This is a genomic window from Herbaspirillum sp. CAH-3, assembly GCF_009668275.1.
In the GTDB taxonomy this organism is placed as follows: Bacteria; Pseudomonadota; Gammaproteobacteria; order Burkholderiales; family Burkholderiaceae_D; genus Herbaspirillum; species Herbaspirillum aquaticum.
Genome location: NZ_VSWE01000003.1, coordinates 56009 through 112424, shown reverse-complemented (window position 1 = coordinate 112424; position 56416 = coordinate 56009). Strand labels below are relative to the sequence as shown.

The following is a 56416-nucleotide window of genomic DNA, read 5'->3' as shown; positions in this document are numbered from 1 at the left end:
GCCGCCAGCGCGCGAGCGATTTCCACCAGGCGGCGATCGACGTGGGCCAGGTCGGCGCTGGGGATATCGAGCGCACCGCGATAGCCGCAGAAGTCGAGCAGGTGGCGGCAACGCGCACGCACCTCGCCGGAGACGAAGCCCCGCGCCGAGAGCAGGCCACCCAGGCGGCCGCGGCCGCAGGCCAGCGCCACGTTGTCGGCCACCGTGAGGCTGCCGAACAATTGCGAGGTCTGGTAGGTACGCGCCACGCCGTGGCGCGCGATGCGGAAGGCGGCCAGCCCTGCCAGCGGCGTCTGGCCCAACATGAACTGGCCGGCGCTGGGACGATAGAAACCGGAGAGCATGTTCAGCGCCGTGGTCTTGCCCGCGCCATTGGGACCGATGAGACTGGTGACCGCGCCGCCCGGGACCTCGAAACCTAAATCGCTGACGGCCCGCACGCCACCGAACACCATGGTCAGGCCGTCGGCGGCGAGCGTGTGGCGTGCGCGCACCGGCAGCGCGACTTCTTCCGCATCCTCTTGCAGGGCGGCATCGGGGACGCTATCGACCGGCTTGCGCAGGCGTGACGCCAGCTTGCCTGCCAGGCCGGTCACGCCATCGGGGGCCACCCACAGCACCAGCAGCAGCAAGGCACCGAAGAAGAGAAGGCGATAGTCCTCCAGGCTGGAGAGCAGTTCCGGCAAGGCCCCCACGATCACGGCGCCGATCACCGGACCGAGGATGGAGCCCGAGCCCCCCAGCACCACCACCAGCACGAACAGGATGGACTGCATGAAGCTGAAGGTATCCGGTGTGACGAAGGTGGAGAGCGGCGCGAAGAGACCACCCGCGAGACCGGCCAGCGCCGCCGAGAGCGCGAAGGCCACGGTCTTGATGACCAGCGGATTCAAGCCAATGGATTCGGCGGCCGTCTCGCTGTCGCGCACCGCACGCATGGCTGCGCCCCAGCTGCCGCGCGAGAGCCAGCAGTAGGCGGCCAGCACGACGGCGGCCGTGATCAGCCCCAGCACCGCGATCGCACGCTCCGCCTGCAAACCCAGGAAGGCAGGTGCCGCCAGGCCCATGATGCCGTTCTGGCCGCCGGTCAGGTCGCGCAGTTCGATGATGGCGTGCTGGATGATGAAGCTGAAGGCAATCGTGATCATCGCCAGGTACGGCCCCTTCACCCGCAGCGCCGGCAAGGCCAGCAGCACCCCCAGCGCACCGGCCACCACGGCCGCCAGCGGCCAGGCCAGCCAGAATGAGAGTTGCGCCTTGGTGGTGAGGATGGCCACCGTGTAGGCACCGACGGCGTAGAAGCCGACATGGCCGAAGGAGACCTGGCCGGTCAGCCCGATGAGCACATTGAGCCCGATGCCGACGATGGCCACCAGCGCGATGCCGGCCAGCACGAAGACATAATAGCTGTTGATCGACAGGGCCAGCGTCATGGCCGCGATCAGGCCCACGGCAGAAAACGCCAGCGCAGCGGGGGTGCCCAGGCCGAGCTTGATCTTGTCTGCCGCGGGGGCCACTGCGGGCCGCGCCGCCGCCTGCAGGCTGCGGGCGATGGAATGGGGTAAACGATTCATACCTTTTTCACCTGTGCGCGGCCGAACAGGCCGTTGGGACGAATGGCCAGCACCGCGATCACCAGCGCGAAGGTGATGATCTGGGTGTAGCCGGAACCGAGCGTGGCCGTGATGAGCGCCTCGGCCATGCCGAACAGCAGGCCCGCGATCATCACGCCCCAGGCGCTGGTGATGCCGCCGAGGATGGCCACCGCAAAGGCCTTGAGGCCAAACAGCGTGCCCATGTCGGCATTGACGTTGAAGAGCGGCGCAATGAGCACGCCGGCCACACCGGCCAGCAGCGTCGAGAGCGCGAAGGCCACCGCGATGGCGCGCGTGATGGGGATGCCCATCAGGCGCGCCGCATCACGGTTCTGCACCACCGCCAGCAGGGCCGTGCCCCAGCGCGTGCGGCGCGAGATCGTGTGCAAGAGCGCGGCCAGCGCCAGGCCGATGGCCGGGATCAGCAAGTGCAGCGGATACACGCCCAGGCCCATGCCGCCCAGTTCGATGGAGGACTGCGCCAGCGGCGAAGGCAGGCTGCGCGGCTCCTTGCCGAAGGTATGCATGACCAGGTTGTCCAGCACGATGCCCAGCGCCACGGTGGACATCAGCCAGGCATTGGAGCCCTGGCGCGCGAAGGGGCGCACGGCCAGCACCTCCACCAGCATGCCGTAGAGCGCGCAGGCGGCCAGCGCCAGCACGATGGCCAGCCACATCGGCCAACCCAGCGTCTGGGCGAAGGTGAAGCACAGCACGGCGCCCAGCATCATGGAGCTGCCCTGTGCAAAATTGACGGTGCCGGAGACGGCATACGTCATGTAAAAACCCAGCGCCATCAGACCGTACATGCTGCCCAGTCCGAATCCGCTGATCAGTGCCGACAACAGCAGCATCGCGTTCTCCTGGCGCCACCCTGCCCGCTCATGCAGGCAGCGGCGGCGCATCGTCTTTGCAAAAGGTATTACTGGGTCAGGCCAACCGGCAGGATGCGGTTGTCGATGAATTGCGCCCAGACGTAGTCATCGGCTTGCAGGGCATCATGCACGGTCGGGCTGAAGGGCTTGACGTAGGTCTTGATGAGGCCTTCATAGCGGTCGATCTTGTAGAAGCCCTCGCGCACCGCATCGCCATTGGTGGAGCCGGCCTTGGCGATGGCCAGTGCGGCCAGCTGCATGCCGTCATAGGCATTGGCCACGCCCACGGCCGGGGTGATGTCATCCGGCCCCTTGATGGCGGGATACTTGGCCTTCAGTTCGGCCACCACCTTCTCGCCCACCGGCGAGAGCTTGCCGAAGAAGCTGAAGGTCTGGATGAAGTGCACGTTCTTCGCATTCGGACCGGCCAGCTCGGTGAAGCGCCCACCCGCCGGGCCCCAGTGCGAGACCACCGGCACCTTCCAGCCCATGCGGTCGAGCGACTTGACCACCTGGGCCGAGGGACCGACGTTGCCCACCAGGTACAACGTATCGGCACCGGCCGCCTTCAGGCGGCTCAATTGCGGCACCACGTCGACGTCGCTGGCTTCGAATTTCTCGACACCGGCCGGCTTCAAGCCCTTCTCGGCGAGCGCGGCGACGATACCTTTTTCATTGGATTCGCCCCAGGGGTTGTTGACCAGGATCAGGCCGGCCTTGCTGCTCTTGAAGGTCTTCTGGGCGTAGTTGAGCATGGCCTTGTCCACCAGTTCATCCACCGCCGAGACGCGGAAAGCGTAGTTGGGATTGGCGCCATTCTTGGTCACGCCGGTGCCGGCCGCCCAGGGACCGACGAAGGGCACTTTCTCCTGGTTGATGATGGGCACGATGGCCATCGAGACCGGCGTATCCAGGCCACCGAAGAGCACGGCCACCTTTTCCTTGAAGATCAGTTCGCGTGCGGCCACCACGCCCTTGGCCGGGTTGCCTTCGTCATCGCGGCGCACCAGCTCCAGCTTGCGCCCGCCCAGCAGGCCGCCCTTGGCGTTGATCTCGTCGATGGCAATGCTCATGCCGCGCGTCAAGGCTTCGCCGGCCTGCGCCGACTGGCCGGAGAGGGCCGTGACCAGGCCGATCTTGATGGGGTCGGCGGCCATTGCCAGCGGCGACATGGCGGCGGCGAGGGTGGCAGCTGCGGCGGCGATGAGGGTACGGCGGGTCAGGCGAATCATGGTGTTGCCTCCAAAGGTTTGCGAGAAGTGAGTGTGGCTTTGCCCGGCATGACTTATGCAAGGGCTATGCCAAGCGCAGCAGCAAGGCTTAATTTTTGCCGACAATATCTCTCTAATAGTGGCGGCATTAAATACCTCATATTGCTGCTGATCGGATATTTAACTTGCATTCAATAATGCACAATACTTGTGCAAACCATGGAGAAAATGATGCACGCCGCACCATCATCAATCACCCCGCAGGGTGCAGCCCTGCCTCCCCTGCCCTATGATCCGGCCGCCCTGGTGGACGAATACCTGCGCGTGCTGATGATTCCCGACCCGGTGGCCGCGCGCCGCTTCGTCTCGCCGGAGCTGAAGATCCGCTTTACCGGCGGCCGGGAAATGATCGACCCGGCACAGTGCGCGGCCTTCAATGCCACCCGCTATGGCTGGGTCAAGAAGCGTTTCGAGGGGACCGAAGTGGTGGCCGGTGCCACGGTCGAACAGGCCATCGTCTACAACCGTGGCACTCTGTATGGCGTGTGGCCCGACGGCGAGGCCTTCGAAGGCAATCGCTACGTGGACCGCTACGTGATCCGCCACGGCCTGATCGTGCAGATGGATGTGTGGAACGACAGTGCCGAACGCCTGCTGGTGCGCGCCGGCCTGGCCGAGCTGTAAGGAGGCCGCATGCAAGCGACGATCCTGCCGCCCAATGCCGAGGAGGCGCTGGGCCATGATGATGGACGCAACCCCTATGGGGTGCTGCGCTCGCATGGCCGCTTCGGCTATTCGCCCATCCATCGCCGACCCGATTACTGCTGGCCCAACGGCGCCAGGCTGGCGGTGTACCTGGGCTTCAACATCGAGCACTTCGCCTTCGGGGAGGGCCTGGGGGCCAAGCTGGGACCGGTCTGTCCGGAGCCGGATGTGCTCAATTACGCGTGGCGGGAATATGGCAACCGCGTCGGTGCCTGGCGCTGCCTGGAATTGTTCGAGCAACTCGGCCTGCCGGCCGGCGTGCTCATCAATACCGCGCTCTACGATCATTGCCCGGAGCTGGTGGAAGCGTTCGCCGCGCGCGGCGATGAACTGATCGGCCATGGCCACACCAATGCGCACCAGCAAGGCACGCTCGATGAGGAGGCCGAAGCCGCCCTGCTGCGCCACTGCCGCAGCCGCATCCAGGCCGAGAGCGGCGTGCAGGCCACGGGCTGGCTCTCGCCCTGGATTTCGGAGAGCCTGGTCACGCCCGACCTGCTGCAGGAAACCGGCTATCGCTACAACCTCAACTGGGCCCATGACGACCAGCCGGTGCGCATGCGCACCCGTACCGGCGAGACGCTGTGGTCGATTCCCTATCCGCAGGAATTGAACGACATCCCCATGATCGTGGCGCGCCAGATGGATGGCCGCGACTTCGCCCGCATGATCGTGGACAACTTCGACGAGATGCGCGAACAGGCGCTGCGCCAGCCACTGGTGATGGGCATTGCCCTGCATCCCTACCTGGTCGGCCAGCCCTATCGCCTGCGCCACCTGCGCACCGCCCTGCAGCACCTGGCGGCGGCACGCGATCGCGGCGAAATCTGGTTCACCACACCCGGCGCCATCTGCGACCACGTGGACAGCCTCGAACAATTACGCCAGCCATTCTGAGCCGGCATGACGCACCAGGAGAATGAATTGAGCACTGCCCAGGCCACGGCCAACCGCACCACCGCCTTCGAGATCAATGACCACGTGGGCGCCTTCGTGCCGCATGGCCGCTTCACCCTGCCGGGCGCTGCCAGCGGCCCGCTGGCCGGGTTGCGCTTCGCGGCCAAGGACTTGTTCGACGTGGCCGGCCACCCCACCGGCGCCGGCAACCCGGACTGGCTGCGCAGCCATCCCGTGCCCACGCGCAGCAATGCGCTGGTGGACCAATTGCTGCAGGCCGGTGCCACCCTGGCCGGCAAGACCGTGACCGATGAACTGGCCTACAGCATCCACGGCGACAACCATCACTACGGCACGCCGGTCAACAGCGCCGCACCGGACCGCGTGCCGGGCGGTTCCTCCAGTGGTTCGGCTGCTGCGGTGGCGGCGCGCCTGTGCGACTTCGCGCTGGGCACCGATACCGGCGGCTCGACCCGCGTGCCGGCCAGCTATTGCGGCGTGTGGGGCTTGCGCACCAGCTTCGGCCTGCTCTCCACGGCCAGCATGGCACCGCTGTGTCCCAGCTTCGATACGGCGACCTGGCTGGCCCATGACGCCGACACCTTCGAGCGCGTCGGCCAGGTCCTGTTGCCCAAGACCGGCACGCTGCCCTTGCGCCAGGTGCTGCTGCCCTTCGACATGCTGGAACTGGCCGATGCCGACTTCCATCCGGCGCTCCACCGGGTCTACGATGCGCTGCGCAGCGAACTGCCCGGCCAGCACATGCGCCTGTCGGGCGAGGAAGGCGAACTGGAGAAATGGCGCCAGGCCTATATCCAGGCGTCCGCCTTCGATGCCTGGCAATGCCATGGCGCGTGGATCGCGGCAACACGTCCGCTGTTCGGTCCGGCAGTGCAGGCGCGCTGGGACATGGCACGCGACATCAGCGCCGAGACTGCCCGCGCCGCGCGCGAGAAGCAGGACCTGGTCCGGCATCGCGTGCGTTCGCTGCTGGGGGCCGACGGGGTCGCGGTGATTCCTTCGGCCTCCAGCGTGGCGCCCCTGCGCGATGCCAGCGCGGCCGAGATCGACCAGGTGCGTGCGCGCACCTTCCGCCTGACCTGCGTGGCCGGACTGGCGGGCTTGCCGCAGGTGAGCATGCCCTTCACCACTCCCGCCGGACTGCCGATCGGCGTATCATTGCTCGGCCCGGCCGGCAGCGACCTGGCCCTGATCGGGCTGGCAACGCGCCTGTGGCGCAGCCTGCAGGCAGCGCAGTGAGGCCGGGCACGATCCACCCTATGACTAGACGATGAGCGACCTCTCTCCCCGCAAGACGGCCAAGCCGTCTTCCCGCACTGGCAAGTCCCAGGAGCACGCCACCAAACCAGCACCGGCCCGCCAGAGCCGCGCCGGGCGTCCGCGCGTGCGGCACGATGACCTGGCCGATACCGCGCCCCTGGTCCTGGAAGGCGAAGCGGGCGAAGACATCATCGTGCGCATCTACCAGACCGTCTTCGACAGCGTGATGAGCCAGCGCCTCACCCCCGGCACCAAGCTGCCGGAGGCGGCGCTGTGCGAACTGTTCGGCGTGGGCCGCACGGTGGTACAGAAGGCGCTGCAGAAACTGGCGCACGAGCACATCGTCGAGTTGCGGCCCAATCGTGGCGCCGTGGTGGCCATGCCCACGCCGGAAGAGACGCGCGAGATCTTCGAGGCACGGCGCGCACTGGAAGGCGCCATCATGCGCCTGGCCGTGCGCAACGCTACCCGCGCCGACCTCGCCAAGCTGCGCCGCCAGTTGAAGGAAGAGCACCAGGTCATGCACAGCTATGCGCAGACCCACTGGGCGCGCCTGGCCTCGTCCTTCCACATGCGGGTGGCCGAGCTGTCGCGCAATGCCACGCTGCAGCGCTACCTGGGCGAACTGGTGTCACGCTGCTCGCTGATCGTGGCCCTGCATGAGCCGGCCGGGTATGCCGCCTGCGAGCATGATGAACACACGCATATCGTCGACCTGATCGAACGCGGTGACAGCGAGGGTGCAGTCGCTGCCATGGAAGCGCATCTGGTCTCGCTGGAGGAACACATCCATCTGGTGAGCGAAAAGAGCGGCAACAGCCTGGCGCGGATGCTGGGGATGGAATAAGGTCATCACCCGCATCACCCGCATCATCCACATCACCTCGCAGGGATGAAAAAATGGCGGCAGGGACCGAAGTCCCTGCCGCCATTTTTACGTGGCCAGCATCGGTCAGATCGTGACCGGCTCCTTCAATGCCTCGCGTGCCTGCGCTGCAATCTCGAAGGAATGCAGGCGGGCCGCGTGATCGTAGATCTGCGCGGTGATGATGAGCTCATCGGGCGCATGTTCATCGATGAAGGCTTGCAGGCCTTCTTCCACGGTCTCGCGGTCACCGACCACGGCACAGGACAGCGAGCGCTCTACGTGGGCCTGTTCTCCGGGCTGCCACAGTGCATCGATGTCATCCACCGGCGGGCGCAACTGCCCGGGCGTGCCACGGATGAGATTGAGGAACTGCTGCTGCAGCGAGGTGAAGAGGCGCTCGGCTTCGCGCTGGGTATCGGCGGCGAAGACGTTCAGGGCCAGCATCACGTAAGGTTTCTTCAAGGTCGCCGACGGCTTGAAGCGCTCGCGGTAGATCTGCACGGCCGACTTCATGAAGCCCGGTGCAAAGTGCGAAGCGAAGGCGAACGGCAAACCGAGTTCGGCCGCCAGCTGCGCGCTGAACATGCTGGAACCCAGCAGCCAGATCGGCACTTTCAGGCCGCTGCCCGGAACGGCGCGCAGGTTCTGGTAGTCCGAAGGCTCATCAAAATATTCCTGCAGTTCGATGACGTCCTGCGGGAAGTTCTCTGCCGTATCCCCACCCATATGGCGGCGCAGGGCGCGCGCGGTGCGCTGGTCGGAACCGGGCGCGCGGCCCAGGCCCAGGTCGATGCGGCCGGGATAGAGCGACTCCAGCGTGCCGAACTGCTCGGCGATGACCAGCGGCGAGTGGTTGGGCAGCATGATGCCGCCGGAGCCGACGCGGATGGTCTTGGTATTGGCCGCCACGTGCGAGATCACCAGGGCCGTGGCAGCGCTGGCGATGCCGGGCATGTTGTGGTGCTCGGCCAGCCAGTAGCGCTTGTAGCCCAGGGCCTCGGCGCGCTGCGCCAGCTCCTTGCTGTTGTGGAAGGCGTGGGCGGCAGTGCTGCCCTGGTTGATGGGGGACAGGTCGAGGACGGAAAACGGGATCATGCAGGAATCCTTGTCGAGTCGGCACGGCCCTTGGAGGCCGTGCCGGTGGCCGGGTAGCTTCCCCGGAAAAGGCTTGCTGTGTTCGGTGCGCGGACTTAGTCCAGCTTCACTACCAGCTTGCCGAAGTTCTTGCCTTGCAGCAGGCCCATGAAGGCCTCGGGGGCTTTCTCCAGGCCATGCACCACGTCTTCGCGGTAGCGCAGCTTGCCTTCCTTGAGCCAGGTGCCGACTTCCTTCTGGAAGGCGGCATACAGGTCGGGGCGGTTGACGTAGTAGTCGAAGATGATGAAGCCCTGCACGCGGATGCGCTGCGTCAGCAGGCGGCGCAGGATGGCGCTGCTCTCGGTGGCCAGGCTGCCGCCGTTGTAATGGGCGATCAGGCCGCACACCGGCACGCGGGCGTGGATGTTGAGCAGCGGGATGACGGCATCGAGCACGGCACCGCCGACGTTTTCGAAATAGACGTCGATGCCGCGCGGGCAGGCCGCTTTCAATTGCTCGGCGAAGTCAGGTGCACGGTGGTCGATACAGGCATCGAAGCCCAGTTCCTTGACCGCCGATTCACACTTCTGCGCGCCACCGGCGATACCGACCACGTGGCAGCCCCGCTGCTTGGCGATCTGGCCGACCAGCGAACCGACCGCGCCGGTGGCGGCGGCCACGACCACCGTTTCGCCTGCGCGCGGCTGGCCGATGTCGATCAGGCCGGCATAGGCGGTGTAGCCGGGCATGCCCAGCACGCCCAGCGCATGCGAGGGATGGGCGAAGTCGGCGGGCAGCTTGTTGGCGCCGCTGCCGTCGGAGATGGCGTATTCCTGCCAGCCGGTGTAGGCCATGACCAGGTCGCCTTCCTTGAAATCGGGATGGCGCGAGCTGACCACGCGCGAGACCACGCCGCCGGTCATGACACCGTCGATTTCCACCGGCGGTGCGTAGGAAGGGGCATCGCTCATGCGGCCGCGCATGTAGGGGTCCAGCGAGAGCCACTCACCGCGCAGCAGCATCTGGCCTTCCTGTAGTTCCGGGATGGCCACTTCTTCCAGGCGGAAATTCTCGGCGGTGGGGGCGGCAGCGGGACGCGAGGCGAGGACGATGCGGCGATTGGTCTTGGGCAATGGGGTCATGGAAATCCTTTCCGTATTCGGTTCATCGGGAGGCGCAGGGCGCCATCGAAACTATCAGATCAGTCGTGATTACTGCGGTGCCACCAGCACGTGGCGCGTGACCAGCATGGCCGCTTCCATCGGCGCACGGTCGCGGCCCAGCTTGGACAGCAGGCTGGCGCCCAGCCACTGCTGGTACAGCATGGTGGCCGTGGCCAGCGGTTGCAGCACGGTGTGCAGCGAGCCTTCGGCGATGCCCTCCTCGATGCAGGCGGCAATGCGTTCGATGAAGCGCTGCGTGCCGCCGTGCAATACCTGGCGCATGTCGTCGGAGAGGTCGGCCACTTCGGCCGAGAGCTTGACCACCAGGCAGCGCTGCTCGGCTTCCTCGCAGCACTGGCTTTCCAGCCAGTAACCCCAGTAGGTCAGCAGGCGCTCGCGGGCACTGTCGCCCTGGCGATGGTCGGACAGGACGTGATCCAATCGTTCCAGGTAGCCGGCCACATAATGCTCGATCAGTTCGCGGCCATATTGTTCCTTCGATCCGAAGTAGTGATAGAAGGAACCCTTGGGAATCTGCGCAGCCGCCAGGATCTCGGCCAGGCCGACGCCGGTGTAGCCCTTCTGCGCGATGAGCGCATGGCCGGCTTGCAGGATGTGGCGCTTGTTGTGGTCGTAGTGTTCTCGCATGCGGCCCATTCTAACGGAAAATTAGACCGGTCGTCTAAGACCGGTCCTTTTCCCGGATCAGCTTGATGCCGGTGACTTGCGCGCGGGTGGAAACAACGGCCACACCAGCAAGGCCGCCGCTGCCGTACCGATCCACACGGCGGGCCAGCCGTGCCAGTGCAGCAGCAGCGGGACGACCTGGGCAGTGAGGAAGAAGACACCGAAGACGCAGCTGTTGCCCAATCCCAGCGCCGTGCCGACCTGGGCCGGACCGGCAGCCACGGCCAGTTCGGTATAGGCCACGCCATGCCATGCGGAGACCACCACGCCGGCCACGACCAGGAACCCGCCCAGCCAGGGCAGTGATACGGAGAGTGCGTCGAGTGAAGACACGCCCAGCAGCAGGAACAGCAGTGCACTGCCCAATGCGCAAGCGCGCAGATAGGGACGACGCTGGCCGCGCCGGTCGGTCCAGCGGCCACTGGCGATGCGCGCCACCGCCGCACCCACTTGCACCAGCGTGAGCAGCACACTGATGAGGAGCAGACCGGCCTGCCCCGCTTCATGCAGGAAGATGCCGCCGAAGCTGATCAGCGCCACCTGCGGCGCGCACAGCAAGCCGGTGCCCAGTGCCAGTCTCCAGACCAGCGGACTGCGCAGGGCCGGCATCGCAACCGGGGATGCCGCGTGCGCGTGCGTTGCCTTGTGCGGCTCGCGCAGCCAGAGCAACACCAGCGCGACGCTGGCCAGGCAAAGTGCCATCAGCAAGCCATACACCGCACCGAACCCGGCGCGCGCTGCCAACGTGGGCAAGAGCAAGGCGCCGATGCCGCCGCCCAGCGGCACCGCCGTCTGGCGGATGCTCATGGCCAGACCACGCTCGCCCTCGGCGAACCAGGCCATGATGGCGCGTCCGCTGGCGCCGTTGACGCTGCCGCCCAGCAATCCGGCCAGCGTCAGGCCGACGCATAACCATACAAAGGGCGATACGCCCTGCCCCGGCCGCGCCATCGCCATCAACAGGCACAGCGCAGCGCTGGTCCCCAGCAGTCCGGCCAGCAGCACCTTGCGGTCGCCCAGGCGATCAGTCAGTACACCCCAGGGCAGTTCGCCCAGGGCCACGCCCAGGCTCAGCAAGCCCAGTGCCAGGCCCAATTGCGCATTGCTCAGGTGATAGTCGCTGCGCAGTACCAGCGAAGTCACCGGGATGCCGGAGAACACGGCCGAGAAGCTGGCATTGGCGGCAACGCCTGCGGCCAGGACCTTCCAGCGATGGGCTGGGGGAGTGCCGGCGATGCTGGCGGGAGAAGCGGATAGCGTGGACAAGGCGGTCTCCGGTAGGAATCAGGCCTTTCAGTGTGGCGTGCAGCCTCATGGCTTGAATGTCATAATTCCGGCATTGCCAGCCATTTGACGTTTTCTGCACCATGCCCGCGCGCGACATCGCCTTCCTCATTTTTGCCGATTGCAGCATGCTCGACTTCACCGGTCCGCTGTCGGCCTTCGATGCCGCCAACCGCGTGAGCGAACGCGCGCTCTACCGGATCACGCTGCACTCCGAGCCGGGCGGCCTGATCCGCAGTTCGGCCGGGGCGATGATCCAGACTGAGCGCATCGGCCGCGCCACCTTCGATACCGTGGTGGTCGCCGGTGGCGGTGCTCCGCGCGAGGGGCTGGTGTCCGAGGCGCTGCGCCGCTACGTGCTGCGCGCAGCCAGCCGTTCGCGCCGCATCGCGGGCGTGTGCACCGGGGCCTTCGTGCTGGCGGCGGCGGGCCTGCTCGATGGCAAGCGCGCCACCACGCATTGGCGCATGGCGGCCAAGCTGCAGCAGATGCATCCGCAGGTAAAGGTGGACAGCGACCGCATCTATTGCTGCGATGGCAAGGTGTGGACCTCGGCCGGGATTTCCGCCGGGATCGACCTGGCGCTGGCCCTGATCGAGGAAGATCACGGCGCGGAACTGGCCAAATCGGTGGCGCGCGAACTGGTGGTGTATCACCGCCGTCCCGGCGGGCAATCGCAATTCTCGGCCCTGCAGGAGATGGATGGGGGCTCGGAGCGCATCCGCCGCGCACTCAGTTTTGCGCGCACGCATCTGCATCAGGAAGTCACCGTCGACACCTTGGCCGACGTGGCCTGCCTCAGTCGCCGCCAGTTCGATCGCAGCTTTGTGGCCGAGACCGGCCAGACCCCGGCGCGCGCCATCGAACAAATGCGCGCGGAAGCGGCGCGGCTGCGCATCGAACAATCCCAGGACAGCCTGGAGAGCATCGCCCGTGCCACCGGCTTTGGCGATGCCGAGCGCATGCGCCGCGCCTGCCTGCGGCTGTTCGGCCAACCGCCGCAAGCCATGCGCCGGCTGGCCCGGCTGGACGAATCATGACTGCGTTGAGCCCGTGGTCAGGCGCACGCGCGTGATTTCGGAAGGCGCCAGCAGCCGCTTGGGCGGTCCCCAGTAGCCGGTGCCGCGGCTGACGTAGATCCACAGTCCCTGCAGGCGCTTGAGGCCGGCGACATAGGGCTGTTGCAGCGGCACGAAGAAATTCCACGGGAAGAACTGCCCCCCATGCGTATGCCCCGACAGTTGCAGGTCGAAACCGGCCTCGACGGCGGCCGTGGCGCTGCGCGGCTGGTGGGCCAGCAGCACGCGCGGATGGCCGCCGGGCGCATCGGCAATGGCGGCGTGCGGATCGCTGCGATGGCCTTCGTCGAAATGATGCGCGGTGTAGTCCGTCACCCCCGCCAGCACCAGCCCTGCCCCTTCATGGCGCAGGACCACATGTTCATTCATCAGCACGGTCACGCCCAGGCGGCGGACTTCATCGATCCATTCGTGAGCATTGGAGTAGTACTCGTGATTGCCGGTGACGAAGTAGGCACCGTGCCGCGCCCGCAGTTGGGCCAGCGGTGCGGTGTGCGGGGCCAGCTGGCGCACGCTGCCGTCGACCAGGTCGCCGGTGATGGCCACCACGTCGGGCTGCAGGGCGTTGACCTTGTCGACGATGGCCTGCAGATAGGGCGCCTTGATGGTGGGGCCGACGTGGATGTCGCTGATCTGGACAATGGTGAATCCCTCCAGCGCCGCGGGCAGGTTGGCGATGGGTACGCTGACCTCCACCACCGCAGCGGTGCGGCGGGCATTGAGATAGCCGATGACGGTGGCCGCTGCGGTCAAGGCCAGCACCAGCCAGGCGCTCAGTTCCACCATCTCGTGCTGCTGGATGGCCGGCAGGTGCAGCCAGGGCAGCGCAACCAGCGCCAGCGCGCGCAACAGCGTCAGCAGCAGCGCCGAGGAAAATGCTCCCATGGCCAGCATGCCGGCCCAGGCCACGCGGTCAGCAGCGGTTTCCGACAGGCCGCGCCGCTTGAGGTAGGGCACGGCCAACGCTACCGGCATCAGCAGGAAGGACAGCAGCAACACCGCTGCACCCAGCGTGATCCAGCCCGCGTGGGTGGTCAGTGCCGGCAGCAATTGCCAGCCTATCCAGGCATGCAGGGCGGCCAGCAGGCCGAGGACGGTCAACAGCGAGAAGAGACTACGGCGCATGGAAAACCTTTGAAAGAGGACGCATCGCCCGGGACTGCGGAGGCCGGCCGAGGCTTGCCGGAAAGCAAACATATGAAGGCTTGAGACATGCTTTTCAAGCAATTTCTGCGAAAAACCTCGTAAATCCTGCCCAAAATGGCTCATCGGCAGGGAGCAGAAACAGCCAGATGAAGAAAAAGTCCGCCACAGGCATGCAAGAAGACGCGCGGAGGAGGATAATATTGCTTCTATCCCCCCGTTTTTAATTCGCGCGACCTTGGCGGCGACAGCCGCATCGATGGCAAGAGCATCGACACCAGGCCGCGCCTGCATCATTGGAAGAGTTATTTTGAGTTCAAGCAAAACCAAACGCTGGCATGGCAATGTCGAGGCGATCAAGGCCGAATTCCTCAACGGCGTGATTACCCAGATGACCTCCTACGGCGACCGCGTCCATTTCAGCATGTTCGGTTCGGTGCAAAAGCCGCACTATGAAGTCATCAACAGCTTCGACAAGAAGATGGCCTTCGATGGCAACCACCACCTGCACCGTGCCGAGGAAACCGAGTTCGGTCCCGGCAACGTGACCCCCATCTTCACCCTCGACCAGATCAAGCGCATCGTCGCCACCGGCGGCAGCGGCACCCGCAGCACGCCCCGTTCGGCACGTGCCTCCTCGGCGCGCAGCGCCGCCGGCACCGCCCGCCCGACCACCGCCGCAGCGCGCGCACGTGAAGCGGTCGATGGCGAGAAGTACGCCTACTTCAAGGCCAATCGCCACATGCTGCCCGATGAAATCAACCAGCATTCCGATGAGATCAGCAAGCTGATGCTCAATGGCATGTCGGCTGAACAGGCTTTCGGCGAAGTCATTTCCAAGTACTTCGACTGAAGACTGACAGCCCATCCGGCGGGCAGGCGGCATATGCCGTCCTGCCCTCCAGAAAAAAATGCAAATGGCCGGAGCCCAGTCTCCGGCCATTTTCGTTGAGGCGCCCCGCCGGGCCAATCAGTAGTATTCCGGCACGATCATCGAATCGGGCACCGGATGGCGTTCGTAGTCCTCATGGCGCTCGCGCTCGGGCAACAGGACCGGCGGATGCGGCACTTCGGCATACGGCATCTGCTGCAGCAGGTGATGGATGCAGTTGAGGCGGGCCTTCTTCTTGTCCACTGCCTGCACCACCCACCACGGCGCTTCCGGAATATGGGTGCGCTCCAGCATCACTTCCTTGGCCTTGGTGTATTCCTCCCAGCGGCGGCGCGATTCCAGGTCCATGGGGCTGAGCTTCCACTGCTTGAGCGGATCATGGATGCGCGAGAGGAAGCGCAGATGCTGCTCTTCATCGGTGATCGAGAACCAGTACTTGATGACCTGGATGCCGGCACGGGTGAGCATGCGTTCGAACTCGGGCACCGAGCGGAAGAATTCCTCGTATTGCTCATCGGTACAGAAACCCATCACGCGCTCCACGCCCGCGCGGTTGTACCAGCTGCGGTCAAACAGCACGATCTCGCCGGCCGCCGGCAGGTGCGACACGTAGCGCTGGAAATACCATTGCGTGCGTTCGCGATCGTTGGGTGCCGGCAGCGCCGCCACGCGGGCCACGCGCGGGTTCAGGCGCTGGGTGATGCGCTTGATGACGCCGCCCTTGCCGGCCGCGTCGCGCCCCTCGAAGACGATCACCACCTTGTGGCCGGTCTGCACCACCCAGTCCTGCAGCTTGACCAGTTCGCCCTGCAGGCGGAACAGTTCGCGGAAATACAGGCGGCGGTATTCCTTTTCCTCGCTGCCGTGGGCGCTGGCAAATTCGCCGGTGACCGGATCGACGGTGCGGTCTTCCAGCTCCAGTTCCATTTCTTCGTCGTAGCTGTCGGCCAGTTCGCGGTGGACGCGCTTGACCAGTTCTTCCTTATCCATCATGTCCTCGTATCCAAGATAAAGTGGCGAACGCTGCACTCCCCTTCGCCCGAAAAGTGCGTGACAACATACCTGCCCATTGTGACCAAGACATGACAGGCCGATAACAACGCCGCTCAAGGCCGCCCGGCCAGGGCGCATGCGCCTCCATCCTGCGCCAACGGGCGGGAAAGCGCCATGATGCCGCACAGAACCAGCCGGTCGAAAATACGCTATAGTCCCGAAAACGATTCCGGCATAACAGCATGACACTTACAGAACTCAAATACATCGTGGCCGTCGCGCGGGAAAAGCATTTCGGCCATGCAGCAGAAGCTTGTTTCGTCGCCCAGCCCACGCTGTCGGTGGCCATCAAGAAACTGGAAGATGAGCTGGGCGTGGTCATCTTCGAACGCGGCGGCACCGAGGTCTCGGTCACTCCGCTGGGCGCGCAGATCGTGGCCCAGGCCGAACGCGTGCTGGAGCAGACCGCCGCCATCAAGGAAATCGCCAACCAGAACAAGGATCCGCTCTCGGGCCCCTTGCGCCTGGGCATCATCTACACGATCGGCCCCTACCTGCTGCCGTCGCTGGTCAAGACCATGATAGAGCGCGTGCCGCAGATGCCGCTGATCCTGCAGGAGAATTTCACCACGCGCCTGATCGAACTGCTGCGCCAAGGAGAGCTCGATGCGGCCATCATGGCCCTGCCCTTCCCCGAGCACGGACTGAACGTGATGCCGCTCTACGATGAGGAATTCATGGTGGCGCTGCCGCGCCAGCACAAGTGGGCCGAGCGCAAGGAAATCGATGCGCGCGAACTCAAGAGCGAAACCATGCTGCTGCTGGGCAATGGCCACTGCTTCCGCGACCAGGTGCTGGAAGTCTGTCCCGAGATGTCGCGCTTCTCCACCAATGGTGATGGCATCGCCCGCACGTTCGAAGGCTCATCGCTGGAGACCATCCGCCACATGGTGTCCTCCGGCATTGGCGTGACCGTGCTGCCGCGCGCCTCCATTCCCGATGCCGATACGCGCGATGGCATGGTGCGCTATGTACCCTTCGTGGCTCCGGCCCCCTCGCGCCGCGTGGTCATTGCCTGGCGCAAGAGCTTTACGCGGCAGGCCGCCATCGATGCCGTGCATCAGGCGGTGCTGGCGTGCAAGCTCAATGGGGTGGAGATGCTCACCGAAGAGTCGGCCAACGCGGCTTGATCCCTGCGTAAGCTTGCAAAGAAAACGGGCCTCGCAATTGCGAGGCCCGTGTCATTTCTGCCAGTACGACGTGTTCGCACTCAGGTGATGCGATGCGTACTCTTCACATCAAACCAATGCACATCCCCCGCCCCGAAGGATGCGCCGATGCGCTGACCGGTACTGACCGGCACATTGGCCGGGCAACGCAGTACCAGCGACTGTTCGCCGCAGCGCGCATGCACCAGCAATTCGGCACCCAGCGCTTCGACCAGCTCCACGTCCAGTGACAGCTGCGCAGCCGAGCCGTCGAGGATGGGCAGCAGGTGTTCCGGCCGCACGCCCAGGATGCGCTCCTGGCCGGCCCCAGCGGGCAACGGCTGCGGCAGTCGCACGGTGGCGGTGGCCTCGCCCTTGCCGGCCTCGAAGCTGGCACCGTCAGCCGACAGCCTGCCCTGCAGCAAATTCATCGGCGGCGAACCGATGAAGCTGGCCACGAACGTGGTGGCCGGGCGGGCATAGACTTCAGCCGGGGTACCGATCTGTTCGGCCACACCGCGATTCATCACGATCATGCGCTGGCCCAGGGTCATGGCCTCGACCTGGTCGTGCGTCACATACAGGCTGGTGGTACGCAGGCTGGCATGCAGCTTCTGGATTTCCAGCCGCATCTGCACACGCAGCTTGGCATCCAGGTTGGAGAGCGGTTCGTCGAAGAGGAACACGGCCGGTTTGCGCACGATGGCGCGGCCCATGGCCACACGCTGGCGCTGGCCGCCGGACAGCTGGCGCGGGGTGCGTTCCAGCAGCGCGCCCAGTTCCAGGATGGCGGCGGCACGCTGTACGCGCTCGTCGATCTCGGTCTTGGAAAGACCCTGGATCTTCAGGCCATACGCCATGTTCTGGTACACCGTCATGTGCGGATAGAGCGCATAGTTCTGGAACACCATGGCGATGTCGCGCTCCTTGGGTTCCAGGTCATTGACCACGCGATCACCGATGACGACCTGTCCGCCGCTGACCTCCTCCAGCCCTGCGACCATGCGCAGCAGCGTGGACTTGCCGCAGCCCGAGGGGCCCACCATGACGATGAATTCGCCATCGGCGATATCGGCATCGATGCCATGGATCACGTCGACCGCCTTGGCACCGGCACCATAGGTCTTGCGGACTTGCTTGAGATGGATTGCTGCCATGTTTGTCAGTCTCTAACTGTCAGAATGATATAAATTATTTCTCGGAATCGACCAGGCCCTTGACGAACCATTTCTGCATCACCACCACCACCAGCCCGGGCGGCAGCATGGCCAGGATCATGGTGGCCATCACCAGGTTCCACTCCACCGCCGAATCGCCGCCGGAGATGAGCGTCTTGATGCCGATGCCGATGGGATACATGCTGGTGTCGGTGGCGATGATGAGCGGCCACAGGTACTGGTTCCAGCCATAGATGAACATGATCACGAACAGCGCAATGACATTGGTGCGCGACAGCGGCCACAGCACATCCTTGAGGAAGCGCAGTGGCCCGGCCCCGTCGATGCGCGCGGCTTCGGCCAGTTCATCGGGCACCGTCAGGAAGAACTGGCGGAACAGGAAGGTGGCGGTCGCCGAGGCAATCAGCGGGACGCTCAAGCCCGCATAGCTGTTGAGCATGCCCAGGTCTGACACGACCTGGTAGGTCGGCGTGATACGCACTTCCACCGGCAGCATCAGCGTGACGAAGATCATCCAGAAGAACAGCCCCCGCCCCGGGAAGCGGAAATACACGATGGCGAAGGCCGACAGCATGGAAATGGAGATCTTGCCGATGGCGATGATGAGCGCCGTGACCAGGCTCACCCACAGCATGTTGAGCACGGGCGGTGCAGTCACCTGCCCGGCCGCCCCCTTGAAGAGCACGGCGCTGTAGTTGTTGATGAATTCCCCGCCCGGCACCAGCGACAGCGGCGACAGGGCCGACTGCTCGGCGGTCTGCGTGCTGGCCACGAAGGCCACATACAGCGGGAAGAAGACGATCAGCACCCCCAGCACCAGCACCACGTGGCTGAGGAAATCGAGGACGGGACGGCGTTCGATCATGCGGCCACCTCTGCAGCGGGGAGGATCAGGAAAGCGTTCATGGTGATGGGCTTCATGCGTATTGCACCTTCTTTTCAACGTACTTGAACTGCACCACGGTCAGCAGGATCACCAGTGCCATGAGCACCACCGATTGCGCCGCCGAGCCGCCCAGGTCGCCGCCCTTGAAGCCATCGGTGAAGACCTTGTAGACCAGGATCTCGGTATCCTTGCCGGGACCGCCGTGGGTGGTGGCATCGACGATGACGAAGGTATCGAAGAAGGCATAGACCACATTGACCACGAAGAGGAAGAACGTGGTCGGCGAGATCAGCGGGAAGACGATGGTGAAGAAGCGCTTGACCGGCCCCGCACCGTCGATGGCCGCCGCTTCGATGAGCGACTTGGGAATCGATTGCAGGCCGGCCAGGAAGAACAGGAAGTTGTAGCTGATCTGTTTCCAGATGGCGGCAATGACGATGAGGATCATCGCGTGGGTGCCATTGATCATGTAGTCCCACGGCAAACCCAGCCAGGCCAGCACGTGCGAGAGGATGCCCAGCGAGGGACTCAGCAGGAACATCCACAGCACCCCCACCACCACCGGCGAGACCGCATAAGGCCAGATCAGGAAGGTCTTGTAGACCGAGGCGCCACGGCGCACGCGGTCGGCGAAGACCGCCAGCAGCAGCGAGAGCGCCAGCCCGAAGAAGGCCACCAGCGCCGAGAAGAGCGCCGTGGTGCGGAAGGATTCAAGATAGGTCGGATCGGCAAAGAGCGTCTTGAAATTGTCGAACCAGACAAATTCGGAATAGCCGCCAAAGGCATCCTGCAGCAGCATCGACTGATATAAAGCCTGGATGGCCGGCCAGAAAAAGAACAGCAAAGTGATGATGATCTGCGGTGCCACCAGCAGATAGGGCAACCACTTTGAAGTGAATCGCGCGCGTTTTTCCACGATCGTTCCAGCCGGGGATCGCCCGGCCGCAGAAGTTGAATGAATCGAAAAGCGGATGTCAGCTTCCTGACATCCCAAAACGGAAGCCGGCGCTGCTCTCCGCGATCACGGAGCACACCGCCGGTTCCTGCCCCGTCACCGCGTTCAGGCGGGACGGGAGGTGTTGCTGATGAGGCTTACTGGTTGCCCTTGTTGGCCTTCTCGAAGCGGGCCAGCAATTCGTCGCCGCGCTTGACGGCGGAGTCCAGGGCTTCCTTGGCGGTCTTCTTGCCGGTCCAGACGTTTTCCAGTTCCTCGTCGAAGACGGTACGGACCTGGGCGTAGTTGCCCAGGCGCAGGCCGCGCGACTTCTCGGTGGTCTTGACGATCATCTGCTTGACGGCCACGTCGGTGCCCGGATTGCGCTCATAGAAACCGGAGCTCTTGGTCAGCTCGTAAGCGGCCTTGGTCACCGGCAGGTAGCCGGTGTCCTGGTGCCACTTGGCGGCCACTTCCGGCTTGGAGAGGTAGCTGAAGAACTTGGCCACGCCCTTGTACTCGTCGCCCTTCTTGCCGTTCATGACCCACAGCGAGGCACCGCCGATGACGGTGTTCTGCGGTGCGCCCTGCACGTCGTTGTAATACGGCAGGGTGGCCACGCCGAACTTGAACTTGGCGTTCTTGCGGATATCCGCATAGGCCGAGGATGAGCCGGTGATGATGGCGCACTCGCCTGCATTGAACTTGGCATTGCCTTCGTCCTTGCGGCCAGCATAGGTGAAGTAGCCCTGCTTGGCCCAGTTGGACAGGTTTTCGATGTGGCGCACGTGCAGGGGGCTGTTCATCTTCAGGCGCGCATCGAGGCCGCCGAAGCCGTTGTTCTTGGTGGCCAGCTCAACGTTGTGCCAGGTTGAAAACGATTCCAAATGCACCCAGGATTGCCAGGTCGTGGTGTAAGCACACGATGCACCGCTGGCCTTGATCTTGGCAGCCATGCCGACGAATTCCTGCCAGGTGACGGGCGGCTTTTCGGGATCCAGGCCAGCCTTGGCGAACATGTCCTTGTTGTAGAACATGATGGTGGTGGAGCTGTTGAAGGGGAAAGACATCATGCCCTTCGGGGTCGAGTAGTAACCGGCCACTGCAGGCACGTAGGCGTTCTGGTCGAACTTCTCGCCGGCCTGCTGCATCACTTCATACACCGGCTTGACCGCGCCCTTGGCGTAGATCATGGTGGCCGTGCCCACTTCGAACACCTGCAGGATGCTGGGCGCATTGCCGGCACGATAGGCGGCGATGGCAGCCGACATCGATTCGTCGTAGGTCCCCTTGTAGACCGGCACGATCTTGTAATCGCCCTGGGTCTTGTTGAAGTCGTCGGCCAGGGCATTGACGCGTTCGCCCAGGGCGCCGGTCATGGAATGCCACCAGGTGATCTCGGTTGCAGCGAAGGCAGAGGAAGTGATCGTCGCCAGGACACCGGTCGCGATCAGCGTTTTCATCATGTTCATCAGAGGGGACCTCTCGAAAAAAGGGGTTTTGATGCTAACAACGCTCCATGACAGCCGCGTTACATTAGCCGCACTGCCGGCTTTGGGCAAAAGAAATGCATGTGGCCGTGCAGCACGAAACCCGGGGATGTCTCGGAAAATAAGAATTCGTTTTTATAAGTTCTGCTGGGGTGTGGCTGAACCGCCCTCCCTGTCAGCGCTTTGTCAGCTCATCCGCAGAGCGAACGTTGAAAAGCACGACAGTGCGGGAACGGCGACGCGAATTATAATGCGGACTTTCGATTTTGCGGACATTCCATGGACAGGCTCAGGCTTTACGCGCTGCTGGTGCGCGCCCACAAACCCATCGGCATCCTGCTCTTGCTGTGGCCCACGCTCATTGCACTATGGCTGGCCTCGGGCGGCGTTCCCGACTGGCGCATCCTGGTGATCTACGTGCTGGGCACGGTACTGATGCGTTCGGCCGGCTGCGCCATCAACGACTATGCCGACCGCGACTTCGACCGGCACGTCAAGCGTACCGAACAGCGGCCCCTCACCTCCGGCAAGATCAAATCGTGGGAAGCGCTGATGGTGGCGGGCGTATTGGCGCTGGTGTCCTTCCTGCTGATCCTGCCGCTCAATGCGCTCACGCTGCAACTGTCGGTGGCGGCCGTGATCATCGCGGGCAGCTATCCGTATTTCAAGCGTTTCTTCGCCATTCCCCAGGCTTACCTGGGCATTGCCTTCGGCTTCGGCATTCCGATGGGATTTGCCAGCGTGACCGGCAGCGTGCCGCTGGCGGCCTGGGTGCTGCTGGTGGCCAACATCTTCTGGGCGGTGGCCTATGACACCGAGTATGCGATGGTGGACCGCGACGACGATCTCAAGATCGGCATCAAGACCTCGGCCATCACGTTTGGCCGCTACGATGTCGCGGCCATCATGCTGTGCTACGTGGTGGCACTGGCGCTGATCTGGGTGGTGGGCCTGCAATACGGACTGGGCCTGTGGTTTGCGGCGGGCATGCTGGTGGCTTGCGGCTTTGCCGTGTATCACTACACCCTGATCCGCGAACGCGACCGCATGCGCTGCTTCGCGGCCTTCAACAACAACAACTGGCTGGGCGCGGCGATCTTCGCCGGTGTCGCGCTCGATTACCTGATGCGCTGATGCGCCAATGCATTGATGCATGCCGGGCACTGCGTCTGCCTGGCGTAAACTCAAAGGAAACGGGATGAAAGCGGAATTTTGGCTCGAACGCTGGCGCGACGGACGCACGCATTTTCACCAGTCGCGGGTGACGCCGCTGCTGCAGAAATACTGGCCGCAACTGGCGCTGCCGGCCGGCAGCACGGTGCTGGTACCCCTGTGCGGCAAGTCGCTGGACATGCTGTGGCTGGCCGAACAGGGCCATCGCGTGCTGGGGGTGGAGTTGTCGGAACTGGCCATCACCCAGTTCTTCAGCGAACACCAGCTGTCCCCGGTGGTGCATGAAAGCGCGCAGGGCCGCCATTACGTGGCGGGACAGATCGAACTGATCTGCGGCGACATCTTCGCGCTGGAGGATGCCACCCTGGCCAACTGTGCCGGCGCCTATGACCGCGCCGCCCTCATCGCCCTGCCCCCGGACATGCGTGCGCGCTACGTGGAAGAGATCTATGGACGGCTGCCAGCGCAGGCACGCAGCCTCTTGATCACGCTGGAATACGATCAGGAAAAAATGGAAGGGCCGCCGTTCTCGGTAGCCGAAGAAGAAGTGCTGCGCCTGTACGCGCCCCATAGCGACGCCGTGGCCATCGACCGGCGCGATATCCTGGAGAAGGAACCCAAGTTCCTGGAGCGCGGATTGCAGGCGCTGGATACGGTGGTATATCGCTTGCAGCGCAAGGGCTGAGCTTCTTTCACACCTCAGCCGTCGTCCTCACCACCGTCACCCGGCTGATGAGGAACTCCCCTTCCACCACCACCCGAAACGGCACCCCGGCCACGTTGAAGCCGGGGCCGCCCTCGTCGTCCCAGACCTGGGCTAACGCATCGAAGTCGCGTGGGGTCATCTGCAGCATCTGTGCGCTGATAACGAAGGTGGCGCCGGTCTTCTGCCGGCGTACGATATCTTCCAGTTTGGCCATGTGGATTCCTGATTCTTGATGGGATTGAAGCCGGCAACGTGCCTGCGTCTCCGTCAGCCTCAACGCGCCGGCAGCAGCGCCATCACGTTGACCGGCTTGCCGTTGCGGCGGATTTCGAAATACAGCTTGACCTTGTTGGTGTCGCTGTTGCCCATGGTGGCGATCTGCTGGCCGCGCGTGACCATCTGGCCTTCCTTGACCGTGATCGTCGCATTGTGCGCATACACCGACAGCAGCTGCGGCGTGTGCTTGATGATCACCATGTTGCCGTAGCCGCGGATGCCGTGACCGGCATAGGTGACCTTGCCCGCTGCAGCAGCCACCACCGTCTGGCCCTGGGTGCCGGCGATGTCGATGCCCTTCTTGTAGCTGTCGGCGCTGGGCGCGGACTTGCCCTGCGTGGGCCACATCCAGTCCAGCTTGGCATCGGCCGGGGCCGGTGCGTCGTCATCGTCCTGCGCCTTGGGTGCAGGCTTGGCGGCGGGCTTGCCGGCATTCTTGCGCGGCGTGGTGTCGGCCCCGGAAGAGGCGGATGCACGCGGCGTCTGCCCGGCACCGGTACGGGCCACCACACCAGCCGGCGGGCGCACCAGGATGCGCTGGCCGACTTCAAGGTCATCGGGATTGCGCAGGCGGTTCCAGGTGCGCAGGTTGGCCGGACTCTGGTCGAAGTCGCGGCCGATGCTGTAGAGCGTGTCGCCGCGCTTGACCGTGTAATAACCGTCGCTGTCAGCCGTAGAGGCGCAGCCGGAGAGCATCAGCACGCTGGCCAGCGGCAAGGCCGCCAGCAGGCCGAGGAAGCGGTAAGCCTGTCCCATCAGGCCTTGCCGAACTCGTCGCCCAGCTCCTTGCTGCGATGGGCGGCGGCTTGCAGGGCCTGCACGATGGCGCCCTTGACCCCCGATTGCTCCAGGCTGGTCAGCGCGGCATAGGTGGTGCCACCCTTGGAGGTGACGCGTTCACGCAGCGTGGCCACGGACTCTTCGGAGCGGCGCGCCAGTTCGGTAGCACCGGCGAAGGTCGCCTTGGCCAGTTGCAGGCCGTCTTCCGGCGACAGGCCCAACTGGGCCGCCGCCTGCTCCATCGCTTCGAGGAAGTAGAACACGTAGGCCGGGCCGCTGCCCGAGACGGCGGTGACGGCATCCAGCTTTTCTTCGCTGTCCAGCCACAGGGTCTCGCCCACGGCCTTGAGGATGGAATCGGCCTGCGCGCGCTGCAGGGTCGAGACCTGCGCATGCGGCACCACGCCGGAGATGCCCTTGCCGATCAAGGCCGGGGTGTTGGGCATGGCACGTACGATGGCCTGGTGGCCGTCGAGCCAGCGCGACAGGTCCACCATGCGGATGCCGGCGGCAATCGAGACGATCAGCTGGGCCCCGATGAAGGGCTTCAAGCTGGCCACCACCTCGCGCATCTGCTGCGGCTTGACTGCCAGCACCACCACATCCACGTTGGCGATGGCGCCATCGATGGATTGCGCGGTGGCCACGCCAAACTTGTCCTTGAGCGCCTGCAGCGCATCGGCATTGAGATCGACCACGTGGATGTCTTCTGCTGCGGCGACCTTGCCGGCCAGGCCGCCGATCAATGCCGCTGCCATGTTGCCGCCGCCGATGAACGCTATCTTCACTTCCGCTCCTTGTGTCTTTGTTTGAGGCTGTTGCCGTTGGGTTCAAAACTTCATAGGGGCCATTCCCGGCCCCGTCGCGCCACCGTCACGCGTAATGCCGCGCCCCGAAGATGGCGCTGCCAACCCGCACGATGGTGGCCCCTTCGGCCACCGCCGCCTCCAGGTCGGCCGACATGCCCATGGACAGAGTGTCCATGGGCAGTCCACCGGCGCGCAATTGTTCATACAGGCCGCGAACCGCCGCAAAGGCGGCGCGCTGTTGCTTCATCTCGTCGCTGGGCGCCGGGATCGCCATCAGGCCACGCAAGCGCAGCCGGGGCAGTTGCGCCACCTGGGCCGCGACCTCGGGCAATTCCTCCGGGCTCAGGCCGCTCTTGCTGGCTTCGGCGCTGATGTTGACCTGCAGACAGATGTTGAGCGGCCCCAGTTCCTCGGGCCGCTGTTCCGACAGGCGCTGGGCGATCTTGAGACGGTCCACCGAATGCACCCAATCGAAGTGCTCGGCGATGGGCCGGGTCTTGTTGCTCTGGATGGGGCCGATGAAATGCCATTCCAGTGGCGTATCCGGCACCAGGGCGGGGAGCGCGGCGATCTTGTCGAGCGCTTCCTGCAAATAATTTTCTCCGAAGGCACGCTGGCCGGCGGCCACTGCTTCGGCCACCGCCTCCGGTCCGAACGTCTTGGAAACGGCCAGCAGTTGCACCGAGGACGGCGCCCGCCCGGCCTGGCCGGCGGCCTGGGCGATCTGTTGTTGCACGTGTTGCAAGTGTTGAGCGATTGACGACATAATCCGGGAGCCGGAAGGGGCAGCCTGCAGGGAGATAACGATATTGTTGGTCCAACCTTGCCGGGATTATAAATGGACATTGCCACCCTACTGGCATTTGCCGTCAGGAATCAGGCTTCCGATCTGCATCTTTGTGCGGGGCTTGCGCCCCTGTTGCGGGTCCACGGGGCGATACGCCGCGTCAACCTGCAACCGCTGGACGGCCCTCACCTGCAGCAGTCCCTGCTGGCGGTGATGCCCGCGCCCCTGCAGCCACGCTACTGCGCCGGCGCCGACTGCGACTTCGCCCTGGCGCTGCCGGGACTGGGCCGCTTCCGCATCCACGCCTTCCACCAGCAACGCGGCCCGGCCGCCGCCATCCGCCCTTTGCGCCAGGAGCCGCCGGCGCTGCCTGAGCTGGGTGCACCCGGCGCCTGCGCCGAACTGGCCATGCGAGCGCACGGCCTGGTGCTGGTGAGCGGGCCGACCGGCTCGGGCAAGAGCAGCACCCTGGCGGCGATGGTGCGGCTCATCAATGAGACGCGCCCGGTCCACATCCTCACGCTTGAAGATCCGATCGAATACCTGCACGCGCCCTGTCGCGCCCTGGTCAGCCAGCGCGAGATCGGCACCCACGTGGCCGGCTTCGCGCAGGCCCTGCGGGCGGCACTGCGCGAAGATCCCGATGTCCTGCTGGTGGGCGAGCTGCGTGATACGGAAACCATCCGCCTGGCACTGACGGCCGCCGAGACCGGCCACCTCGTGCTGGCCACGCTGCATGCAGCCTCGGCCGCACGGGCAGTGGACCGCATCATCGACGCCTTCGCCGAAGGCGAGAAGGACACCGCACGCGCCCTGCTGGCCGAGGCCCTGCAGGGCGTGATCGCCCAGGTCCTGCTGCCGGCCGCCGACGGCGCCGCACGCGTGGCCGCCCATGAGGTGCTGGTGGCCACGCCGGCTGTGCGCAACCTGATCCGCGAAGGACGCAGCGCGCAGCTGCTCTCGGCCATGCAGGCCGGTGCCGCGCAGGGCATGCAGACGCTGCAGGGGAGCCTCGCCGGCCTGGTCCAGCAGGGACGCATCAGCGTGGCGACGGCACGCGCACAGGGCATGACCGGCTGATGGCCGCAGCGCGAGCCCCAAGCAAGCCCACCCGCTGCGGTTTAGAATGGCGGCCACATCGCTGCATGCGCCAAGGAATGATCCATGACCACTCTCTACGATTTCCAGCCCAGGCTGGCCGACCAGACGCCCTTCCCGCTCGAACAGCTGCGCGGCAAGGTGCTGCTCATCGTCAATACCGCCAGCAAGTGCGGCTTCACCCCGCAATACAACGGCCTGGAAGCCATCCATCGCCAGTTCCACGCGCGCGGGCTGGAAGTGATGGGCTTCCCCTGCAACCAGTTCGGGGCGCAGGAGCCGGGCAATGCCGAGGAGATCGGGGCCTTCTGTGAAAAGAATTACGGGGTGAGCTTTCCGCTCTTTGCCAAGATCGATGTCAATGGCGAACAGGCTGATCCGCTTTACCAGTACCTGAAGAAGGAAGCGCCGGGCCTCTTGGGCAGCAAGGCCATCAAATGGAATTTCACCAAGTTCCTGGTCCGCCGTGACGGCACCGTCTTCAAGCGCTATGCACCGCAGACGCGTCCCGAGGAAATGATTTCCGATATCGAAACCCTGCTGGCCGAGTGAATGCGGTGACGCTTCATGCCGGCCAGCGGCCCTCGCGCAACTCGCGCCCGGCGGCCGCCAGCACGGTCGGCATGAAATACGCATGGGCCATCAGCAAGCGATCCGCCGTCCGGCCTTCCTGCCCTTCAAGCTCCACCTCGATCTCCTGCCGCGTATAGAGCACCGGCACTTCCTCGAAGCGGTCCAGTTCGGCCATCATCGTCTCGGGCACTTCCCACACTTCACCCGTGATGCGGCAAGGGCCCTCCTCCCGCACCAGCGCCGGATAATGCGGCAGGGCCACCAGCCGCCAGCACTGCACGCTGCGGGCCGGTGCCACGAATTGCGCGCCTTCCATCATGAAGGCATTGGATTGCCCGCGCTTGAGCGAACCATAGACGAACACCTTGGGCACAGCTTCTCTCCTGCAAAGCGCCGTGCAGTGCGCCCTTACGGCAATGCACGGATGATCTGGTAATCCGCGTCACGCACCGGCACGAAGTGGGTGGCGCGCAGGTTGTCCAGGGACAGTTTCACACGCAGCGCGTTCTTGTCCAGGAAGACCTCGCGGATCTTGTTGCGGATATCGGTGCACAGCTGGCCCCGATAGACGAAGGGGTCGAAGGGAATCGCCCCGGAACGCCATAGTACCCGCACATCGCTCTTCTTGAGCTGGCCGTCGCTGATCATGCGCGAGAGATTGGTACTGGCCACGAAAGCCGCATCGGCATTGTGGTTCAGCACGGCCATGACGGATTTCTCATGATTGCCTGAATAGCCGATGCGCGAGAAATACTGGTCGAACTGCAGCTTGTACTGGCGCGCAAAGAGATGGCGCGGGATCAGCGCGCCCGAGGTGCTGTCCGGATCGGCCAGGGCCAACACGCGTCCCTTGAGCGAGGCCACGCTGTCATACGGGCCCTGCTGGCGCGTGATCAGCAGCGCGTAATACACCGACGACACGCCGCCCTGCGCCGCAAAATTGGGTTCCACCTGCTCCATCGAAGCAAAGGGCGTGATCTGCGGATCGCCCTTGCGCGCCGTCACGTAGGACGCCGGCCCCAGCCGCGCCACATCGATGGCACCGGCAATGAGCCCCTCGATGACCCCGCCGTAGGAAGTGGGGACGATCACGTCCACCGGCATCTTCAGCCGCTCGCGCAGTTCCTCCACCAGCGGGCCGAAGGCGGACTGCTGGTCGATGTCGCGCCCCTGCGGCACGAAGGAAAAGCGCAGCCGCTGCGGCCGTTCGCAGGCTGCCTTGGGGGCGGCCATGGCGGGATTGGCGGTGCAGATCATGCAGCCCGTGACAGCCGCCAGGGCCAACGTGGCGAAGAAGGTCTTCATGTGAAATCGAACCAGCCTTTCTCCAGCAGCGGCGCCAGCTGCGCGGCGGCGACCGGGCGCTGCAGGTAGAAGCCCTGCACCTCGTCGCAGCCCATCAGTTTGAGATGCATCAGTTGTTCGCGCGTCTCCACGCCCTCGGCCACCACCTTCAGTCCGAGATTGCGTGCCAGCGTGACGGTGGAGGCGACGATCATGCCGTCGCTGTTGTCGTTGCGGATGTCGCGCACGAAGGAGCGATCGATCTTGAGCGCATACACCGGCAGCGCCTTGATGTGACTGAGGCTCGAATAGCCGGTGCCGTAGTCGTCCAGGTAGATGCGCAAGCCTTCGTCGCGCAGCTTCTCCAGGGTCTGGCGCGCCTGCTCCAGGTCGGTGATGAAGCAGCTTTCGGTGACCTCGATCTCCAGCCATTGCGCGCTCAGCTGATGGCGCTGCAGCGATTCGCGCACGGTGGCGATGAGGCGCTGGTCATTCAACTGCTTGGCCGAGACATTGATGGCCACCGGCACCAGCGGCAGGCCCGCGTCGCGCCATTGCGCCAGCTGGCGGCACACCGCCTCGATGATCCAGTGACCCAGCGGCTGGACCAGGTCATGGGTCTCGGCCAAGCCGATGAATTCACCGGGATAGATCAGGCCGTGCTCGGGATGCTGCCAGCGGATCAGGGCTTCGACGCCGACCACGCGATAATCCTGCAGGGCCACCTTGGGCTGGTAGTGCAGGCAGAATTCGTTTTCCTTGAGCGCCTGGCGGAAGCGTCCCAGCAACTCCAGCCCGCGCACCGCAATCGCATTGAGCGAGGCATCGTAGAAGCGATAGAGGCCGCTGCCGGCGCTCTTGGCGGTGTACATGGCCGAGTCGGCATTGGTCATCAGCGTGGTGATGTTCTGGCCATCGCGCGGATAGAGGGCGATGCCGATGCTGGGCGCGGTCTGCACCTCGCAGCCCAGCAGGTCGGGGTACGGTGCGCGCAGGGTTTCAACCAGCTTGTCGGCGATCTCGGCGACGACCTCCTCGCTGCGGATCTCGGACACCAGCACCACGAATTCATCGCCGCCCAGGCGCGCCACCAGGTCGTATTCACGCACGGCCGCGCGCAGGCGGCGCGCCACTTCCTGCAGCAGCGCATCGCCCACGGCATGGCCCTGGGTATCGTTGATGAGCTTGAATTTGTCGAGGTCGAGGAAGAACAGCGCATACAGGTTGCGGCTGCGTCGCGCCCGTGAGAGTTCGGTGGCGGCCAGTTCGTGGAACAGCATGCGGTTGGGGATGCCGGTCAGGTAGTCGTGCGAGGCCAGCTGGTAGGCGCGGCTTTTTTCCTGTTCCAGCTGCTGGATCAGGCCGCTCTTCTCGCGCTCCGAAAAGAGCAGCTTCTCGTAGAGGAAGCGGCGCCGGTGCGCCATGGTGATCAGTCCGCCGGAGAGCACCACTACCAGGAGCGAGATCAGGATGGCCTGCAGGTAATACTGCCGGTGCGCCGGCCACAGCTTGCCCAGCAGCACCTGCTGGTCGCGGCTGACCACCACCGCCAGCGGGTAATGCGCCAGCCGGCGCTGCACGCCCACGTGCTGGGCCGCGTCGCCGGGACGCAGTGCATGGATGAGCCCATCGCCCTTGCCGGTGAGCAGGAAGGTGGCGTACTCCTGCCCGGCGTAATTGGAGCCGCCCGAGAGGATGCCGCCGGACAGCTCGGCCAGCTGCAAGCCTGCGGTGTTGATGATCTCGATGCGGCTGGCGCCATCGACGCTGACCTCTTCATAGGTCTTGAGGAAATAGCCCAGGTCAAGGATGGCCGCGAAAAATCCCTGCAAGGCCCCCTTGCCATCCTGCAGCGGGATGAGCAGCGGCACCCGCCAGCTGTAGCCGTCGCGGTTCATGGGCGGCTTGATGATCATCTGGTTCTGTTGGCCGGTACCGGTGAGCGTACTCATGAAACCGGCATTGATGAGACGGCTCAGCTCAGGCTCACTCTTCTGCCGCGCCGAGGAGTAGACCAGCCGCCCGCGCGCATCGAACATGGCTACGCGCAGGTAGGCCGAGTCGCCATTGAAGAGCGGATTGAAATACGCCGAGGACGATTGTTCGCCATTGAGCATGGATTGCCCGATGCGCGAATACAGCAGGGTCTTGCCCAACACTTCATCGAGATTGGCCGAGACGATGGCGGCCACGTTGCGGCTGTCGGCAACCGAGCCGGCGATGGCCAGCTGTTTTTCGTTCTCGATGCGGATCAGCGTGAAATACCACAGCAGCGACAACGCGCCCACGGCGAGCAGCACCATCCCCGCCGACACACCCCTGCCCGCGAGCAGTCTGGTCAGCAGCCCTTGTGGCTCGAACGATAACGGCTTAAGCAATCCCCACCCGCTTGATCATGGTGCCGAGACTGGCACCTTCGCTTGTCCCTTTTTGACTCGCTGAGGGTAGCGGGCATTTATTTCAAGTGAATGACAAACGCGCGAGCATTAACATAAATTTAATGCTGGCAAGAGCGCCGCAGGATGCGCTCTTGCCGGGCACTAGCGAGGGTACAAGCGAGGGTACAAATGATTTATACCGTTTCAGGCGACCGCATAGGCGGCATGCGCAGGCATGGCCTGATCCCTCACATGGGGGATCTCCAGCTGGCGCAGCTTGCGGTACAGCGAGGCCCGGCACATGCCCAGCTGCCGCGAGGCGGCGGAGATGTTCCAGCGGCTGCCGTTCAAGGCTTCAATGACGCGGGTGCGTTCATCGCGCCCTGGCTCGGCAGCACTGGCCGGGCTGCTGCCGTCGGCGGACGGGGGCGATGCCGGGCGGTGCAGCGGCAGCACCTGCGCCAGTGTCACGGGCTGGAACTGCATCAGTTCTTCGGGCAGGTCACGCAGGGTGATGCGGCCGTCATTCATGACGGCGCAGCTGTAGCGGATCACCGCGTGCAACTGCCGCAGGTTGCCGGGCCAGGGATAGGCCAGCAGGCGCTGCAGGGCGGCGGGATCGATCACGCTCTCGTCGGCCGCCTGGCCAAGCTCATCGGCAATCATCTGCATCACCAGCGCGCGTCGGTCGCTACGCTCGCGCAGGGCCGGCAGGCGCAGCACGCCACCGGCGATGCGGTAATACAGGTCTTCGCGGAAACGGCCTTCGGCGACCAGGGTTTTGAGGTCCTGGTGGGTGGCGCAGATCAGTTGCACATCCACCGGTACCGGACGCAATGCGCCCAGCGGAATCACTTCGCGTTCGGAGAGTACGCGCAAGAGGCGCGTCTGCAGGGCGAAGGGCATGTCACCGATTTCATCGAGGAAGAGCGTACCGCCATCGGCCTGCTGGACCTTTCCCTTCATGCCACCGGGCAGCGCACCCGAGAAGGCCCCCTTGACGTAGCCGAACAATTCACTTTCGGCCAGGCTCTCGGGGATGGAGGCGCAGTTGATGGCGATCCAGCTGGCGCGGCGGCGCGCACTGTAGTCATGCAGGGCACGCGCGAGGTATTCCTTGCCGGTACCGGTCTCGCCCAGGATCAGCACGGGAATGCCGCGATCGATCAGGCGCTTGCCACGCTCGACCAGGTCGCGCATGAGCGCGTCGCCGGCGGCGAGCTGATCGATGTCGCGATAGCGCGGCGCGTGGCGCGGGGAAGCTGCAGGAGGTGCGGGGGTGAGGCAAACGTCACTGTCAGGCAAGGGCTGCGCTACCGGGGTGGTCGGCATGATGGTCTCCTGTCTTGGACTGCTTTTTTTATCGAGCCGGCTTCCCTCGGGACCGGTTCTTTGTGCGCGGGAACCCGCCTTTGGCGGGCCCGGAGACGTGTCGCAACGGCACGTCTGCGGCAAAGAATAGCCAGTCCGACCCATGACTTCCAATACAATGTACAGACAGAATCAATACCTTGAAGGTATCAAATGATCGAATTGAGACACCTCACCTATTTCCGCACCGTAGCAGAAACCCTGCATTTCGGACGCGCCGCAGCGCTGCTGCATATCTCCCAACCGCCGCTGACACGGCAGATTGCGGCGCTGGAGAAGGAGTTGGGGGCGCAATTGTTCGACCGCAGCAAACGGGCCATCCAGCTGACGGCGGCGGGCAAATATTTTTATCGCGACACCACAGAAATTTTCAAGGCACTGGAGCGGGCCAAACGCAATGTGGCCTCCTCCAGCACCGGGCAGAGCGGCGCGCTGAAGGTGGGCTTCATGATGTCCTCGGCCTACAACATCTTGCCGGCGGTGACGCGGCATTATTCGGCGGCCTATCCGGAGGTGGACATGCGCCTGAGCGAATATGTGCCCAACCTGCTGGCCACCGACATCGAGGATGAGAAGATCGACGTGGGCATCATGTATCGCCCTGAGGATTGCCGCCGGCTCGACAGCCACACCATCTATGCCGAACCTTTGCTGGCGGTGCTGCCGCGCGGGCACCGGCTAGCGCACAAGCCCGAGATCTCGGCCGCCGAGCTGGCCGAGGATGCCTTCATCAGCATCCCGCGCCCGATTGCGCCGGTGGTGTATGACCTGATCCAGCAGCATTGCCAGCTGCATGGTTTCCGTCCGCGCATCGTGCTGGAGACCAACCTGCAGCAGACCATCGTCAACCTGGTCGGCGAAGGCCTGGGCGTGGCCCTGGTGCCGACCTCGATGCAGGCCATGCACCTGGACACCACGGTCTTCAAGCCGCTCATCGGTGCGCCGACAGTGGAGGTGGCGGTGATCTGGAACCGGGAGAATACCAATCCCTGCATACGGACGTTTGCCCAGACGGCGGTCGAGGTGTGGGGGAGGATGCGGACCGGCTAGGCCCTGCTCACAATCAGTAGCCGCGATCTTTGCTCAGATAAAACTTGTGATGGTCATCAAGGAAGACCACGTAGAAGGTATTGGCGCAAAATGCGTAGCCGTTGTGCTGCTTGCACGCATACGCCTTGGGAATGACAAAGCCGCAAAGCCGTGACGACCAATCCAGCCGAAAGCGCGCCCAACATGCCTCGTGCGGCACATGCTTGGGATGGACGAATTCGGAACGTGCCGGAAAACCGCCATACAAGGACAACACGCTTCCGGTCTTGCCAACAGGCTGCCTGGTCCAGTAGTCCAGCGATTCCCGCGTGAATTCCTTGAGCTTTTGCATGAAGGCCACCAGCTGCTCCTTGGACCACTGGCTGAAATCTTGGCCCGCAGCCTGATGCTCGAAATACGAGAAGTTGAATTTGCATCGCGCCGACAAGCTGTCTGAAGGATGCTCGATGCTGCACGTCGGTATAGACGCCAGGAAATTCTGCTTGGCCTGATTCTTGAACCTCGTCATAAGCGCGGAACTCCCCCTACTCTGCCTTCGTTATACACAGGAATGATGGACCGGTCATTGCGGAGCATTTCCCCAGGGATCTCATCGAGTCGGTAAGCATAACTGGCGTTGTTTTCCTTGTTGACCAGATAGGTCCGATACTTGCCGCAGATATCGAGAATTTCCGAGTTGTGGGCACTGAAGAGGAACTGCGCGCCATGGCCATTGATCTCCTCATCCAGGAAAAGGCGCAGGATCTTGGGCAGGATATGGGGATGCAGGTAGATATCGAATTCATCGAGCACCAGGACGCTGCCCTCGGCAATGGTGAGGAAATACGCCAGCATCAGGCGGTAGAGATAAAGCGTTCCGCTCGATTCAGTACTGGGTGTGACCATTTCGGTCTTGTTGCCCACTTTGTGATGGAAGACCGGAAAATAGCGCTTTTCCTTGTCGACGGCTTCCTCGACAGAGATGGTGATATCGGAAATGCCGACGTCGCACTCCTGCAGGAATTGCACTGCTTGCCGCAGATAGACAGGTTGATCGACAAAAAATCGTGACACCGTGTTGGAGTCGAAAATTCTTCCGCGTGTGGAGAATCCGGACTGCGTGACATTGAAGCGGATGCGGCTGAAGAATTGGTGCACGCCCTTGAGCGCATCGCCTCCGTGCTGATTCGAAATCGAGATCACCGAGGCATTGGAACGGATCTTGATGGAAGACAGGTAATGGAGGCGCTTCACAGGATGCACCTCGTCGCCAAGACGCTCGAACAACAAGGTCTTGCGCTTGACTGTCTCATAGAGCGCTTCACGGACCACCTTCTTCCTGGTCACCGACAGTTCGTACAAGTACTGCGCCTCATCCGTGCGAAATTCAACGTAAAACTCGGTGGTTTTCTTGGAAGAGAAAAAAGGATCGATCGCAATCTCGGCGTCAGGGTTTTCGCTGAACGAACTGGAGGCAAAACTGCCGATAAAAGCGAGCGCTTTCAAGAGGTGCGTCTTGCCGCTGCCATTGGCGCCTTTTACGCACATGACTGTGGCGAAGTCGCGTCCCGAACGGACCGCCTCCGGTGTCTTGGAATCCAGCTTGAAGGAAATCGACGTCCCTTCCTTGAAGGACAAGAAGTTCTTGAATCCGAATTCGAGCAGCATTCTTAATCCCTTTTCATGCCATTTTTTGTCTAAACAAGCGAACAAGATAGGCGAATTTCCTCCAGGAGACAAGTTTCATCACCGCCGCAACAATGAAAAAAGCCCGGACGCTCTTGGACGCCCGGGCATCAAACCGTAGCAGGTCGGCTTCCACGCCCGCCTGGCCACGGTCAACAAACAAGCTTCAACCGGCCGCACTCATCCGACACACCGCAGCGACAGCCCGCCATCGACAATCATGTCCAGCCCCGTGATGTAGCGCGCGCGGTCGGAAGCCAGGAACAGCGAGGCATGCGCCACGTCCCACGCATCCCCCATGAAGCCCATCGGGCATTGCGCATTGCGCTTGGCGCGCATTTCCTCGATGTCGCCCCCATAGGAAGCCTTGAGCGGCTCGCGGATCATCGGCGTATCCATCATGCCGGGCAGCACGCAATTGGCGCGGATGCCCATGGGCGCATACTGCATCGCCACGTTCTTGGTGAAGGCCAGGATCGCCGCCTTGGTCGCCGTATAACCCAGGTAGGGAAAACCGATCCAGCGCAAAGCCGCCATCGAGGAGATGTTGACGATGGCGCCCTTCCCCTGCTTTTCCATGATCGGCAGCACATGCTTGTGCGTCAGGAACAGGCTGGTCTGGTTGACCGCCACCAGCCGGTTCCAGCTTTCTTCGCTGGTCTCCACCGGCCCGCCCACCTCGGCGATGCCGACATTGTTGTGCAACACGTCGACCCGCCCGAAATGCGCCATGGCCGCGTCCGCAATGGCTTTCACATCGGCACTGCGGGAGACGTCCGCCGCCAGCACTTCACACTCGCCGCCTTCACTGCGGATGATCTCCTGGGTCTCCAATGCCGCTTCGATGCTGCGATCCACCGCCAGCACCCGGCCGCCCTCGCGCGCATACAGCACGGCGGCGGCCTTGCCGTTGCCCCAGCCCGCGCCCACCGAACCGGCACCGGTGACGATGATGGCCTTGCCTTGCATGAGCTTGTCCATCGGTGTCCCCTCAGATTTCCAGCACGCCACCAGCGACGAAACCGCCATCGACCGGAATCACGTGGCCGGTGATGTAGGCAGATTCTTCGGCCGCCAGATAGCACACCGCCGAGGCGATCTCATCGGTGGTGCCATAACGGCGCATCGGGACCAGGCGGTAATAGCTCTCGCGCGTCTGCTCCGAATGCATGGCCTGGGTCATGGGCGTATCCACCGGACCGGGTGCGACACTGTTGACGGTGATGCCGTACTGCGCCAGCTCGATGGCCATCTGGCGCGTGAGCCCGATGACCGCCGCCTTCGAGGTGCCATAGGCCGTGCGGCCGGCGCCGGCGCGGATGCCCGAGATCGACGAGATGTTGACGATGCGCCCCCATCCTTGCTTGACCATCAGCCGCGCCGCATGCTGGCCCGCCAGCAGCACGCCGGTCACGTTCACGTTCATGGTCTGCAGCCAGTTGTCGAGGGGATAGTCGAGGAAGGAATACGTGCGCGCCACGCCCGCATTGTTGACCAGCACGTCACAGCGTCCGTAATCCTTCTCGATGTGGGCGAAGGCCTGGGCAATCGAGTCCGCGCTACCGAGATCCATCTGCAGCGCAGCTGCGCGATGCCCGGCAGCCACCAGCGCATCGGCGGTCTTGGCAGCCGCTTCCAGGTTGATGTCGGCCACCAGGACGGTGTGCCCCTTGGCGGCCAGTTGCGTGGAAATGCTGGCGCCGATGCCCATGGCTCCGCCCGTCACGAGCGCCACGCGGGCGCCGCTATCATTGCGATTCATATTGTCTCCGTGGATGGAGGCGGCCCCGCAAGGAGGTGGGGCCGCCGTTTTTAATTCGTCGTTGGCAGGTCAATCATGGAGGCTTCCCGATCGCGCGCAAGACTGATGCGGGGATCAGAGGAAACCGATGGAAATCCAGGGTACGAAGGCCACCACCAGCAGCGCCACCACCAGCGCGGCCAGGTAGCCCCAGACCCGGTTGAAGACGCCATCCGGCGACACCTTGCCGATGGCGCAGGCGGCGTAGAAGCCGACCCCGAATGGCGGGGCGAACAGGCCGATGCCCATGGCCAGGATCACCACCATCGCATAGTGCACGTCATGCACGCCCAGCGAACGCGCCACCGGGAACAGCAGCGGCCCGAACAGCACGATGGCGGGAATTCCCTCCAGCAGGCTGCCCAGCACGATGAAGATGACGATGGTAATGAGCAGGAACCCGGCACCGCCGCCCGGCACGCCCTGCATCAGCGCCACCAGCTTGGCCGAGAAGCCCGACTGCGTGAGTGCCCAGGCCATCGCGGTGGCCATGCCGATGATGAGCAGGATGGCGCCCGACAAGGCCGCCGATTCGATCAGCATGGGATAGAGCCGCTTGAAGTTCAGGTGCTTCAGGAACAGGTGCATGATCAGCCCGACCACCACCGTATAGGCCACGCCGATGGTGGCTACTTCGGTGGCCGTAGCCACGCCTTCGATGACGGCCACGCGGATGAGCATCGGCAGCGCCAGCGCAGGAATGGCCGCAATCAAGGTCTTGACGATCAGCGAAACCGGCGCGCGTTGCACGTCCGGCATCGGCTCGCGGCGCGCACGCATCCAGCACACGACCGCAATGGCGATGGTGGCAATGGCCGCCGGCATCAGGCCGCCAATGAACAGTGCCGTGATCGAGACGCTGCAGACCGCGCCGATGGTGATGAGCACCAGGCTCGGCGGAATGGTCTCGGTCATGGCACCCGAGGAGGAGAGCAGCGCCACCAGTTCTTCCGGTTTGGAGCCGCGCTTTTTCATCTCGGGGAACAGCGCCGGGGCGATCGCTGCCATGTCGGCCGCCTTGGAACCGGAGATGCCGGAGACCAGGAACATCGCCCCCAGCAGCACGTATTGCAGGCCACCGCGCACATGGCCCAGCAACGCGGCCATGAAGTCGATCAGGGTCTTGGCCAAACCCGACATTTCCAGCAAGGAGCCCAGCAGCACGAACAGCGGCACCGACAGCAGGATCAGGCTGGACATGCCCTCATCCATGCGGCTGACCACGATCATCAGCGGTGCCGTGGTGGCCAGGGCGAGATAGGCCATGGTGGCCGTACCGAAAGCGAACGCGATGGGAATGCCACCGGCCACGCATACGCCGATCAGCAGTACGAAGAACACGATCAGGTTGTAATTGCCCATGCCCAGCAGCATGGGCTTGGCCAGCCACAGCGCACCCGCGATCACGGCCACCACGGCCAAGGCGGAGAGCAGCAGGCGCATCGTCGTCATGGCCGCCATGCGCGAGACTGCGGCCAGCAGCATCAGGATCGCGCCGACCGGCAAGGCGGCGGCGCGCAGGCCATCGGGAATTTCCAGCGCCGGCGTGGTGATCGGCATCTGCTCGACCGCATGGTCCACGGCCGGATGGATCACCATCAGCACGAAGATGCAGACCACCAGCGCCGCCACCGTTTCGAGCCACACGCGGCCCTTCTCGGAACACTTGTTGATGATGGCGGTGAGCCGCATGTGTTCACCGCGATCCAGGGCCAGCACGGCACCCAGCATCGACAGCCAGATGAAGAGGATCGAGGCCAGTTCATCGGACCACACCAGGGGATCATGCAGCGCATAGCGATAGATCACGCCGGTCAACAGCACCACGGTTTCGGCCACCACCAGGGCGGCGGCCACGGCACCGACCACGTGCATCACCATGCGATTGAATGCGACCAGCGCGCGCGCAGCCGGGTTCATGTTGACCGGGGCGCGGTAAGTCATTGCAGCTTCCATCATCAAGCTCCAGCGAAATGGATTCAGGGCGGGAGCGCAGCCCTCATTGCGAGGGCCACGCTCCGGCGCACGGGCTCATGCGGGGATGAGCCCCGGCAAACGGACCGTTCAGGCCAGCTTGCCGGTGTACTTCTCCAGCAGGGTCCAAGGCTCGTCACCGAACTTCTTTTTCCACTCGGCATAGAAGCCGGCGCTGCGCAGCTTGGCGCGGAAGGAATCGGCGTCGGCATTGTTGAAGGCCAGGCCCTTGCCCTTCATTTCATCGACCAGCGAATCGTTGAGCTTGCGCACGTCGGCGCGCTGGTTCATGGCGGCTTCGTTGATGAGGCGGGCCATCAGGTCCTGCAGGTCCTTGGGCAGGCGCTCGAAGGATTTCTTGTTGCCCAGGAACCAGAAGCCATCCCACATGTGGTTGGTGATGGAGCAGTATTTCTGCACTTCGTAGAGCTTGGCGGTAGAGATGATGGCCATGGGGTTTTCCTGGCCTTCCACGATCTTGGTCTGCAGGGCCGAATAGACTTCGGCGAAGTTGATCGAGGTCGGTGCCGCGTCGAAGGCTTTGAACATCGAGGTCCACAGCGGGCTGGGCGGCACGCGCAGCTTCATGCCCTTGAGGTCGTCGGCCGCCTTGATGGGCTTGGTGCTGTTGGTGATCTGGCGATAGCCGTTGTCCCAGATCTTCTCGAAGGCGAACAGCGTCGACTTGGCTTCGATCTGCTTGCGCACGTGCGCACCCAGCTCGCCATCCATGGCCGGCCAGACCTGGCTGTAATCCTTGAAGGCGAAGCCGATGCCGGAGATCTGCGCGGCCGGCACCAGCGTGCCAAGGATCAGCGGCGAGAGCGTGAAGAAATCAATCGCACCCGCACGCACCTGCGAAAGCATGTCGGTGTCGGTGCCCAGCTGGTTGTTGGGGTAGAGCTGCAGTTCGATGCGGCCCTTGGATTGTTCGGCGATGGCAGCGGCCATTTCCTTGGCGCGCGCATTCATCGGGTGGGTGACCGGCAGGTTGTTGGCGTACTTGAAGGTGAACTCGGCCGCATGTGCGGACGTCGATACCAGGCCGGTAGCGGCGGCAGCCGAGGCCACCGAGGCGGTCTTCAGAAAATGGCGGCGCGTGATCTTGCCAGTGGATTGTTCCATCTGCTTGTCTCCTGTCTGTCTGTTTGTAATTTTGAAATTTGCTGAATCCGGCGCTACAGGGCTTGCTGGATCGGGCGTGCAGCTCCCTGTTCCGGGTGGTCAACACTGCCTGTGCCTCGACAGAGCAAATTGGATGCCAAGCCCCCCTATCCTCCTTGGTCGGCATGGCCTCGCCCCGCTCCCTCAACGGCACTGCGCCTGTATTCTCTGCGATAAGGGCGGGCCTGTACAAGCACGCAATCATCGCCGCCCTCATTTATTTGCGTGCAGCGGGGCTGCGACACCTGTCGCAGGAGTGTCGCCGCACTGTCGCAGGAATCGACACCTGTTCATGCTGCTCACCGGCAATAGTGCTGCCTGCCGGCTGCTGCAGCGCAATGATTTACGTTAACGTAAAGTACGTGCTATCTTCATGCGGTCGGCGGGCACGGCCCTGCCCTGTTCCATTTTTTCCTGCATGTCGGGAATGAGCGGGCCGCCTGGCGAACACATCAGCACGCATCAACATCAACAACAAAGCGAGACCCGGCGCGGCTTTGCGCCGGCACTCTCAGGAGACGGGCAAGATGCAGGCCGGCACCTGGCGCGATGGCGCCATCACCGGCTGCGCGATGCCGAGGCAAGGGACCTTCGACACCGGCTGCATGCGGTGGCGCAAGCGGTCCTGCGCGTGGCACCGATTTTGCATATTGCCCCTGTGTGTAACGGAGCGACCCCGCTCCATTGACCCCGTGATTACGGACACAAGGACAACCCCATGACTGTTTCTGCATCCTCACCCTGCATCACCGGCTGGAACCATTCGCAGTTCGGCAAGCTCGACGGCATCGATCCGGAAGTGCTGATCGGCCAGGTCGCCAAGGCCGCCATCGAACACGCCGGGCTGCAACCGGAAGACATCGACTCGGTGCACTTCGGCACCTTCAATGCCGGTTTCCTGTACCAGGATTTCCCTTCTTCGCTGGTCCTGAACACGCTGCCGCAGCTGCGCTTCAAACCCGCCACGCGCCTGGAGAATGCCTGCGCCACCGGTTCGGCGGCCATCCATTCGGGCCTGCAGGCGATCAAGGCCGGCGAATCGAAACACGTGCTGGTGATCGGCTTCGAGAAGATGACCGAACTGGCCACCGCGCAAGTGGGCGAGGTGCTGCTCAAGGCCTGCTACGCCAAGGAAGAGGCGGGCATTCCGGGCGGCTTTGCCGGGGTCTTCGGCAAGATCGCACAGAGCTACTTCGATCGCTTCGGCGACCAGTCCGATGCGCTGGCGATGATCGCGGCCAAGAATCACAAGAACGGCATGGTCAATCCCTATGCCCACATGCGCAAGGATTTCGGTTTCGATTTCTGCCGTACGGTCTCCGACAAGAACCCGTACGTGGCCGGTCCGCTCAAGCGCACCGACTGCTCGCTCATTTCCGACGGCGCAGCTGCCCTGGTGATCAGCGCCGCCGATGTGGCCAAGTCCATGCCGCGTGCCGTGCAATTCCGCGCGGCGGTCCACGTCAATGATTTCCTGCCGCTGTCGCGCCGCGACCCGACCCGCTTCGAAGCGGCCGAGCTGGCCTGGAAGAAGGCGCTGGGTCAGGCCAGCCTGAGCCTCGATGATCTCTCGCTGGTGGAAACGCACGACTGCTTCACCGTGGCCGAGCTGCTGGAATACGAAGCCATGGGCCTGGCCCCGCACGGCCAGGGCGCGCGCGTGATTGCCGAAGGCATCACCGCCAAGGATGGCAAGCTGCCGGTCAATCCCTCGGGCGGATTGAAGTCCAAGGGCCACCCGGTCGGTGCCACCGGTGTCTCGATGCACGTGATGGCGGCCATGCAGGCGTCCCATGACGCGGGCGACATGCAGATCGCCAATGCGCGCTATGCCGGCGTGTTCAACATGGGCGGCGCAGCGGTGGCCAACTATGTGAGCATTCTGGAGCGTGTGAACTAACAATGCGGTAGCAGCAGCGGTGCGCAATCCTGTCGTTGAAGGGTGGCGCGCCGCATGAAGTGATGTGCAGAAAAACAGAACAAGGCAGCACGCCAATTTCCATCAGAATTCCATTAGAAGAATCGGGACGAGTGAGACGATGTTAAGCAAAGTGATGAACCTGGGCCGCCTGCTCTCGGACGTGGCGCGCCGTTTTCCGGAAGAACCCGGACTGATCCTGGCACAAGGCGCAGCCGATGGCAGCGACCGCCTGATCCCCTGGCGCGAGATCAATGCCCGCGTCGATGCGCTGGCCCACGCCCTCACCCGGCGCGGCGTCAAGAAGGGCGACAAGATGCTGGTCCACTCGCGCAACAACCAACAGATCTTCGAGAGTGCCTGGGCTGCCTTCAAGATGGGCGTGGTCTGGGTGCCGACCAATTTCCGCATCACGCCACCCGAGGCCGCTTATCTCGGCCAGTCCAGCGGCGCCTGCGTGATGCTGTATGACCGCGGTTTCGCGTCGTATGTCGACGCGGTTAAATCCGCCTCGCCGGCACTAGAACACGTGGTGGCCCTGGCCGACGCACGGCCGGGCGAGCTCGATTACGAAACGCTGGTAGCCGGAAGCAGCGGCGAGTCCTTCCGCGAGGCTGAAGTCGATTACGACGATCCGCTCTGGTTCTTCTACACCTCCGGCACCACCGGACATCCGAAGGCGGGCATGCTCTCGCACGGCCAGATGGCCTTCGTGGTGACCAATCACCTGGCCGACCTGATGCCGGGCCTGACGCATCAATCGCGCTCGCTGGTGGTGGCACCGCTGTCGCACGGCGCGGGCGTGCATGCGGTGGTCAATACCGCGCGCGGTGCGGCCAGCATCCTGCTCTCGTCCGAACGACTGGTGGTCGAGGAAGCCTGGCAGCTGGTGGAGAAATACAAGGTGGACAATCTCTTCACGGTGCCCACCATCGTCAAGATCCTGGTCGAGGATGAGTCCGTCGACCGCTATGACCACAGCTCGCTGAAACACCTCATCTATGCCGGCGCGCCCATGTACCGCGCCGACCAGGTCCATGCATTGAAGAAGCTGGGCAAGGTGCTGGTGCAGTATTACGGCCTGGGCGAAGTGACCGGCAACATTACCTTCCTGCCGCCCTACCTGCACTTCGAGGATGATGCCCATCCGCAGGCGCGCGTGGGGACCTGCGGCATGCCGCGCACCGGCATGCAGGTCGCTATCCTCAACGACGATGGCCAGGAACTGGCGCCCTTCGAGACCGGCGAAATCTGCGTGCGCGGACCGGCCGTCTTCATGGGCTACCACAACAATCCCGAGGCCAATGCCAAGGCCTTCAAGCATCACTGGTTCCATACCGGCGACCTCGGGCATGTGGACAAGGATGGCTTCCTCTACATCACGGGACGTTCCTCGGACATGTACATCTCGGGCGGCTCCAACGTCTATCCGCGCGAAATCGAGGAAGCCCTGCTGACGCACCCGGCAGTCTCCGAGGTGGCGGTGCTGGGCGTGCCCGATCCCAAGTGGGGCGAAAGCGGGCTGGCGGTGATCGTCTGCAAGGCCGGCCAGCAGGTCGATGGCGAGGCATTGCTGGCGCACCTGGAAACCCGCATCGGCAAGTACAAATGGCCGCGCCGCTTCGTCTACTGGGACAGCATGCCGAAGTCGGGCTACGGCAAGATCGTCAAGAAACAGATCAAGGCGCTGCTGGAAGAGCAAGGCGACTACCGTCTATGAAACTCTCCAGCCAACCTGGCCAGGCCACGGCCAGCGCCGGTTTCCTGGCGGTGCGCAAGTTCCTTCATGCAGGCCAGCCGAGCTATCCGCGCACGCTGGACCTGGAGGCCGACCCGGCCGAGGAACTTCGTATCACGCTGCAACCGGGCACACCGGTCGGCCCGGCCTTGCGCCGCGTGCTGGCACGCTACGGCCAGCGCGGCGGCGTCGGGCGACTGTGCGGCGGTACCGCGCGGCGCCTGCATTACCACCGCATCGAACAGACCGGCGATCCCGACCGGCCTTATGACTACGGACCACCGCATGTATTGGAAGGCGTCATCAGCTTCGTGACCGGCGCCATCACCATCGGCCAGAACGCCGATGGAAAAGTGTTACTGCATTGCCACTCAGGTTTCATCGATGGCGATGGCACGCTGCATGGCGGCCATCTGCTGCTCGACACGGTGGAGGTGGGCGACGATCCGCTCATCCTGCGCCTGTGCCTGTTCTCCCGCAGCGCCTTCGTCGTCAACAGCGATGAAGAGACGCACTTCAGTCTATTGCATCCGACACCCATGGAATGATGATGACGCTCCCCGCCCATGACAGCGACTCCCTTGACGACCACATCCACGTAGAACAGGGCCAGCTCGGCAAGCTGGTGATGGCCCGGCTCAAACCCAACCAGGACCTCACCGAAAGCGTGGAAGCGCTGTGCCGACAGCACGGCATGGACAAGGCCATCGTGCGGGGCGCCATCGGCAGCCTCATCGATGCCCATCTGCAATACGCCACCCCGTCCGGCGTGCGTGCGATGGAGATCAACGGGCCGGGCGTGGAAATCCTCAACGTCTTCGGTGAAATCGGTTTTGCCGATGGCGCGGGCAGCGCCCATCCGCTGCAGGGCGTGGTGGCCGATACCGAGGGCCGCATCTTTGCCGGACGCTTCGTGCGCGGGGCCAATCTCTCTTTCATCACCATCGAGATCACCTTGCAGGAATGGATTGCGGTCAAGCAACCAGAGGCGCTGCCGGCCTGAATCACTTTCCTTGCGCCCATGAAAAATGCCGCCCGGCTCATCACCGGGCGGCATTGTTCAATTCTTGGACTAGGGCCTGTTCACATTCAATCTGTGAGTGCGAGAGGTCGCCAAGCGTTGTCTGCCTAGGCGCGGCGACGCGCCGTGGTGGTGCCACGGCAAGGAGCTGCAACAACGGCAGGCGACGCTTGGCGGCCTCTCCCGGAGGGTTGCCCCCAGAAGGCGCGCTGGCCGCGTTGCACGTCAGGGCTGGTGGCACCACCACCAGCCCTGACGCGCGCCTTGCCACCACGCCTTCTGGGGGCAACGCATCTCACAGATTGAATGTGAACAGGCCCTAACTATCGAATCAGGCTTCGGCGTGCAGCGTGGCTTCGGCTTCCTGTTCGATCTCGACTTCGGCGCGCGCTGCTTCTTCTTCGCTCAGCAGGCCGCCTTCCCACTTGGCCACCACGGCCGAAGCGATCGAATTGCCCACTGCGTTGGTGGCCGAACGGCCCATGTCGAGGAAAGTATCGATGCCCAGGATCACCAGCAGGCCGGCTTCCGGGATGTTGAACTGGTGCAGGGTCGCGGCGATCACCACCAGCGAGGCGCGCGGCACACCGGCGATGCCCTTGGAGGTCAGCATCAGCACCAGCATCATGGTGATCTGGGTCGAGATCGGCATGTGGATGCCATAGGCCTGCGCGATGAAGAGCGTGGCGAAGGTGCAGTAGATCATCGAACCGTCGAGGTTGAAGGAATACCCCATCGGCATGACGAAGCTGGAGATCTTGCGCTTGACGCCAAAGCGGTCCAGCGCGTCCAGCAGCTTCGGATAGGCCGCTTCCGAGCTGGCGGTGGCGAAGGCCAGCAGGAAGGCTTCCTTGATCAGCGCCAGCAGGTGGAAGATGCGCTTCTTCAGGAACACGAAGCCCACCGCGATCAGGATCACCCACAGCAGCACCAGCGAGAAGTAGAAGTCACGCATGAAGACCGCGAAGCTGACCAGGATCTCCAGGCCGTTGACGGCCACCGTTGCGGCCATGGCGGCAAACACTGCCACGGGCGCGAACTTCATCACGTAGACGGTGATCTTGAGCATGGTGTGCGACAGGTCGTCGATGACGGCCAGCAGGTTCTTGCCGCGCTCACCCAGCGCCGCCAGGGCGATGCCGAAGAACATGGAGAACACCACCACCTGCAGGATCTCGTTCTGCGCCATGGCTTCCACGATCGACTTGGGTACCAGGTGGTTGAAGAATTCCTTGACCGTGAACTTGCTGGTGGCCAGGCCCGCGCCGGCAGCATCCGGCGAAGGCAGCGCCACGCCGGCGCCCGGTTGCAGCAGATTGGCCATGATCATGCCCAGCGCCAGCGACACCAGCGAAGCGATGAAGAACCAGGCCAGCGACTTGCCGAAGATGCGGCCCACCGACTTGGCGTCGCCCATGTGGGCGATGCCCACCACCAGGGTCGAGAACACCAGCGGTGCGATGACCATCTTGATGAGGCGCAGGAACAGGTCCGAGGCAATCGAGATATAGCCCGCCAATTCCTTGGCCTCGCCCTTGTCGTAGTGATTGAAAATCAGGTAGCCGACCAGGATGCCCAGCAGCATGGCGGCAAAGATGTAGGCGGCTTGTGGAATGCGTTTCTTCATGTGTTCTCCTGCCCTCGCTCGGCACCGGCACGAGGCAGGTGAGAGGACGATGATGTAAGGCTTGCGGGCGGCGCCGGCCGGTGCAGTGACAGGGGCGCCATGCTTTTGGATGGTCAGGAAGCGTCAGTTTCTGATGAGAAACCCTGACCGTTTTTTCCCGTCGTCCGGAAAAAAGGACGAAGCTTATTGACTTATGCCCCCTGCCGTCAAGCCGCATCGAATAAATAGGGTCAAAATGCCCGGGGCGTGATCAAAAAGCCTACAAACGACAACAAAAAAGCCCCGCAAAACGGGGCTGGTGTTGTGTTGCAGGAAACTTCACGGTGCGCACGCCACCGTCAGCAAATCGTCAGCGCATCGTCAGGAAGGCGCTTGCAGCGCGGCGTCCAGCAGCTCGATCCAATGCCGCACCGGGGTCTCCGTGCCCGACTGGAGATGCGTGACGCAACCGATGTTGCCGGTGACGATCATGTCGGGATCGGTGGCCTGCAGCTTGCTGATCTTGTTGTCGCGCAGGCGGTAGGACAGCTCCGGCTGCAGCACCGAATAGGTCCCGGCTGAACCGCAGCAGAGATGGCTGTCCGCACACAGCTGCACATCCACGCCGGCCGCGCGCAGGATGCCTTCGACCTTGCCGCGGATCTTCTGCCCATGCTGCAGGGTGCAGGGCGGGTGATAGGCCACCCGCTTGCCGTTGAAATCCTTGAGCCGGTGCTGCAGCTGCTCCTCGAACTCGGGCAGGATCTCGCTGATGTCGCGCGTCATGTGGGAGATGCGGCGCGCCTTCTCGGCGTAGTCGGGATCATGCTGCAGCAGGTGGCCGTATTCCTTGACGGTGGCGCCGCAGCCAGAGGCATTCATGACGATGGTGTCGGCGCGGATGCCGTCACGCCCTTCGATGTAGGGCCACCAGGCGTCGATGTTGCGGCGCATGTCGTCCAGGCCGCCGTCCTGGTCATTGAGGTGATAGCGGATGGCGCCGCAGCAGCCGGCCTTGGGCGGCGCGAACAATTGCACGCCGAGCGCATCGAGCACGCGCGCAGTGGCGCTGTTGATGTTGGGGGCCATCGACGGCTGCACGCAACCTTCAAGCAGCAGCATCTGGCGCGCATGGGTGCGCGTGGGCCAGGTCCCGGCGTCCTGCGGCAGTGGCACCTTGTTCTGCAGCAGCTTGGGCAAGAGCGGGCGCACCATCTGCCCCGCCTTCATGGCCGGACGGAAAATCCACTTGCGCGGCACCAGTTCCTTCAAGGCGGTGCGCAAGACACGCTCGCCGAAGGGACGCTGCACCTGCTCTTCCACCACCTTGCGGCCAATGTCGACCAGTCGCCCGTACTGCACCCCGGACGGGCAAGTCGATTCGCAGTTGCGGCAGGTCAGGCAGCGGTCCAGGTGCGATTGCGTGGCGGCCGTGGCGGGCTTGCCTTCAAGCACCTGCTTGATGAGATAGATGCGGCCGCGCGGCCCATCCAGTTCGTCTCCCAGCAGTTGATAGGTGGGACAAGTGGCGGTACAGAAACCGCAATGCACGCAGGAACGCAGGATGCTGTCGGCTTCCTCGCCGGCCTGGGTGTTGCGGATGAAATCAGCCAAGTTGGTCTGCATGATGATCGCTTGGAAAAGAGGCGCTTACAGGCTGGCGTACAGGCGGCCGGGATTGAAGATGCCCTGCGGGTCGAATTGCTGCTTGAGACGGCGATGGATGCTTTCCACCGCGGGCTGCAAGGGATGGAAGACGCCGATGGCCTTGTCGCCGCCACGATGCAGGCTGGCGTGTCCGCCCACGGCCAGTGCGGCGGCGCGGATGGCAACGGCATCGACATTGCCCTCCGGGCGCAGCCAGCGCTGCGCCCCGCCCCACTCGATCAGCTGGCGGCCCGGCAGGTCGATGGGCGGGGCCACTGATGGCACGGACAGGCGCCACAGCGGGGCTTGCGGGTCGGCGAAGAAGGGATGGGTCTGCTCGCGCAGGTCAGTCCAGTAATCTTCCGGATTGCTTAATTCGGTGCCACCCATCTTTTTGATTGCTGAATCCACGGCGGCCTGTGCGCCCGACAAACGGATGGTGAGCACATTGTTGACCCAGGCGCTGGCTACCAGCGGCAGGGGTTGTCCTGCGCTCTGGTTGAGCAGGCGCAGCGCGCCCTCCTGGTTGATCTCGAAGACCCGGGTGCTGCTGGCAATGGGGCGCGGCAAGACTTTCAGCGAGACCTGGAGGATCAGCCCCAGTGTACCCAGCGAACCGGCCAAAAGGCGCGAGATGTCATAGCCGGCGACGTTCTTCATGACCTGTCCGCCGAAGTGCAACTGCTCGCCCTGCGCATCCATGAGCACGGCGCCCAGCACGAAGTCGCGCACGGCCCCGGCGGCAGCGCGCGAGGGACCGGAGAGGCCGGCCGCGACCATGCCGCCGACGGTGGCCGCGCCGCCGAAACGCGGCGGCTCCCAGGCCAGCATCTGGTTGTGCCCGGCCAGTGCGGCGTCGATCTCCGCCAGGGGCGTACCGCAGCGGGCGGTGATGACCAGCTCGGTCGGTTCATAGTCGATGATGCCGCTGTAGGGGCGCGTGTCGAGCAGGTCACCGGAAGGCACTTGGCCGTACCAGTCCTTGGTGCCGCCGCCACGGATCTGCAGGGCGCGGCCGGAAAGGATGCGTTCGCGGAAGGAGGCCAGCACGGCATCCATGTCTTGTTGTGCTTGCATGGTCAGAATCTCGGCAGATCGGGGAAGCGCAGCTGGCCGCGCTGCACGTGCATCTTGCCGTACTCGGCACAGCGATGCAGGGTGGGAATGGCTTTGTCCGGATTGAGCAGGAAGGCAGGATCGAAGGCGCGCTTCAACTTGAAGAAGGCCTCGCGCTCGGCGGGAGAAAACTGCACGCACATGGAGTTGATCTTCTCGATGCCCACGCCGTGTTCGCCGGTGATGGTGCCGCCCACTTCCACGCACAGCTCCAGGATCTCGGCACCGAACAGTTCGGCGCGGTGGAATTCGTCCGCGATGTTGGCATCGAAGAGGATCAGCGGATGCAGGTTGCCATCGCCCGCATGGAAGACGTTGGCGCAGCGCAGGCCGTATTTCTTTTCCATCTCGGCGATGCCCAGCAGCACCTGCGCCAGCTTCTTGCGCGGGATGGTGCCATCCATGCAGTAGTAGTCGGGGGAGATGCGGCCGGCGGCCGGGAAGGCGTTCTTGCGGCCGGACCAGAAGCGCAGGCGCTCGGCTTCGCTCTGCGAACAGGCAATGGCCGTCGCGCCGCTGGCGTTGAGCACGTCGGTCATGCGGCCGATTTCTTCTTCCACCTCTTCCACGGTGCCGTCGGATTCGCACAGCAGGATGGCTTCGGCATCGATGTCATAGCCGGCTTTGACGAACGGCTCGACCATGCGCGAGCTGGTCTTGTCCATCATCTCCAGCCCGGCCGGGATGATGCCGGCCGCAATCACGTTGGCCACCGCATTGCCGCCTTTGACCACATCGTCGAAGGAAGCCATGATCACGCGCGCGGCCTGCGGCTTGGGCACCAGCTTGACGGTCACTTCGGTGACCACGCCCAGCATGCCTTCGGAACCGATGAAGACGGCCAGCAGGTCCAGGCCCGGGGCATCCAGGGCGCCGCTGCCCAGTTCCACCACGTCGCCCTCGATGGTGACCACGCGTACGCGCAGCACGTTATGCACCGTCAGGCCGTATTTCAGGCAGTGCACGCCGCCCGAATTCTCCGCCACGTTGCCGCCGATGGAACAGGCGATCTGCGAGGACGGATCCGGCGCGTAATACAGGCCGTGCGGGGCCGCCGCTTCGGAAATGGCCAGGTTGCGCACGCCGGGCTGGACCACGGCGGTGCGCGAGTACTTGTCCATCTTGAGGATCTGGTTGAATTTTGCGGTGGAGACCACCACGCCATCGGCAATGGGCATGGCCCCGCCCGACAGGCCGGTGCCGGCACCGCGCGGCACGATCTGCACCTGCAGCGCGTGACAGGCCTTCATGATGGCGATGACCTGCGCCTCGTTTTCGGGCAGCACCACCACCATGGGCAACTGGCGGTAGGCGGCCAGGCCGTCGCATTCGTAGGGGCGGGTGTCTTCTTCGTCGAACAGCACGCAGTGCGCGGGAACGACCCGGCGCAGGGCATCGACGACTTCGCGCTGGCGGGCCGGCGCGAAGGACGGTTGGGCGGGAGCATTCATGCTGGACCTCGGCGGTAAGCTAGGCAGGCGTGCGGCGCTGGATGTCCCTCTTCTTGCATCCGGTGCTGCGGCTCACGCTGTCTCGTTTGTTGTCAGCCCGCATGGGGCGGGCTTTTTCAGTCCGACAAGTGTAACGAATTTTGCCGCCCTGCACGGTGCCGTATTGGCTGGCGGCCCACTGAAAAGAATTGCCGGCCGCCGTGAATTATTTTCAGGGCGGCCGGACGGGACGGGCGATGCAAAGGCGCTTCAGATGTTGCGGAAGGCGTTCTGCATCCAGCTGATGAAGGTATCGACCTCGGGCCGCTCGCGCACGGCGCGCTCGTAGACCACGTAATACGCATGCGGCGGGGTGCGCAGGCGCACGTCGAACAATTCCACGATCTCGCCCCGGGCCAGCAGTTCTTCGGCGAAGTGCTGGCGCGTGAGGCCAATGCCGTAGCCGTGGCGCACGGCTTCCAGCAGCAGGCCGAGGTCGTCCACGCGCAGGCCGGAGGACGGTTCCACCCAGTCCTTCAGGCCGGCCGCCTCGAACCAGGGCTGCCAGGGTTCCAGGGCCGAGCGCAGCAGGGTCGCATGCTGCAGGTCGGTGGGCGACTTCATCGGCGGCAGGGTTTTCAGGTAGCCGGGGCTGGCCACGGCGAAGGCCGGTTCCTCGAACAGCTTCTCGGTGATGATGTTGGGATAGTTGCCGGCACCGAAACGGATCTCGACATCGCTCTCCGAGAGCGACAGGTCATACAGCGGCACCGACAGATACAGCTCGACCACGATCTCCGGATGGCGCTGGGTGAAGTCGGCAATGCGCGGCATGAGCAGGTGGCGCGCGAAGGTCGGCGGCAACATCACCTTGATCTTGGGCTGCACGGCCGCATTGCGGTGGGGCATCGGGAAATCGGTCAGCGTGCGCAAGGCGCTGCGCACTACATCCAGATAGCGGCGGCCAAATTCGGACAGGCCGATGGAGCGCCCGTCGCGATAGAACAGGCGCTCGCCCACGAACTCTTCCAGCAGGCGGATCCGGTGTGACAGCGCCGAGGGGGTGATGCACAGTTCCTCGGCGGCAATCGCAAAGGAGTTATGACGGGCTGCCGCCTCGAAGGCGGACAGGGCATGGACGGGGGGGAGGCGGGTGGCCATGGATGGTGGATTCCTGCTGCGGTTCAAGCAAACCTGATAAAAACTAACATTCTGTTGCCGAAAAACTAAAGGGCCAGGCGCGTAAAACCAAGTTTCTCACTCCTGGCCCGCGTATCACATCGGGCTCACTGCTCCCAGCGCAGGATCTTGCCGGGGTTCATGATGTTCTTCGGGTCGAGGGCGTGCTTGATGGCGCGCATGACGGCAATGGCGCCATCGCCGTGTTCCTGGATCAGGAAGTCCATCTTGTGCAGGCCCACGCCATGTTCACCGGTGCAGGTGCCATCCATGCCGAGGGCACGCGCCACCATGCGGGCGTTGACGCCTTCGGCGCGGGCGATGTCGGCCGGGTCGTTGGGGTCCACCATCATCTGCACGTGGAAGTTGCCGTCACCGACGTGGCCGATGATGGCGTGGATCAGGCCCTGTTCTTCGCAATCGGCCTTGGTGGCCAGCACGCATTCGGCCAGGCGCGAGATCGGCACGCAGCAGTCGGTGGAAATCGCGCGCGCACCGGGGCGCAGTTGCAGCAGCGCGAAGTAGGCGTTGTGACGGGCGGTCCAGAGACGGGTGCGGTCTTCGGGGCGGGTGGCCCATTCGAAACCGAGTGCATGGAATTCCTTGGCGATGTCCTGGACCAGCTCGGCTTGCTCCTTGACGCCGTTCTCGCTGCCATGGAATTCGAAGAGCAGCAAGGGATTGACCGGCAGGTTCAGCTTGTCGTGGGCATTGATGGCGCGCACGCCGTTTTCGTCCAGCAGTTCCACACGCGCCAGCGGCACGCCCATCTGGATGGTCTGGATGACGGTGTTGACCGCGTCGGCCACGCTGGGGAAGGAGCAGATCGCGGCCGAAATGGCTTCCGGCTGCGGATACAGGCGCACGGTCACTTCGGTGATGATGCCCAGGGTGCCTTCGCTGCCCACGTAGACGCGGGTCAGGTCGTAGCCGGCCGAGGACTTCTTGGCGCGGGTACCGGTCTTGATGATCTCGCCTTGGGCGGTCACAACCGTCAGGGTCAGCGTGTTTTCTTTCATCGTGCCGTAGCGCACGGCATTGGTGCCCGACGCGCGGGTCGAGGCCATGCCGCCCAGCGAGGCATCGGCGCCCGGATCGATGGGGAAGAACAGGCCCGTATCCTTGATCTCCTGGTTCAGCTGCTTGCGGGTGACGCCAGCCTGGACGGTCGCCGTCAGGTCTTCGGCGTTGACCGCCAGGACCTGGTTCATCTGCGACAGGTCCACCGTGACGCCGCCCTGCAGGGCCAGCACGTGGCCCTCCAGCGAGGTACCGGCGCCGTAGGGGATGATGGGGGTGTCGTACTGGCTGCAGAGCTTGACGAAGGCGGCGACTTCCTCGGTACTATGGGCGAACACCACGGCATCGGGCAGCATGGGATCGTAGGAGGATTCGTCGCGGCCATGATGCTCGCGCATGGCCAGGGTGGTGGAGCAGCGCTCGCCGAAGAGGGCCTTGAGCTCGTCGAGCAGGGCCTGCGGAACGGGGCGTTTCAGTTTCCGGGCGTCAACTAGGTGATTCATGCAATGTCTCTCAGGGGTCTGGTGTCTCGGGGTTCTTGTGCTCTTGTGCGGGAAGATGCAGGGTCATGAAGCGGCGTCCCGGGCTGCTCCAGTGGACTGACCACTGATCCAATCGATGAATTTTACTCTCTTGCACGCTTTAGTTTGCGCAAATGTCCTCGCCCATGCCGCCCGATCGGGCAAATCAAGTGAATTGTTTACGCATTTTTCCAGCTGGCGCGCGGCGGCTCGCAGCGCATGGGAAGCGCTTGCCTTGGGCGGGGCTTGCGCTTAAGCTGCCCGGCGGATCAACTAGGAGCAATGATGGGCAACCGACTTTCGAAAATCGCCACCCGCACGGGCGATGATGGCAGCACCGGGCTGGGCGATGGCAGCCGCGTGGGCAAGGACAGCCTGCGCATCCAGGCGCTGGGCGATGTGGATGAGCTCAATTCGCAGCTGGGCCTGCTGTTGTGCGAGACGCTGCCGGCCGCATTGCGGGAAGAGCTGGTGTCGATCCAGCATGACCTCTTCGACCTGGGCGGCGAGTTGTGCATCCCGGGCTATACGGTGTTGGCCGATGCGCACCTGGCACGGCTGGACGCCCTGCTGGAAAAATACAACGCCACCCTGCCCCCGCTGAAGGAATTCATCCTGCCGGGCGGCTCGCGCACGGCCGCACTGGCGCACGTGTGCCGCACCGTATGCCGCCGCGCCGAGCGCAGCGTGGTCATGCTGGAGAAGGCCGAGGCCGGCGTGAATGCGCCGGCGCGGCAGTACCTCAATCGCCTCTCCGACCTGTGCTTCGTGCTGGCGCGGGTGCTCAACCGGGAAGCGGGTGGGCAGGATGTGTTGTGGGAGAAGGGGCGGGAGCGCTGATCGGCGTTCTACCGCACGAGAAATGTGAAACGCCCCGCGGGAAACCGGCGGGGCGTTTTCATTTTCAGTGAGGGGGGACGCAATGACTTAGTTCAACGCGGTGATTTTCTTAGTTTCCACCGAGCAAAAACTAAGTCCGGCAACCGCGTCTCCTCAGCCGTTGTTGACCACCAGCTTGGGTTCATCCTTGCCAAAGCGCTGGATGATGGACTGCGCGATGCCATCGGCATCCAGCCCGCACTGCGCCAGCAGTTGCACGGCGTCGCCGTGATCGATGAAGCGGTCCGGCAGGCCCAGGAGCAGCACCGGCTTGTTGATGCCAGCGGCGGCCAAGGCCTCGGAGACAGCCGCACCGGCGCCACCCATGATGCAGCCCTCTTCCACCGTCACCAGCGCATCGTGCGAGGCGGCCAACTGCTTGACCAGTTCCGCATCCAGCGGCTTGATGAAGCGCATGTTGGCCACCGTGGCGTTGAGCTTGTCGCCCGCGCCCAGGGCCGGTGCCAGCAGGCTGCCGAAGGCCAGGATGGCAACATCCTTGCCCTGGCGGCGGATTTCTCCCTTGCCCAGCGGCAGGGTCTCGAGCGTCTTCTCCACTGCGGCACCGATACCGGCACCACGCGGATAACGCACCGAAGCCGGACCGGGATACTGATAGGCGGTGGAGAGCATCTTGCGGCACTCATCCTCATCGGAAGCCGCCATCACCACCATGTTGGGGATACAGCGCAGGAAGGCCAGGTCGTAATTGCCGGCGTGGGTCGCACCGTCGGCGCCGACCAGGCCGGCACGGTCCAGGGCGAAGGTCACATCCAGGTTCTGCAGGGCCACGTCGTGGATCAGCTGGTCATAGGCGCGCTGCAGGAAGGTCGAGTAAATCGCCACCACCGGCTTCATGCCCTCGCAGGCCATGCCGGCAGCGAAGGTGACGGCGTGCTGTTCGGCGATGCCGACGTCGTAGTAGCGGTCCGGGAATTTCTTTTCAAAGCCCACCATGCCCGAACCTTCGCGCATGGCCGGGGTGATGCCGACCAGCTTCTCGTCGGCGGCGGCCATGTCGCACAGCCAGTCACCGAAGACCTGGGTATAGGTCAGCTTGCCGCCGGCGCTGGGCTTGATGCCTTCGCTGGGGTTGAACTTGCCGGGGCCGTGATAGAGCACCGGATCGGCTTCGGCCAGCTTGTAGCCCTGTCCCTTCCTGGTGACCACGTGCAGGAATTGCGGGCCCTTCAGGTGCTTCAGGTTCTGCAGCGTGGGGACCAGCGAGTCGAGGTCATGGCCATCGATGGGGCCGATGTAGTTGAAACCGAATTCCTCGAACATGGTGGCCGGGACCACCATGCCCTTGGCATGTTCTTCCAGGCGCTTGGCCAGTTCCAGCACCGGGCCGGGCAGCACCGACTTGCCGACGTCACGCGCTTTGGCGTAGAACTTGCCCGACATCAGGCGCGCCAGGTAGCGGTTGAGCGCACCCACGGGCGGCGAGATCGACATGTCGTTGTCGTTGAGGATCACCAGCAGGTTGATGTCTTCATGCACGCCCGCATTGTTGAGCGCTTCGAAGGCCATGCCGGCGGTCATGGCGCCGTCGCCGATGACGGCGATGGCGTGACGGTCAGAGCCTTGGGTCTTGGCGGCCAGGGCCATGCCCAGCGCAGCCGAGATCGAGGTCGAGGAGTGGGCGGTGCCGAAGGTGTCGTATTCGCTTTCGATGCGGCGCGGGAAGCCCGAGATGCCCTCCTGCTGGCGCAGCGAAGCCATGCGCTCGCGGCGGCCGGTCAGGATCTTGTGCGGGTAGGTCTGGTGGCCCACATCCCAGACGATGCGGTCCTGCGGCGTATTGAAGACGTAATGCAGCGCGATGGTCAGCTCGACCGTGCCCAGGTTGGAGGACAGGTGACCGCCGGTCTTGGAGACCGAATCCAGCAGGAAACCGCGCAGCTCTTCGGCCAGCGGCTTCAATTGATGGCGGGACAGGCGGCGCA

Annotated in this window: 51 protein-coding genes (2 of these 51 cut by a window edge); 17 read left to right on the top strand and 34 right to left on the bottom strand. The window is 63.9% G+C overall.

What is annotated here, in order from left to right; translation table 11 throughout:
- The 3 genes from FYB76_RS04935 to FYB76_RS04925 form a co-directional block, all read right to left on the bottom strand.
- On the bottom strand, positions 1 to 1574 hold the 5' portion of the coding sequence (locus FYB76_RS04935) for a branched-chain amino acid ABC transporter ATP-binding protein/permease (RefSeq protein ID WP_154132870.1). Its footprint begins 1006 nt before the window's first position; the window shows 1574 of its 2580 coding nt (coding positions 1–1574); it begins with the start codon at positions 1572 to 1574; its stop codon lies off the left edge, out of view.
- Positions 1571 to 2449, bottom strand: coding sequence for a branched-chain amino acid ABC transporter permease (locus tag FYB76_RS04930; protein ID WP_088755662.1), 879 nt, complete (start codon positions 2447 to 2449; stop codon positions 1571 to 1573). The genes FYB76_RS04935 and FYB76_RS04930 overlap by 4 nt, the downstream gene beginning before the upstream one ends.
- A 68-nt stretch (positions 2450 to 2517) precedes the next feature.
- Positions 2518 to 3702, bottom strand: coding sequence for an ABC transporter substrate-binding protein (locus FYB76_RS04925; protein WP_088755663.1), 1185 nt, complete (start codon positions 3700 to 3702; stop codon positions 2518 to 2520).
- A 210-nt stretch (positions 3703 to 3912) separates the two neighbouring features.
- Here FYB76_RS04925 and FYB76_RS04920 point away from each other — a divergent pair, with 210 nt between their 5' ends.
- Genes FYB76_RS04920 through FYB76_RS04905 form a run of 4 tightly spaced genes read left to right on the top strand, consistent with a single transcriptional unit; the run spans position 3913 to position 7471 of the window.
- Complete coding sequence (locus FYB76_RS04920; RefSeq protein WP_088755664.1) at positions 3913 to 4365, top strand: hypothetical protein; 453 nt, start codon at positions 3913 to 3915, stop codon at positions 4363 to 4365.
- A gap of 9 nt (positions 4366 to 4374) precedes the next feature.
- A complete protein-coding gene (locus FYB76_RS04915; RefSeq protein ID WP_187697681.1) occupies positions 4375 to 5343 on the top strand; it encodes a polysaccharide deacetylase family protein in 969 nt (322 codons plus the stop codon).
- Between the two features lie 27 nt (positions 5344 to 5370).
- Positions 5371 to 6603: an amidase gene (locus tag FYB76_RS04910; protein WP_229296876.1), complete on the top strand. Its 1233-nt coding sequence runs from the start codon at positions 5371 to 5373 to the stop codon at positions 6601 to 6603.
- A 31-nt stretch (positions 6604 to 6634) separates the two neighbouring features.
- On the top strand, positions 6635 to 7471 hold the full coding sequence (locus tag FYB76_RS04905; protein WP_154132869.1) for a GntR family transcriptional regulator: 837 nt from the start codon (positions 6635 to 6637) through the stop codon (positions 7469 to 7471).
- A gap of 105 nt (positions 7472 to 7576) precedes the next feature.
- On the opposite strand, the gene FYB76_RS04900 is transcribed toward FYB76_RS04905, so the two are convergent.
- The 4 genes from FYB76_RS04900 to FYB76_RS04885 form a co-directional block, all read right to left on the bottom strand.
- Positions 7577 to 8587: an LLM class flavin-dependent oxidoreductase gene (locus FYB76_RS04900; protein WP_154132868.1), complete on the bottom strand. Its 1011-nt coding sequence runs from the start codon at positions 8585 to 8587 to the stop codon at positions 7577 to 7579.
- 95 nt (positions 8588 to 8682) lie between these two features.
- Positions 8683 to 9711, bottom strand: coding sequence for an NADP-dependent oxidoreductase (locus tag FYB76_RS04895; RefSeq protein WP_154132867.1), 1029 nt, complete (start codon positions 9709 to 9711; stop codon positions 8683 to 8685).
- 69 nt (positions 9712 to 9780) lie between these two features.
- The gene (locus tag FYB76_RS04890) at positions 9781 to 10380 is read right to left on the bottom strand and encodes a TetR/AcrR family transcriptional regulator (RefSeq protein ID WP_088755749.1); all 600 of its coding nucleotides are present in this window, start codon (positions 10378 to 10380) and stop codon (positions 9781 to 9783) included.
- Between the two features lie 57 nt (positions 10381 to 10437).
- Complete coding sequence (locus FYB76_RS04885; RefSeq protein WP_154132866.1) at positions 10438 to 11685, bottom strand: MFS transporter; 1248 nt, start codon at positions 11683 to 11685, stop codon at positions 10438 to 10440.
- 101 nt (positions 11686 to 11786) lie between these two features.
- On the opposite strand from FYB76_RS04885, the gene FYB76_RS04880 reads away from it, so the two are divergent.
- Entirely contained in the window at positions 11787 to 12743 is a 957-nt protein-coding gene (locus FYB76_RS04880; RefSeq protein WP_154132865.1) for a GlxA family transcriptional regulator, read from the top strand.
- On the opposite strand, the gene FYB76_RS04875 is transcribed toward FYB76_RS04880, so the two are convergent.
- Entirely contained in the window at positions 12738 to 13907 is a 1170-nt protein-coding gene (locus FYB76_RS04875; protein ID WP_154132864.1) for a metallophosphoesterase, read from the bottom strand. The genes FYB76_RS04880 and FYB76_RS04875 overlap by 6 nt on opposite strands.
- 328 nt (positions 13908 to 14235) lie before the next feature.
- On the opposite strand from FYB76_RS04875, the gene FYB76_RS04870 reads away from it, so the two are divergent.
- The gene (locus FYB76_RS04870; RefSeq protein ID WP_145604539.1) at positions 14236 to 14778 is read left to right on the top strand and encodes a hypothetical protein; all 543 of its coding nucleotides are present in this window, start codon (positions 14236 to 14238) and stop codon (positions 14776 to 14778) included.
- A gap of 117 nt (positions 14779 to 14895) precedes the next feature.
- On the opposite strand, the gene ppk2 is transcribed toward FYB76_RS04870, so the two are convergent.
- Entirely contained in the window at positions 14896 to 15807 is a 912-nt protein-coding gene (ppk2, locus tag FYB76_RS04865; RefSeq protein ID WP_088755750.1) for a polyphosphate kinase 2, read from the bottom strand.
- 245 nt (positions 15808 to 16052) lie between these two features.
- Here ppk2 and FYB76_RS04860 point away from each other — a divergent pair, with 245 nt between their 5' ends.
- The gene (locus FYB76_RS04860; RefSeq protein ID WP_154132863.1) at positions 16053 to 17000 is read left to right on the top strand and encodes a LysR substrate-binding domain-containing protein; all 948 of its coding nucleotides are present in this window, start codon (positions 16053 to 16055) and stop codon (positions 16998 to 17000) included.
- Between the two features lie 80 nt (positions 17001 to 17080).
- On the opposite strand, the gene FYB76_RS04855 is transcribed toward FYB76_RS04860, so the two are convergent.
- The 4 genes from FYB76_RS04855 to ugpB form a co-directional block, all read right to left on the bottom strand.
- Positions 17081 to 18175: a sn-glycerol-3-phosphate import ATP-binding protein UgpC gene (locus FYB76_RS04855; RefSeq protein WP_154132862.1), complete on the bottom strand. Its 1095-nt coding sequence runs from the start codon at positions 18173 to 18175 to the stop codon at positions 17081 to 17083.
- A 34-nt stretch (positions 18176 to 18209) separates the two neighbouring features.
- The gene (gene ugpE, locus FYB76_RS04850; RefSeq protein ID WP_088755675.1) at positions 18210 to 19061 is read right to left on the bottom strand and encodes a sn-glycerol-3-phosphate ABC transporter permease UgpE; all 852 of its coding nucleotides are present in this window, start codon (positions 19059 to 19061) and stop codon (positions 18210 to 18212) included.
- A gap of 52 nt (positions 19062 to 19113) precedes the next feature.
- Positions 19114 to 19998 (bottom strand): sn-glycerol-3-phosphate ABC transporter permease UgpA, encoded by an 885-nt coding sequence (ugpA, locus tag FYB76_RS04845; RefSeq protein ID WP_088755676.1) that lies wholly within the window; start codon positions 19996 to 19998, stop codon positions 19114 to 19116.
- Between the two features lie 176 nt (positions 19999 to 20174).
- Positions 20175 to 21488 (bottom strand): sn-glycerol-3-phosphate ABC transporter substrate-binding protein UgpB, encoded by a 1314-nt coding sequence (gene ugpB, locus FYB76_RS04840; RefSeq protein WP_088755677.1) that lies wholly within the window; start codon positions 21486 to 21488, stop codon positions 20175 to 20177.
- Between the two features lie 297 nt (positions 21489 to 21785).
- Here ugpB and ubiA point away from each other — a divergent pair, with 297 nt between their 5' ends.
- Entirely contained in the window at positions 21786 to 22640 is an 855-nt protein-coding gene (ubiA, locus tag FYB76_RS04835; protein ID WP_088755678.1) for a 4-hydroxybenzoate octaprenyltransferase, read from the top strand.
- Positions 22641 to 22704: 64 nt separating this feature from the next.
- A complete protein-coding gene (locus FYB76_RS04830; protein ID WP_154132861.1) occupies positions 22705 to 23364 on the top strand; it encodes a thiopurine S-methyltransferase in 660 nt (219 codons plus the stop codon).
- Between the two features lie 7 nt (positions 23365 to 23371).
- Here the strand turns inward: FYB76_RS04830 and FYB76_RS04825 are convergent, their stop codons facing one another.
- From FYB76_RS04825 to FYB76_RS04810, 4 genes are all read right to left on the bottom strand, one after another.
- Entirely contained in the window at positions 23372 to 23599 is a 228-nt protein-coding gene (locus FYB76_RS04825) for a hypothetical protein (protein WP_088755680.1), read from the bottom strand.
- Positions 23600 to 23658: 59 nt separating this feature from the next.
- Complete coding sequence (locus FYB76_RS04820; RefSeq protein ID WP_154132860.1) at positions 23659 to 24417, bottom strand: peptidoglycan DD-metalloendopeptidase family protein; 759 nt, start codon at positions 24415 to 24417, stop codon at positions 23659 to 23661.
- Complete coding sequence (gene proC / locus FYB76_RS04815) at positions 24417 to 25229, bottom strand: pyrroline-5-carboxylate reductase (protein ID WP_220406429.1); 813 nt, start codon at positions 25227 to 25229, stop codon at positions 24417 to 24419. Before proC ends, FYB76_RS04820 begins: the two co-directional genes overlap by 1 nt.
- 85 nt (positions 25230 to 25314) lie before the next feature.
- Positions 25315 to 26016, bottom strand: a complete 702-nt coding sequence (locus FYB76_RS04810; protein WP_154132859.1) for a YggS family pyridoxal phosphate-dependent enzyme — start codon at positions 26014 to 26016, stop codon at positions 25315 to 25317.
- Between the two features lie 72 nt (positions 26017 to 26088).
- Between FYB76_RS04810 and FYB76_RS04805 the strand changes: the two genes are divergently transcribed.
- Together FYB76_RS04805 and FYB76_RS04800 are read left to right on the top strand one after the other, a co-directional pair.
- A complete protein-coding gene (locus tag FYB76_RS04805; protein WP_154132858.1) occupies positions 26089 to 27117 on the top strand; it encodes a type IV pilus twitching motility protein PilT in 1029 nt (342 codons plus the stop codon).
- Positions 27118 to 27201: 84 nt separating this feature from the next.
- Complete coding sequence (locus tag FYB76_RS04800) at positions 27202 to 27687, top strand: glutathione peroxidase (RefSeq protein ID WP_088755685.1); 486 nt, start codon at positions 27202 to 27204, stop codon at positions 27685 to 27687.
- A gap of 13 nt (positions 27688 to 27700) precedes the next feature.
- Here FYB76_RS04800 and FYB76_RS04795 read toward each other — a convergent pair whose 3' ends face one another.
- The 4 genes from FYB76_RS04795 to FYB76_RS04780 form a co-directional block, all read right to left on the bottom strand.
- Positions 27701 to 28081, bottom strand: coding sequence for a gamma-glutamylcyclotransferase family protein (locus FYB76_RS04795; RefSeq protein ID WP_154132857.1), 381 nt, complete (start codon positions 28079 to 28081; stop codon positions 27701 to 27703).
- A 35-nt stretch (positions 28082 to 28116) separates the two neighbouring features.
- Positions 28117 to 29013 carry a phosphate/phosphite/phosphonate ABC transporter substrate-binding protein gene (locus FYB76_RS04790; RefSeq protein WP_088755687.1) on the bottom strand — a complete coding sequence of 299 codons (897 nt, stop codon included), beginning with the start codon at positions 29011 to 29013 and terminating at the stop codon, positions 28117 to 28119.
- Entirely contained in the window at positions 29010 to 31295 is a 2286-nt protein-coding gene (locus FYB76_RS04785) for an EAL domain-containing protein (protein ID WP_154132856.1), read from the bottom strand. The genes FYB76_RS04790 and FYB76_RS04785 overlap by 4 nt, the downstream gene beginning before the upstream one ends.
- Positions 31296 to 31574: 279 nt before the next feature.
- Positions 31575 to 32702, bottom strand: a complete 1128-nt coding sequence (locus tag FYB76_RS04780; RefSeq protein ID WP_154132855.1) for a sigma-54-dependent Fis family transcriptional regulator — start codon at positions 32700 to 32702, stop codon at positions 31575 to 31577.
- Between the two features lie 192 nt (positions 32703 to 32894).
- Here FYB76_RS04780 and FYB76_RS04775 point away from each other — a divergent pair, with 192 nt between their 5' ends.
- Positions 32895 to 33791, top strand: a complete 897-nt coding sequence (locus tag FYB76_RS04775; RefSeq protein ID WP_154132854.1) for a LysR family transcriptional regulator — start codon at positions 32895 to 32897, stop codon at positions 33789 to 33791.
- 13 nt (positions 33792 to 33804) lie between these two features.
- Here the strand turns inward: FYB76_RS04775 and FYB76_RS04770 are convergent, their stop codons facing one another.
- From FYB76_RS04770 to FYB76_RS04745, 6 genes are all read right to left on the bottom strand, one after another.
- Positions 33805 to 34299 (bottom strand): hypothetical protein, encoded by a 495-nt coding sequence (locus FYB76_RS04770; RefSeq protein ID WP_154132853.1) that lies wholly within the window; start codon positions 34297 to 34299, stop codon positions 33805 to 33807.
- Positions 34296 to 35438, bottom strand: coding sequence for an ATP/GTP-binding protein (locus FYB76_RS04765; protein ID WP_154132852.1), 1143 nt, complete (start codon positions 35436 to 35438; stop codon positions 34296 to 34298). The genes FYB76_RS04770 and FYB76_RS04765 overlap by 4 nt, the downstream gene beginning before the upstream one ends.
- Before the next feature lie 198 nt (positions 35439 to 35636).
- Positions 35637 to 36437, bottom strand: a complete 801-nt coding sequence (locus FYB76_RS04760) for an SDR family NAD(P)-dependent oxidoreductase (protein WP_088755691.1) — start codon at positions 36435 to 36437, stop codon at positions 35637 to 35639.
- A 10-nt stretch (positions 36438 to 36447) separates the two neighbouring features.
- Complete coding sequence (locus FYB76_RS04755) at positions 36448 to 37218, bottom strand: SDR family NAD(P)-dependent oxidoreductase (RefSeq protein WP_154132851.1); 771 nt, start codon at positions 37216 to 37218, stop codon at positions 36448 to 36450.
- A 114-nt stretch (positions 37219 to 37332) separates the two neighbouring features.
- A complete protein-coding gene (locus FYB76_RS04750) occupies positions 37333 to 39216 on the bottom strand; it encodes a TRAP transporter large permease subunit (protein WP_034329143.1) in 1884 nt (627 codons plus the stop codon).
- A 105-nt stretch (positions 39217 to 39321) separates the two neighbouring features.
- Complete coding sequence (locus tag FYB76_RS04745) at positions 39322 to 40356, bottom strand: TRAP transporter substrate-binding protein (RefSeq protein ID WP_154132850.1); 1035 nt, start codon at positions 40354 to 40356, stop codon at positions 39322 to 39324.
- Between the two features lie 757 nt (positions 40357 to 41113).
- On the opposite strand from FYB76_RS04745, the gene FYB76_RS04740 reads away from it, so the two are divergent.
- From FYB76_RS04740 to FYB76_RS04725, 4 genes are all read left to right on the top strand, one after another.
- Positions 41114 to 42295 carry an acetyl-CoA acetyltransferase gene (locus FYB76_RS04740; RefSeq protein ID WP_088755694.1) on the top strand — a complete coding sequence of 394 codons (1182 nt, stop codon included), beginning with the start codon at positions 41114 to 41116 and terminating at the stop codon, positions 42293 to 42295.
- Positions 42296 to 42416: 121 nt separating this feature from the next.
- Positions 42417 to 44033 carry an acyl-CoA synthetase gene (locus FYB76_RS04735; RefSeq protein ID WP_370516308.1) on the top strand — a complete coding sequence of 539 codons (1617 nt, stop codon included), beginning with the start codon at positions 42417 to 42419 and terminating at the stop codon, positions 44031 to 44033.
- Positions 44030 to 44599 carry a hypothetical protein gene (locus FYB76_RS04730; protein WP_088755695.1) on the top strand — a complete coding sequence of 190 codons (570 nt, stop codon included), beginning with the start codon at positions 44030 to 44032 and terminating at the stop codon, positions 44597 to 44599. The genes FYB76_RS04735 and FYB76_RS04730 overlap by 4 nt, the downstream gene beginning before the upstream one ends.
- A gap of 2 nt (positions 44600 to 44601) precedes the next feature.
- Complete coding sequence (locus FYB76_RS04725; RefSeq protein WP_229296875.1) at positions 44602 to 45054, top strand: PPC domain-containing DNA-binding protein; 453 nt, start codon at positions 44602 to 44604, stop codon at positions 45052 to 45054.
- A 349-nt stretch (positions 45055 to 45403) separates the two neighbouring features.
- Here the strand turns inward: FYB76_RS04725 and FYB76_RS04720 are convergent, their stop codons facing one another.
- From FYB76_RS04720 to FYB76_RS04695, 6 genes are all read right to left on the bottom strand, one after another.
- The gene (locus FYB76_RS04720; protein ID WP_088755697.1) at positions 45404 to 46699 is read right to left on the bottom strand and encodes a dicarboxylate/amino acid:cation symporter; all 1296 of its coding nucleotides are present in this window, start codon (positions 46697 to 46699) and stop codon (positions 45404 to 45406) included.
- Between the two features lie 360 nt (positions 46700 to 47059).
- Entirely contained in the window at positions 47060 to 48304 is a 1245-nt protein-coding gene (glcF, locus tag FYB76_RS04715; protein WP_154132848.1) for a glycolate oxidase subunit GlcF, read from the bottom strand.
- A gap of 24 nt (positions 48305 to 48328) precedes the next feature.
- Positions 48329 to 49402 carry a glycolate oxidase subunit GlcE gene (gene glcE, locus FYB76_RS04710; RefSeq protein ID WP_154132847.1) on the bottom strand — a complete coding sequence of 358 codons (1074 nt, stop codon included), beginning with the start codon at positions 49400 to 49402 and terminating at the stop codon, positions 48329 to 48331.
- 2 nt (positions 49403 to 49404) lie between these two features.
- Entirely contained in the window at positions 49405 to 50892 is a 1488-nt protein-coding gene (locus FYB76_RS04705) for an FAD-linked oxidase C-terminal domain-containing protein (protein ID WP_154132846.1), read from the bottom strand.
- Positions 50893 to 51141: 249 nt separating this feature from the next.
- Entirely contained in the window at positions 51142 to 52032 is an 891-nt protein-coding gene (locus tag FYB76_RS04700) for a LysR substrate-binding domain-containing protein (protein ID WP_088755701.1), read from the bottom strand.
- Between the two features lie 125 nt (positions 52033 to 52157).
- Positions 52158 to 53573 (bottom strand): FAD-binding oxidoreductase, encoded by a 1416-nt coding sequence (locus FYB76_RS04695; protein WP_088755702.1) that lies wholly within the window; start codon positions 53571 to 53573, stop codon positions 52158 to 52160.
- Positions 53574 to 53876: 303 nt separating this feature from the next.
- Here FYB76_RS04695 and FYB76_RS04690 point away from each other — a divergent pair, with 303 nt between their 5' ends.
- Positions 53877 to 54431, top strand: coding sequence for a cob(I)yrinic acid a,c-diamide adenosyltransferase (locus FYB76_RS04690; protein WP_088755752.1), 555 nt, complete (start codon positions 53877 to 53879; stop codon positions 54429 to 54431).
- A 153-nt stretch (positions 54432 to 54584) separates the two neighbouring features.
- On the opposite strand, the gene dxs is transcribed toward FYB76_RS04690, so the two are convergent.
- On the bottom strand, positions 54585 to 56416 hold the 3' portion of the coding sequence (dxs, locus tag FYB76_RS04685) for a 1-deoxy-D-xylulose-5-phosphate synthase (protein ID WP_154132845.1). 34 nt of this gene lie beyond the right edge of the window; only the last 1832 of its 1866 coding nucleotides appear in the window; its start codon lies beyond the right edge, outside the window; it ends in the stop codon at positions 54585 to 54587.

What these genes read in the sequence shown, in the direction of transcription:
- FYB76_RS04930 (WP_088755662.1), bottom strand. Translation starts at nt 2,449, where the DNA reads ATGCTGCTGTTGTCGGCACTGATCAGCGGATTCGGACTGGGCAGCATG.
- FYB76_RS04925 (WP_088755663.1), bottom strand. Translation starts at nt 3,702, where the DNA reads ATGATTCGCCTGACCCGCCGTACCCTCATCGCCGCCGCAGCTGCCACC.
- FYB76_RS04920 (WP_088755664.1), top strand. Translation starts at nt 3,913, where the DNA reads ATGCACGCCGCACCATCATCAATCACCCCGCAGGGTGCAGCCCTGCCT.
- FYB76_RS04915 (WP_187697681.1), top strand. Translation starts at nt 4,375, where the DNA reads ATGCAAGCGACGATCCTGCCGCCCAATGCCGAGGAGGCGCTGGGCCAT.
- FYB76_RS04905 (WP_154132869.1), top strand. Translation starts at nt 6,635, where the DNA reads ATGAGCGACCTCTCTCCCCGCAAGACGGCCAAGCCGTCTTCCCGCACT.
- FYB76_RS04900 (WP_154132868.1), bottom strand. Translation starts at nt 8,587, where the DNA reads ATGATCCCGTTTTCCGTCCTCGACCTGTCCCCCATCAACCAGGGCAGC.
- FYB76_RS04895 (WP_154132867.1), bottom strand. Translation starts at nt 9,711, where the DNA reads ATGACCCCATTGCCCAAGACCAATCGCCGCATCGTCCTCGCCTCGCGT.
- FYB76_RS04890 (WP_088755749.1), bottom strand. Translation starts at nt 10,380, where the DNA reads ATGCGAGAACACTACGACCACAACAAGCGCCACATCCTGCAAGCCGGC.
- FYB76_RS04880 (WP_154132865.1), top strand. Translation starts at nt 11,787, where the DNA reads ATGCCCGCGCGCGACATCGCCTTCCTCATTTTTGCCGATTGCAGCATG.
- FYB76_RS04875 (WP_154132864.1), bottom strand. Translation starts at nt 13,907, where the DNA reads ATGCGCCGTAGTCTCTTCTCGCTGTTGACCGTCCTCGGCCTGCTGGCC.
- ppk2 (WP_088755750.1), bottom strand. Translation starts at nt 15,807, where the DNA reads ATGGATAAGGAAGAACTGGTCAAGCGCGTCCACCGCGAACTGGCCGAC.
- FYB76_RS04860 (WP_154132863.1), top strand. Translation starts at nt 16,053, where the DNA reads ATGACACTTACAGAACTCAAATACATCGTGGCCGTCGCGCGGGAAAAG.
- FYB76_RS04855 (WP_154132862.1), bottom strand. Translation starts at nt 18,175, where the DNA reads ATGGCAGCAATCCATCTCAAGCAAGTCCGCAAGACCTATGGTGCCGGT.
- ugpE (WP_088755675.1), bottom strand. Translation starts at nt 19,061, where the DNA reads ATGATCGAACGCCGTCCCGTCCTCGATTTCCTCAGCCACGTGGTGCTG.
- ugpB (WP_088755677.1), bottom strand. Translation starts at nt 21,488, where the DNA reads ATGAACATGATGAAAACGCTGATCGCGACCGGTGTCCTGGCGACGATC.
- ubiA (WP_088755678.1), top strand. Translation starts at nt 21,786, where the DNA reads ATGGACAGGCTCAGGCTTTACGCGCTGCTGGTGCGCGCCCACAAACCC.
- FYB76_RS04830 (WP_154132861.1), top strand. Translation starts at nt 22,705, where the DNA reads ATGAAAGCGGAATTTTGGCTCGAACGCTGGCGCGACGGACGCACGCAT.
- FYB76_RS04825 (WP_088755680.1), bottom strand. Translation starts at nt 23,599, where the DNA reads ATGGCCAAACTGGAAGATATCGTACGCCGGCAGAAGACCGGCGCCACC.
- FYB76_RS04820 (WP_154132860.1), bottom strand. Translation starts at nt 24,417, where the DNA reads ATGGGACAGGCTTACCGCTTCCTCGGCCTGCTGGCGGCCTTGCCGCTG.
- FYB76_RS04810 (WP_154132859.1), bottom strand. Translation starts at nt 26,016, where the DNA reads ATGTCGTCAATCGCTCAACACTTGCAACACGTGCAACAACAGATCGCC.
- FYB76_RS04805 (WP_154132858.1), top strand. Translation starts at nt 26,089, where the DNA reads ATGGACATTGCCACCCTACTGGCATTTGCCGTCAGGAATCAGGCTTCC.
- FYB76_RS04800 (WP_088755685.1), top strand. Translation starts at nt 27,202, where the DNA reads ATGACCACTCTCTACGATTTCCAGCCCAGGCTGGCCGACCAGACGCCC.
- FYB76_RS04790 (WP_088755687.1), bottom strand. Translation starts at nt 29,013, where the DNA reads ATGAAGACCTTCTTCGCCACGTTGGCCCTGGCGGCTGTCACGGGCTGC.
- FYB76_RS04785 (WP_154132856.1), bottom strand. Translation starts at nt 31,295, where the DNA reads ATGGTGCTGCTCGCCGTGGGCGCGTTGTCGCTGCTGTGGTATTTCACG.
- FYB76_RS04780 (WP_154132855.1), bottom strand. Translation starts at nt 32,702, where the DNA reads ATGCCGACCACCCCGGTAGCGCAGCCCTTGCCTGACAGTGACGTTTGC.
- FYB76_RS04775 (WP_154132854.1), top strand. Translation starts at nt 32,895, where the DNA reads ATGATCGAATTGAGACACCTCACCTATTTCCGCACCGTAGCAGAAACC.
- FYB76_RS04770 (WP_154132853.1), bottom strand. Translation starts at nt 34,299, where the DNA reads ATGACGAGGTTCAAGAATCAGGCCAAGCAGAATTTCCTGGCGTCTATA.
- FYB76_RS04765 (WP_154132852.1), bottom strand. Translation starts at nt 35,438, where the DNA reads ATGCTGCTCGAATTCGGATTCAAGAACTTCTTGTCCTTCAAGGAAGGG.
- FYB76_RS04760 (WP_088755691.1), bottom strand. Translation starts at nt 36,437, where the DNA reads ATGGACAAGCTCATGCAAGGCAAGGCCATCATCGTCACCGGTGCCGGT.
- FYB76_RS04755 (WP_154132851.1), bottom strand. Translation starts at nt 37,218, where the DNA reads ATGAATCGCAATGATAGCGGCGCCCGCGTGGCGCTCGTGACGGGCGGA.
- FYB76_RS04750 (WP_034329143.1), bottom strand. Translation starts at nt 39,216, where the DNA reads ATGATGGAAGCTGCAATGACTTACCGCGCCCCGGTCAACATGAACCCG.
- FYB76_RS04745 (WP_154132850.1), bottom strand. Translation starts at nt 40,356, where the DNA reads ATGGAACAATCCACTGGCAAGATCACGCGCCGCCATTTTCTGAAGACC.
- FYB76_RS04740 (WP_088755694.1), top strand. Translation starts at nt 41,114, where the DNA reads ATGACTGTTTCTGCATCCTCACCCTGCATCACCGGCTGGAACCATTCG.
- FYB76_RS04730 (WP_088755695.1), top strand. Translation starts at nt 44,030, where the DNA reads ATGAAACTCTCCAGCCAACCTGGCCAGGCCACGGCCAGCGCCGGTTTC.
- FYB76_RS04725 (WP_229296875.1), top strand. Translation starts at nt 44,602, where the DNA reads ATGACGCTCCCCGCCCATGACAGCGACTCCCTTGACGACCACATCCAC.
- FYB76_RS04720 (WP_088755697.1), bottom strand. Translation starts at nt 46,699, where the DNA reads ATGAAGAAACGCATTCCACAAGCCGCCTACATCTTTGCCGCCATGCTG.
- glcF (WP_154132848.1), bottom strand. Translation starts at nt 48,304, where the DNA reads ATGCAGACCAACTTGGCTGATTTCATCCGCAACACCCAGGCCGGCGAG.
- glcE (WP_154132847.1), bottom strand. Translation starts at nt 49,402, where the DNA reads ATGCAAGCACAACAAGACATGGATGCCGTGCTGGCCTCCTTCCGCGAA.
- FYB76_RS04705 (WP_154132846.1), bottom strand. Translation starts at nt 50,892, where the DNA reads ATGAATGCTCCCGCCCAACCGTCCTTCGCGCCGGCCCGCCAGCGCGAA.
- FYB76_RS04700 (WP_088755701.1), bottom strand. Translation starts at nt 52,032, where the DNA reads ATGGCCACCCGCCTCCCCCCCGTCCATGCCCTGTCCGCCTTCGAGGCG.
- FYB76_RS04695 (WP_088755702.1), bottom strand. Translation starts at nt 53,573, where the DNA reads ATGAATCACCTAGTTGACGCCCGGAAACTGAAACGCCCCGTTCCGCAG.
- FYB76_RS04690 (WP_088755752.1), top strand. Translation starts at nt 53,877, where the DNA reads ATGGGCAACCGACTTTCGAAAATCGCCACCCGCACGGGCGATGATGGC.